Origin of the sequence: Kribbella sp. NPDC056861 (assembly GCF_040687575.1) — a bacterium.
Classification (GTDB): Bacteria; Actinomycetota; Actinomycetes; order Propionibacteriales; family Kribbellaceae; genus Kribbella.
Genome location: NZ_JBFBNQ010000007.1, coordinates 138,367 through 195,249 on the forward strand (window position 1 = coordinate 138,367; position 56,883 = coordinate 195,249).

Sequence of the window (56,883 nt, forward strand, 5' to 3'; positions counted from 1 at the left end):
TACCGAGACCGCCACGACCCTGCTGCCGGTACTCCGAGACCCGGCTGCGCTTGGCGTAGCCGGCGTTGGTGACGGTGAAGACGAACTGCGCGTCCTCCTCCGAACCGGCCCGGATGACCGCCATCGACAGCAGCTCGTCGCCGTTGCGGAACTTCATCCCGGTCACACCCGAGGTGGCCCGGCCCATCGGCCGAAGCTGCTCGTCGTTGGCGGTGAAGCGGATCGACTGACCCTTCTTGGAGACCAGCATCAGGTCGTCCTCGGCCGATGCCAGCTCGGCGCCGATCAGCTCGTCGTCCTCGTCGCGGAAGTTGACCGCGATGATGCCGCTCTGCCGGGCCGAGTCGTAGTCGGTCAGTGCCGTCTTCTTCACCAGACCACGCTTGGTGGCGAGCAGCAGGTACGGCTCCTGCTGGTAGTCGCGCAGCGTCAGGACCTGGGCGATCTCCTCGTCCGGCTGGAACGACAGCAGGCCGGCCACGTGCGAGCCCTTGGCGTCGCGCGCGGACTCCGGCAGCTGCCACACCTTGGCCCGGTAGACCCGGCCCTTGGTGGTGAAGAACAGCATCCAGTGGTGGTTCGTGGTGGCGAAGAAGTGGCCGATCTCGTCCTCGGCCCGCATCGTCGCGCCGCGAACACCCTTGCCGCCGCGGTTCTGGGTCCGGTACAGGTCGGTCTTGGTGCGCTTGGCGTAGCCGCCCCGGGTGATCGTGACGACGACCTCCTCGTCCGGCACCAGGTCCTGCACGGACAGGTCGCCGTCGGCGGCGATGATCTCGGTCCGCCGCTCGTCGCCGAACTTCTCGACGATCTCGGCCAGCTCGTCGCGGATGATGGTCCGCTGCCGGACCGGGTCGGCCAGGATGTCCTCGAGGTCGGCGATCACGATCTCGAGCTCGTTCAACCGGTCCATGATCTTCTGCCGCTCGAGAGCGGCCAGCCGGCGCAGCTGCATGTCCAGGATCGCCTGAGCCTGGATCTCGTCGATCTCCAGCAGCGAGATCAGCCCGCTGCGGGCCTCTTCGACGTCCGGGCTGCGGCGGATCAGCGCGATCACCTCGTCCAGCGCGTCCAGCGCCTTCACCAGACCGCGGTAGATGTGCGCCTGCTTCTCGGCCTCACGGAGGCGGTAGCGGGTCCGGCGCTGGATGACCTCGATCTGGTGGTCGATCCAGTGCGTGATGAACAGGTCCACGCTGAGCGTGCGCGGCACACCGTCCACCAGGGCCAGCATGTTGCAGCCGAAGGTGTCCTGCAGCTGGGTGTGCTTGTAGAGGTTGTTCAGTACGACGCGCGGCTGGGCGTCGCGCTTCAGCACGATCACCAGGCGCTGGCCGGTCCGGGACGAGGTGTCGTCGCGGATGTCGGCGATCCCGGTCATCTTGCCGGTGTTCACCAGCTCGGCGATCTTCTGCGCCAGGTTGTCCGGGTTGACCATGTAGGGCAGCTGACTGACGACCAGGCTGGTCCGGCCCTTGGCGTCCTCCTCGATGTCGACCACCGCGCGCATCGTGACCGAGCCACGACCGGTGCGGTAGGCGTCGTCGATGCCCTTGTAGCCGACGATCAGGGCGCCGTTCGGGAAGTCCGGGCCCTTGATGTTCTCCATGCAGGCGGCCAGGACTTCTTCCTGGGTGGCCTCCGGGTGCTCGAGGCACCACTGGGCCGCGGCGGCGACCTCGCGCAGGTTGTGCGGCGGGATCATCGTCGCCATCCCGACCGCGATACCGGCCGAGCCGTTCACCAGCAGGTTCGGGAAGCGGCTGGGCAGGATGACGGGCTCTTGCGAGCGACCGTCGTAGTTGGGGCGGAAGTCGACCGTCTCCTGGTCGATGTCGCGCACCATCTCCATCGCCAGCGGCGCCAGCCGGCACTCCGTGTACCGCATCGCGGCGGCCGGGTCGTTACCCGGTGAGCCGAAGTTTCCCTGGCCCTGGATCATCGGCGCGCGCATCACCCACGGCTGGGCGAGCCGGACCAGGGTGTCGTAGATCGCCGAGTCGCCGTGCGGGTGGTACTGACCCATCACGTCACCGACGATGCGCGAACACTTGGAGAAACCACGGTCGGGGCGGTAGCCACCGTCGTACATCGCGTAGAGGATGCGGCGGTGCACCGGCTTGAGGCCGTCACGGACCTCGGGCAGCGCGCGGCCGACGATGACGGCCATCGCGTAGTCGAGGTACGACTGCTGCATCTCCGTCTGCAGATCGAGGGGCTCGATCCGGTCGTGTCCCGGAGAAATGGGGGTCTCGGTCATCTGGTGCTCGTCCCGTTCGTGTCAGTACGTCGGTGAGGTCGGCGCTGCGCGAGGGTGGCCCGGGTCGCGCCCGGGCACCACTCAGATGTCAAGGAACCGAACGTCCTTGGCGTTGCGCTGGATGAAGTTGCGACGGGCCTCGATGTCGTCGCCCATCAACGTCGCGAAGGTCTCGTCGGCGCGGGCGGCGTCGTCCAAGGTGATCTGCAGCAGCACCCGGTTGGCCGGGTCCATCGTGGTCTCCCACAGCTCCTGCGCGTTCATCTCACCCAGACCCTTGTAGCGCTGGATCGCGTTGTCCTTCGGCAGTTTCTTGCCTGCCTCGAAGCCGGCCTCGAGCAGACCGTCCTTCTCCCGCTCGGTGTAGGCGAGCTCGGGGGTCTGGTTGCTCCAGCGGATCTTGTACAGCGGCGGCTGCGCGGCGTACACGTGACCGCGCTCGATCAGCGGCCGCATGAAGCGGAACAGCAGGGTCAGCAGCAGCGTCCGGATGTGCTGTCCGTCGACGTCAGCGTCGGCCATCAGCACGATCTTGTGGTACCGCAGCTTCTCCTCGTCGAAGTCCTCGTGGATCCCGGTGCCGAGGGCGGAGATGATCGCCAGTACTTCGTTGTTCTGCAGGACCCGGTCGATCCGCGCCTTCTCGACGTTCAGGATCTTGCCCCGGATCGGCAGGATCGCCTGGTACTTCGGATCGCGGCCGCCCTTGGCGGAGCCACCGGCCGAGTCACCCTCGACGATGTAGACCTCGCACTCCTCCGGGTTGGTCGACTGGCAGTCGGACAGCTTGCCCGGCAGCCCGCCGCCACCCAGCAGACCCTTGCGGTTGCGGGCCAGTTCGCGCGCCTTGCGGGCGGCGATCCGGGCACTCGCGGCCGCGGTGGCCTTGCGGATGATGTCGCGGCCCTCGGCCGGGTTCTGCTCGAACCAGGCGCCGAGCCGGTCGTTGACGACCCGCTGGACGAAGCCCTTGACCTCGGTGTTGCCGAGCTTGGTCTTGGTCTGGCCCTCGAACTGCGGGTTGCCCAGCTTGACCGAGATGATCGCGGTCAGGCCCTCCCGGATGTCGTCACCGGTGAGCCTGTCCTCCTTCTTCTTGATCATGCCCTGGTCCTCGGCGAACGAGTTGACCAGCGAGGTGAGCGCGGCCCGGAAGCCCTCTTCGTGGGTACCGCCCTCGTGCGTGTTGATCGTGTTCGCGAAGGTGTGCACGGACTCCTGGTACGAGCCGCTCCACTGCATCGCCACCTCGAGGCTCAGGCTGTCGTCGCCCTGGGCCGCCTCGAAGGCGATCACGTCGCGGTGCACGGTCTCGCGGATGCCGGTCAGGTACTTCACGTAGTCGACCAGGCCGTCGTCGTACTTGAACGACTGCTCGACCGGAATGCCCTCGGCGGTGTGGTCCGGGCGCTCGTCGCGAATGACGAGCTCGAGGCCCTTGTTCAGGAAGGCGTACTCGCGGAAGCGGGTGGACAGCGTCTCGTAGGAGTACACCGTCGTCTCGAACACGTCGGCACTCGGCCAGAAGGTGATCGTGGTGCCGTTGCTGTCCGACGTGCCGATCTCGGCCAGGTCGGCGTCCGGGACGCCGATCGTGAAGGACTGCATGTAGGCCAGGTCGTTCTTCCGGACGTCCACCCGGAGCCGGCTGGACAGCGCGTTCACGACGGAGACACCGACACCGTGCAGACCACCGGAGACCTTGTAGCCACCGCCGCCGAACTTGCCGCCGGCGTGCAGCACGGTCAGTACGACGGTGACGGCCGGCTTGCCCTCGGACTCGACGATGTCGACCGGGATGCCACGGCCGTTGTCGACCACCTGGACGCCGCCGTCGGGCAGCAGGGTGACGACGATCTTGTCGCAGAACCCGGCCAGCGCCTCGTCCACCGCGTTGTCGACCACCTCGTAGACCAGGTGGTGCAGACCGCGCTCACCGGTGGACCCGATGTACATCCCGGGACGCTTGCGCACGGCGTCGAGGCCCTCGAGGACCTGGATCGCACTTGCGTCGTACGTCCGTTCGACCACACTTGAGGTGATCTCGGTCAGCGGTGCTTCTTCTTCTGCGATACCGGTGCTGTCGGCGGACAGTGTTTCGTCGATCTCGGTCGGCTCGTCGGTCACCGGCTGTTGTCCTCCTCGGACCCCGCGTGCGCGGGGCATCGATGCACAGTAGAAGCCGCCCCTACTGTGTTCATCAGTGGTGCGGCTTTCTCAACAGCTCCATCTTACCCGTCGACCGAAGCAGAACCGGCCACCAGCCGCCCCTAGTCGCGGACAGAACGTCTTTTCGGACTCCTCGCCATGTCCCCCCACGCGGGGAGGGGGCTCCGAAAGCGCTCACGCCGCTCAGTGGCTTCTGACCGGATCGCCCCTGACCGTCTGAGAACCGAGACTGCGCCGCCGCGGGGACACCGCCCCCGCCGCCCTCTAGGATCGCTGACGTGGAAAGTCTCGACGACGTCATCGACGCCATGATCGCCGATCGGGTGATCCATCGGCACCGCCGGAAATGGCTGATCGCCCTCGGCGTCGTCCTCGTCCTCGCGCTCGTCATCCTGCTCACCGGCGGCTGGAAGGAACACAAGGGCCGCACCGTGGACACCCTGGACGCGCCGACCACGCTGAAGGCCGGCCGGTTCGAGGTCGGGGTCAGCGCCGCCAAGATCATCCGGACGCCGAAGACCGACTACAGCCCGGCGAAGGCCCGGCTCGCGGTCGAGCTGCAGCTGAAGAACATCGACGAGGAAGAGAAGAAGAGCACCTCCTTCGACGGCAGCGAGCTGCTGCGCTGGGTGATCCCCGGCAAGGACCCGGTCAAGCCGGCGAACGTGAGCTGCAAGGACCGCAACATCGGCTACGTGCTGGTCTACGGACTGCCGGCCGAGAACTGCGTCGCGGAGTTCGAGGTGTCGCCCAACTTCAGCACCGACAAGACCGAGATCGGCGTCCTGGCCGAGCGCTACGTGGCCGACAGCGGCCTGCTCGGCGCATCGGAGAACGCCTATTGGCACCAGGAGACCGCGGTCGCCGTGGTCCGGGTGCCGACGACGATCGAGACGGAGACCGAGTGAAGCTCTACCGGCCCGCCACGGTGGTGATCGGCATCATGTTCGTCCTGATCGGCGGCCTGAGCCGGCTGGCCGCACCCGATCAGGTGTACGACGACGAGACGAACCGGGTGGTCGTCAGCGGCACGATCGGCGAGACGCTCGACTACAACGGCTCGACCGTGACCGTGCAGCGGGTGAAGTTCGCCCGGGCCTACCTGACCGGCGGCAGCGACGACAAGCCGGTGCAGTCCAACGGGATCTTCGTCGCGGTCGAGTACGACACGGTCCGCGGTACGCCGGAAGTCCCGTACCCGTCGACCCAGCTGGTCACCGACGACGGCACCGTCTACGCCCCGATCTCCGAGACCTGGGGCAGCCGGATCGACTTCGCCGAGCCGGGCTTCGGCGTGACCAGCGCGATCGTCTTCGAGGTGAATCCCACGAACGTCAACGGACTCACCTTCCAGGTCCGCACCGGTCCGCTGTTCACCGTGCTGACCCAGGACGTGGCCGTCGACCTCGGCGTACCGGACGAGAAGGTCGCCAAGCAGCTGATCGACGCGGCCGCGCCCGAGTACCTCATTCCGCACGGCGTCCAGCGGGTGGCCTCATGATGAAGTCACAGCGCGCGGCCCGGCTGACCGCCCAGATCTCGTTGCTGGTCGCGCTGATGGCGACCAGCGCCTTCCTGCTGCTCCGCACCTACCTGGCCGACGACGACAAGCTCTTCCGGCAGGGCGAGATCACCGAAGTGGTCCAGCAGGGGCCGGTGACCGTCGGCAAGGTCGAGTGGAAGCTGGAGTCGCTCGAGGTCTACTCCCAGCTGGTGAACGCCGAGAAGAAGAAGGTCGCGCTGGAGCAGCCGGCCGGCTCGGTGGTGATCGTCGCCAAGGCCTCGGTCACCGCGCTGGACGGAGTACGGATGACCGAGAACGGCTTCACCTGCTCGGCCAAGCTCCGCGACGATCGCGGCAACGTGTGGAAGACCCAGTCGCCGTTCGGGCTGACGATGCCGACGAACTGCAACGACTCGGACTTCCCGTTCACCCGGAACAAGGCGGGTGAGGTCGCGCAGATCTTCGTCGTGCCCGAGTCGGCGGTGCCGCACCTGAGTGGGATCCAGGTCGAGGATCTGAGTGAGTTCCGCCGGGTCCTGATGACGCGCTGAGCCGACCTCGCAGTACCGGCGGTCAGGCCTGGACGGACTCCGCCTCCGCCTGCTTCTGTACGGCGGCGGCTTCGGCGGCCTCGGCACGACGCTCGGCGCCGACCGAGATGCAGAGGTCGAAAGCCGCCGCCAGCAAGGCGATTCGGAGCGTCTCGAAGAGCGCGTCGCGGATCAGGCTCGCGATCTCGTGGTTCATCAGGTTCCAGTCGGAGCCGGTGCCGTGCACGCCGATCAGCCGGACCAGGCCGACGTTGGCCCACTGCTCGCCCAGGATCCAGAACGTGTAGACCATGCAGACCACACCGAGGAAGACCGGGCCGACTCGGACCAGCAGCCGGAACGCGGTCAGGGTCGGATAGAACTTCTCCCGCAGACCGCCGAGCAGCAGGTTCGGGGCCTGATTCGTCAACGCCACCAGGCGACTGGGCTTCGCCGCGTCGGCGTCGGGGACCGCCCGGTTGCCGAGGCGCCGCTCGATCCGGGTGCCCTTGAAGACGCCGCTGCTGGTCATCACCCGGTGCCCGAAGACGACCGTCGTGATCGCGAGCCAGGTCAGCGGCTCGGCCACGCCGGACCTGAACAACGGCCAGAGGCTCTCCCAGAAGAAGCCCCAGAGGAACTCGATCCCGGCCGGGATCGGGATGTGGATCCCGGCGAAGAAGTCCTTCAGCCCGTCCCACCAGTTGACCGAGATGTACCAGAAGTCGCGGCCCTCGATCCAGCCCTTCAGGTCGCTGACGGCGTACGGCGTGACCACCACGGTGATCAGCAGGAAGAACGCCTCGGCCCAGACCTGGGCGAACCTGACCGGCCGGCTCGGCCAGCGGTCGTCGATCGCCTCCAGCACCCGGCGGAGTACCAGCAGGATCACGATCGCCGGGATGTAGGCGTGCCAGGCGCCGTTGTTCACCTCGAGGAACGCGGCGCCGGGCCCGAGACCCCGCTGGACGATGTTGCTGATCGAGAGTTCCGAGATCCGTTCGTCCAGGAATCCCCAGGCCGACCAGACCGCGATCATCGGCAGCAGCGTGACGGCCAGCAACTCCATCAGGCCTTGCTGGGTCGGGTCGGAGGTCTCCTCGGCCTGGTCGCCGGCCGCGTCGCGCCAGCGGTACAGCGAGGTGGCACAGGTCCGGATCATCCCGATGGTGGCCGCGATCTGAATCAGTACGCCGGTCGAGAACACCCCGACACCCAGGCTCGAGTGCTGGTGCTCGTCCAGCCAGATCGCGCCCTGGATGGAGGCCCGGAATCCGACGTACCCCGCGAGGAACCAGGTCACCAACGGCAGCAGGTTGCGCCACCACAGCCGGAAGGTGTCTCCGAGCAGGTGGACCATCTCGCGAAATCCATCAACGATCGTGCGCATCGGGCCCGATCCTAGGCGACCGCCGGGGTCCTCTGGTACGCCGTCACCGGATGCGGTCAGCCGTAGGTGTCGCGGGGGCCTCGGCCGCCGCGGACCGTGCGCTGGCCCTTGCGCCAGCTGGGGGCGTTGGGGCCTTCGACCTTGACTCGGGTGACCGTGCCGTCGCCGAGTTCGTCGTTCAGCCGGCGGACCAGGTCAGCGGCCAGCAGGCGGACCTGGATCGCCCAGGCGGTGGAGTCGGTGCGGACGGTGAGCTCGGTGTCCTTGTACGTCTCCGGCTGGCAGTGCGAGGCCATCTCCGGGCCCACGATCGAGGCCCAGCGGGCCATCACGCCGTGGACGGCGACGTCGACCTCCCAGCCCTGTTCGCGCATCAGCCGGCCGAGGGTGTTGGTGAGCAGCTGGGGATCGCGGTCGTCGGCGCGGGCGCTGCTGACCTGGTTGCCGGTCGGGTGGCGTCGGCGCGTCTTCTTGACAGGCTGGATCGGACCCGCGCCCTTGAGCCTGCTGGCCAGCGTCTTGGCCAGCTCGAGGCCGCGTTTGTCGTGCTCGGGCTCTTCGACGGACTCGCTCTCGACGCCGCTCTCAGAGGAATTCTGGCCTTCTGAGGCACTCTGAGCAGGTTGCCCGGCAGGGTCCGTCTCGGGCAGCAGCTCGTCAGGCACGCTGTACCGAGCCATTGCCGACGTCGAACCGGGCGCCACTCAGCTCCGCCGGCACGTCGGCGCCGACCGCGGCGGTGACCAGCACCTGCTCGGCGGGTGCGACCAGTTCGGCCAGCCGGTCGCGGCGACTCGTGTCGAGCTCGGCGAACACGTCGTCCAGAATCAGCACCGGCTCACCCCCGTCCGTCCTGAGCAACTCGTACGACGCCAGCCGCAGCGCGAGCGCGTACGACCAGGACTCACCGTGACTCGCATACCCCTTCGCCGGCAAGTCCCCGAGCCCGAGAACCACGTCGTCGCGATGCGGCCCGACCAGCGAGACGCCGCGGTCGAGCTCGTCGCCCCGGCGCGCGAGCACCGTCGCCTTGATGATCTCGCCGAGCTGCTCGCGGCTCGACACCCCGGGCTCCAGCGGCACCGACGACTTGTACTCCAGCCGCGCATCGCCTTTGCCTCTGGCAACGGCATCGTAAGAGCCGGAGACCAACGGGCGCAGGGATTCCAGCAGGTCGAGTCGCGCAGCGAGCAGCTCAGAGCCGGTTTTGACGAGGTTGTCGTCCCACACCTCGAGGGTGCGCAACTGGGCATCGGCCGACCGGCCCTGCCGACGCGCGATCGAGGCGCTCTTGAGCAACGAGTTGCGCTGTTTCAGCACCCGCTCGTAGTCCGACCGGACGCCGGCGAAGCGGGGACTGCGCAGGGTGAGCAGCTCATCGAGGAAGCGCCGCCGTTCGGACGGATCGCCCTTCACCAGCGCCAGGTCCTCGGGCGCAAAAAGCACCGTACGGAGGAATCCGAGCACTTCGCGCGGCCTGGGCACCGGCGAACGGTTCAGCCGGGCCCGATTTGCCCTCCCAGGATTGATTTCCAGCTCGACCACCAGGTCGCGTTCCTGGTCGGAGCGGATCTCGGTCCGCACGATCGCGCGCGGAGCGCCGGCCCGGACCAGTGGCGCGTCGTTGGCCACCCGGTGCGAACCGAGGGTCGCGGTGTAGTGGATCGCCTCGACCAGATTGGTCTTGCCCTGGCCGTTCGGGCCGACGAAAGCGGTCACGCCCGGCTCGAGCTGGACCTCCGCCTGGTGGTACGACCGGAAGTCGATCAGGCCGAGAGCGGTGACAAACACCTGATATTCCTCTGCTGGGCGAATTCTGAGGCAGGTCGCCGGGTCGCCGATCGAGCGGCGACCCGGGACTATGCGCTCAGTGCTTGACCGGGGGAGTCGCGTACGACGGGTCCGCGGCCGCACCCTTGACGGCGTGGCCGCCGAACTGGTTGCGCATGGCGGCGATCGCCTTCATCGCGGGGGAGTCGTCCTGCCGGGAGGCGAACCGGGCGAACAGCGAAGCGGCGATGGCCGGCACCGGTACGGCGTGGTCGATCGCGGCCTCGACGGTCCAGCGGCCCTCGCCCGAGTCGTCGGCGTACCCGCGGATCTTGTCCAGGTGGGTGTCTTCCTTGAGCGCGTTGACCATCAGGTCGAGCAGCCAGGACCGGATCACCGTGCCCTCGCGCCAGGAGTCGAACGCCTCCGGCACGTTCTCGACGATGTCCGCGGCCTCGAGCAGCTCGAATCCCTCGGCGTACGCCTGCATGATCGCGTACTCGATGCCGTTGTGGACCATCTTGGCGAAGTGGCCGGCGCCGACCTTGCCGGCGTGCACGAACCCGAACTCACCTTCAGGCTTGAGCGCCGTGAAGATGGGCATCACCGTCTCGACTGTCTCAGCGTCTCCGCCGCACATCAGCGCGTAGCCGTTCTCGAGACCCCAGACGCCGCCGGAGACACCGCAGTCGACGAACTTGATGCCCTTGTGGGACAGCAGCTCGGCCCTGCGGATGTCGTCGGTCCAGCGGCTGTTGCCGCCGTCGATCACGATGTCGCCCTCGGACAGCAACTCGGCCAGCTCGGTGAGCACCGGGTCGATGGCCTGGACCGGCACCATCACCCAGACCACCTTCGGCTGGTCCGTCGCCGTCAGCTTGCCGACCATGTCGGCCAGGTCCGTCGCATCGGAGATGGCTTGGTTGTGGTCGAAACCGACGACGGTCAGGCCGGCCGCGCGAATTCGCTCGCGCATGTTGCCGCCCATCTTGCCGAGACCGACAAGGCCGAGCTCCATCGTGAATCCCCTTGTTCTGTTGGCGTTTCGCGGGTCAGCGGGACTGGCGTCAGCTGTTCAGGCGAACCGGCATCAGCACGTACCGGAACTCGCTGATCGGGTCACCGTCGAAATCCTTCACACCGGTCAGTTCGGCCGGCTTCGTCGCCTGCGTGAAGGCCAGGTGCGCGACCGAGGTGCCGATCGCGTTCAGGCCGTCCAGCAGGTACGTCGGGTTGAATCCCACCGTAACCGGCTCGCCAACCACGCGAGCCTCGATCGACTCCGACGCCTGCGCCTCGTCGCCGCTGCCGGCGTCGAGCGTCACGGTGTCGTCGGCGAAGGTCAGCCGGACCGGAGCGTTCCGCTCCGCGACCAGGGCGACCCGCTTGACCGCCTCGACCAGGGTCGCGGTCTCGATCCGGACCCGGGTCGCGATCGCCGCGTCGGTCGGGATGATGCCGCGGACCTTCGGGAACTCGCCGTCGAGCAACCGGGTGGTGGCGCGCCGGTTGCCACCGGACACCTCGCCCTCGAAGCCGACGATGCCTTCGCCGCTGCCAGGGGAGGCCAGCGAGACGGTGATGGTGGTTCCGGTCATCGCTTTCGCGGTTTCGGAGAGCACTCTGGCTGGGATAAGGGCTGCAGCAGAGGCATCTGGGCTTTCCGGGCTCCATTCGAGCTCGCGGATCGCCAAGCGGTACCGGTCGGTGGCCAGCAGCGAGATCGTGGAGCCCTCGATCTCGACCCGAACGCCGGTCAACACCGGAAGTGTGTCCTCACGGCCGGCAGCAGTGACGACCTGGGCGACCGCCTGGGCGAAAACGTCGCTTCGGACCGTGCCGCTGGCCGCCGGGAGATCCGGCAGAGCCGGATATTCCTCTGTGGGAAGCGTCTGGAGCGTGAAGCGCGAGGTGCCGCAGGTGACTTGCGCCTTGGCGCCGTCCACCGCGAAGTCCACGGGCTGATTCGGGAGACTCTTCGAGATGTCGGCGACCAGCCGGCCGGAGATCAGGCACTTTCCGGCGTCCGCCACCTGGGCGGGAACGGTCACTCGGACGGAGGTCTCGTAGTCGAAGCCGGACAGAGTGATCTGGCCTTCTTCGGCTTCGACCAAAAGGCCGGCAAGGATCGGAACGCTGGGACGACTGGGCAAGCTGCGCGCGGCCCAGGCCACCGACTCGGCCAGTACGTCGCGCTCGACGCGAAACTTCACCGCTGGGTGCCTCCTGTATCGGCTGTGTGCCAGGCGAATCCTGCCACGGACAGATGTGATGTGCGCCAACCGGGCTTGACGTGGCGGTTCGGGCGGGTCGCGTCCCCGTCGCGGTGGTGCTGGTCGTGGGACTCGCTGTGATGCGCCCTGAGGTGCTCACAGCGGTGCCCGCTGAGGTGCTCGGGGGGACAGCCTGACAGGTCGTCCTCGGAGGCCGTTGGCCAGGCCCGAAATCCGAGTTTTCCCCAGGTTTGGCCGCCAGAAACTTTTCTTGACTTGGAACCTCTTAGGGATTCCATAGGGTTCTTAGCACTTGTGGATTGTGTGGAAAAGCGGTGAGTTCGCAGGTCAGACCCGGTTTTGCCCTGGGGACGAGCTGTGGACGAAATGGGGGCAACTTGGGGGTGCCTGGGTACGACGGTTTCTTTGCACACAGCCAATCCACAGAGGTGGTCCCCGTGTCCACCGAGATACCCATAGTTATCCACAGCTCTGTCCCCAGCCTGTGCGGTTCGTGTGACCGCGTCGTAGCGCTTGGCGTACACGCGTTTCGACCCGGTCACACGACGCCTCATTGCTGCTTGGCCTGGTGCTTGATCCGGTTGGTCAACTCGGTCACCTGGTTGAAGACGCTGCGCCGTTCCGACATCAGCTGACGGATCTTCCGCTCGGCGTGCATCACGGTGGTGTGGTCCCGGCCGCCGAACTGCTGACCGATCTTCGGTAGCGACAGGTCGGTCAGCTCGCGGCAGAGGTACATGGCGATCTGGCGGGCGGTGACCAGCACCCGGCTGCGACTCGGACCGCAGAGGTCGTCGATCGACAGGCCGAAGTACGAGGCGGTCTGGCCCATGATCATTCCGGCCGTCACCTCGGGCTTGCTGCCTTCGGGGATCAGGTCCTTCAGCACGATTTCGGCCAGCGACAGATCGACCGGCTGCCGGTTCAGGCTGGCGAACGCGGTCACCCGGATCAGCGCGCCCTCGAGCTCACGGATGTTGGTCTGCACCTTGCTGGCGATGAACTCGAGCACCTCGGGCGGCGCGGTCAGTCGCTCGGTGGCGGCCTTCTTCCGCAGGATCGCGATCCGGGTCTCGAGGTCGGGCGGCTGGATGTCGGTGATCAGGCCCCACTCGAACCGGTTCCGCAGCCGGTCCTCCAGCGCCTCGAGCCGCTTCGGCGGCCGGTCGGAGCTGATCACGATCTGCTTGTTCGCGTTGTGCAGCGTGTTGAAGGTGTGGAAGAACTCCTCCTGGGTCTGGATCTTGCCTTCCAGAAACTGGATGTCGTCGATCAGCAGCACGTCGACGTCGCGGTACCGGCGCTGGAACTGGGCGGCCTTGTCGTCGCGGATCGCGTTGATGAAGTCGTTGGTGAACTCTTCGCTGGAGACGTACCTGACCCGGGCCCCGGTGTAGAGACTGCGGACGTAGTGGCCGATCGCGTGCAGAAGGTGCGTTTTTCCCAGCCCAGAGTCCCCGTAAATGAGCTGCGGGTTGTACGCCTTGCCCGGCGCTTCGGCGACGGCCACAGCAGCCGCGTGAGCGAACCGGTTCGAGCTGCCGATGACGAAGGTCTCGAAGGTGTACTTCGGGTTGAGTCGCGCCTCGCCCTGGGAGTTGATCGGCGGCTGGAACTGGGCCGAGCCGTTCGGCGGCGGTGCGACCGAGCCGAGCGGCGGCGGGGTGATCTGGGCGACCGGCTCCGGCTGCTGCTGGATCGGCGCCGGCTCCTGCTGCTCCTGGACCTCTTGGTGCTGAGGCTGGTGCTGGGGCTGCTGGTGCGGGGCCTGCTGGTGGTTCGGCTGCTGATGGTCGTGCTGCTGGTGCGTGGGCTGATGCAGAGGTTGGTGCATTGGCTGCCGCTGCACCGGCTGGTGTTGCGGCTGCTGCTGTGCGGGCTGCTGGACCTCTTGGTGCTGGACCGGCTGCTGGTGCTGCTGGTGCATCGGCTGACCGAACGGCTGGGTGAGCGGCATGTTCGGCGGCTGGTTCAGCGGCGAGTGGAAGACCGGCGCCTGCTCCCGTACTACGGGCTTCGGCGCCGGGGTCGGCTCGCGGAGCTCGGGATCGAGCGTCGGGTCGACGGTGACGGCGATCCGGATGTCGCGGCCGAAGCTCTCGGTCAGGATCCGCTCGAGGTCGGGACGCAGCCGCGTCTCCAGCTGACCGCGGGTGAAGTCGTCCGGGACGGCAACGATCGCCGTGCTCTCGTGCAGGGTGACCGGCCGGGAATTCGTCAGCCAGGCGCGTTGGTTCGGTGGTAGTCCGGCAAGGACCCTGGTCCAGGCAACGTCCAGATCATTCACTTCCGCCTTGCTTTCCGCATTGGCGGATTGGTCCTCGACCACGCGTTGCTCCCCGAATCCTTTGTTGCGGTGGCCGGCGCTCCCGGGTTCGTTCCCGGTGCAGTGCGGCCATTCGACCCGACACGCCGCCCGTGCCGCCGGTCGGCCGCACGTAGCAGTTGCTTTCTCCTCAGCCGGTTTTCCTCATTGTCCACATCCTTGTCCACAGTTGTGAACGAAGCGCGGAGGCAGTTGGTTACCGGTCTCGGGGTGTGGGACCTCTGGTGTGAGGGGCTGACGCTAACAAGCCCGACCACCCCGCTTCAAGCCGTCATCCACAGGCTATAGGGCGTAAATTGGGGGCAACCTCCGGCGTGTCGGGTAGACGCCGGAGGGTAGTCGTGGTGAGGGGTCGGGGTTCAGGTGGTCGTTCGCGGTACCGGTGAGCGGGTAGTGACGACGACCTGACAGGCGGTTCCATCCACAGGCCCTGTGGAAAAGTATGGGGATGGCTGGTTTGACCTGTCCACAGGCCGCCACGTACCGTGGATCAGTCGGTGTTGAGCCGGCCGTTTCGTGCTGCGCTCCCAGCGAGACCCTCCTGTTGTGAAGGTTTCTGGACGGTGGGCAGGACCTGCACCAGCGACAGATCTATCAGTGGATTTGTCGACAAACGTGATCTCGAGTAACCGGAGTCATTCCAGTGAGCAAGCGGACGTTCCAGCCGAACAACCGTCGTCGGCACAAGAAGCACGGCTTCCGTCTTCGGATGCGCACCCGTGCCGGTCGCGCCATCCTCGCAACCCGTCGTGCGAAGGGTCGCCAGCGCCTCGCGGCCTGACGCCGTTGAGCTGGCGACGGTGACCACCTCGTGTTACCCGCGTCGAACCGGCTCCGCCGGTCCGACGAATTCCGCCGCGCTGTCCGGACCGGACGGCGGGCTGGTCGGCGTGCCCTGGTGGTCCATCTGTTGCCGGGGCCCGGCTCTGCGGCCGAGCCCGCTCGTGTCGGATTCGTGGTGAACAAGGCGGTGGGCAATGCGGTTCTGCGGAACCGCGTCCACCGCCGTCTGCGCGCCGTGATGGCGACGCAGCTCTCCGGCCTGCCGGCCGGCAGCCTCACCGTCGTACGGGCACTGCCCCCGTCGGCCACTTCGTCGTACGACGAACTGGTGGCCGACGTTCTCGGCGCGCTGCGCCGGGTGCTGCCGGAGCCGGTCAAGGCCGCTCCCGCGGGCACGGCACCCCTGAGCACGGTCCCGACCAGTGATGGGCGATGAAGATCGCGCCCGTCAAGTACGGGATCATCGGTTTTCTGAAGGTGTACCGGAAGTTCGTCAGCCCGATGTACGGGCAGGTCTGCCGGTTCTACCCCAGCTGTTCTGCTTACGCCCTGGAAGCGGTCGAACGCCACGGCGCGGTGCGCGGTAGCTGGCTGGCGGCGAGGAGACTCGCCCGCTGCCACCCGTGGAACCCCGGCGGCTACGACCCCGTTCCACCCACAGATGTCGACCAGTGCGGAGACGTCGTCTCCGCCAATCAGCCCGGGCCGTCAGCGGACGCCGGGCCTGTGCAGCGAGGTGCTTGAGTGATTGATCTGGCCATCCCCCAGCTCGCTTTGTGGGACGGGATCGTAGACGTTTTCAACGCCGTCATGACACCGCTGTACTGGGCGGTCTCGGCGCTGCTGGTGGGGTGGCACTGGCTGCTGTCGCAGGTGTTCGACCCGGACAGCGGCTGGGCCTGGGCGCTGTCCATCGCCGGCCTGACCATCGTCATCCGGACCCTGCTGATCCCGCTGTTCGTGCGCCAGATCCGCTCCAGCCGGAACATGCAGCTGCTGCAGCCCAAGATGAAGGAGCTGCAGAAGAAGTACGGCCACGACCGGGAGAAGCTCGGTCAGGAAATGATGAAGCTGTACAAGGACACGGGCACCAACCCGTTCTCCTCGTGCCTGCCGCTGCTGCTCCAGTCGCCGATCTTCCTGGCCCTGTTCCGGGTGCTGGACTACGCGTCGAAGGGCAAGACGCACAGCAGCATCATGGACGAGCACGTCTCCTCGCTGCAGCACGCGAAGATCTTCGGCGCGGAGATCTCGCAGACCTTCCTGAAGGCGAACGGCGACGGCGAGACCAACGTCAAGATCGTCGCGATCGTGCTGATCATCATGATGACCGCCACGATGTTCATCACCCAGCTCCAGCTGATGCGCAAGAACATGCCGAAGGAGGCCCTCGAGGGCCAGGCGGCGCAGATGCAGAAGATCATGCTCTACGTCTTCCCGGTGTTCTTCCTGATCGGTGGCTTCAACTTCCCGATCGGTGTGCTGATCTACTGGTTCGTCTCCAACGTGTGGACGATGGGGCAGCAGTTCTACGTGATTCGCCGCAACCCGGCCCCGGGCACGCCTGCCTTCGACGCTCTGGAGGCTCGTAAGCGCGAGCACAACCTGCGCGCCGGCCGTCCGGCCGACGAGGGCATCGCCGGCCAGGAGGAGGGCTCGGTCGCGACCGACCGTCGTCCGGCCAACCGGCAGCAGCCGAAGCGGCAGTCGCGGAGTACGCGGAAGACGGTCGCTCCGGCGGCCGGGGAGTCCGTAGTACAGGACACTCCTGCGGTGCAGGAGACCCCGAAGGCGTCGAGCAACGGGCAGCCGGCCAAGAAGGCCGCCGCTGCCAAGCAGACCTCGGGGCAGGGCTCGAACGCGAAGCGCCAGCCGGCCGCGAAGTCGCGGGCCGCTCGCCAGGCCGCACAGAAGAAGGCCGCGCAGAAGAAGCCCGGCGGCGGCTCCTCCGGTCGCTCCTGACGCTCGGCGTCGGAACGGCCGGGCGACCGGCCCCAAGATTTTCTCTGCTGTGTACGACCTGGTCCCCGTGGGGCGGACCTCACAACGTGAAGGAGTGGCCGTGAGCGACGGCAAGCAGGACACCGAGACGACGGAGAAGTCCGCGCCCGCAGGCCAGCCGGGTGACCGGCTGAAGGCCCTGGAGGCCGAGAGCGACATCGCGGCCGACTACCTGGAAGAGCTGCTGGACATCGCCGATCTCGACGGCGACATCGACATGGACATCGATGGCGACCGGGCCGCGGTGTCGATCGTTGGAGCCGACCTGAGCAACCTGGTCGGCGAGAACGGCAAGGTGCTCGAGGCGCTGCAGGAGCTGACCCGGCTGGCCGTCTACCGGGAGACCGGTGAGCGGTCGCGGTTGATGCTGGACGTGTCGGGCTACCGGGCGAACCGGAAGGCCGAGCTGGAAGAGGTCGGGCGCAAGGCGGTGGACGAGGTCAAGGCCTCCGGCGCCGCGGTGAAGCTCGCGCCGATGACGCCGTTCGAGCGCAAGGTCGTCCACGACGTCGTCGCCGCGGCTGGTCTGACCAGCGAGTCCGAAGGCGAGGAGCCGCGTCGCCGGGTCGTCGTTCAGCCCGCATGATCGCCGTGGCCCGCTCGTGACGGACGACGTTTCACGTGAAACCCCGCCGCTCGTGGAGAAGCTTTATCCAGGAGCGGCGGAGCGGCTTGCGGCGTTCGCCGACTTGCTGGCCACCGAAGGAACACTGCGCGGGCTGATCGGCCCGCGCGAGGTCCCGCGACTGTGGGACCGGCACCTGCTGAATTGCGCGGTGCTGGAGCGTTTGATCCCCGAGGAGTCCTCGGTCGCCGATATCGGCACCGGAGCCGGGCTCCCGGGGATCGTGCTCGCCATCGTTCGGCCGGATCTCCAGGTGGCGCTCGTCGAGCCGTTGCTCCGACGCACCACGTTTCTGGACGAGGCGGTGGAGCTGCTCGGTTGCACGAACGCCGAGGTGGTTCGCGCTCGTGCTGAGGACCTGATTCCTGGTCGACGGTCTGCGCCGGGTGGCAAGGCGCCGTACGACGTGGTCGCTTCTCGCGCGGTCGCGCCGCTCGGCAAGCTGGCCGGCTGGTGCCTGCCGCTGACGGTCGAGGGCGGCCTGATGCTGGCGATGAAGGGTGCCACCGCGGAGGAGGAACTCGCTGCCTCCGAAGAGGAACTCGAGGCTCTTGGGGCCGAGGAATGGCACGTACATCAACTCGGTGTCGATGAACTGGCCCAGCCGACGACTGTCGTGAGTATTGTGGCCGGACGTGCTGCGCGGGGATCCCAGCACAGGAGACGCGAGAGGTGATCGGGTTGGTGAGTCGTGCGCTCGGATGGCCTGAGAAAAGCACCGGTGAACCGCTGGTGTCACAAGGAATCGGCTGGCCGGTCGAGCAACCCGCGGCCACCCTCCAGGTAGCTCCGGACATCGCGGATGCGGCTGAGGAGCCGGCTGCCACCAGCACGACCGAGACGCCGGTTGCTCTCGACGCGACCGCGGCTCCCGCCGCTAGCGCGACGACCGACGCTCCGGCTGTTATCAGCACGACCGCGGTAGCGCCTGATGCCGAGACAACCGAGGCTCCGGCTTCTGTCAGCGGCATCGAGAGCGCCGCGCTGGCCCACAGCCCAGCGCCTGCTCCGGTGTTCAGCCCTCCGGTTCGCCCTGAGAGCAGCGTTGATTCAGCCGGGTCTGCGATTTCTGTCGGCGAGAGCCCCGCAGTGGAGCTCGCTGAGGAGCCGTCCGCCCTCCGCGCCGCTGCATCGATCGGCCTGGGAGCCGACCCGGCCGCCACCCCTGACGAACCTGTTTCACGTGAAACCGCAGAGCCGGAAGCGGCCGCCCCAGCCGCCCCGATCGAGCCTGAGGAAGAGTTCCCCGAATCACCCCCACCTGTGGATGACCACCCCCTGGAGACCCCTCCCCAGGCGGGAATTCATCCACAGCGACCTGTGGATAAAGTTGGGGGTAAGCCTCTGACCCCGACCGACATCCTCTTCGGGCCAAGTACCGCATCTATCGGAATGGGCGCTATGACTGCCGCACAGATCGCCGCGCGGGCCACCTCGGACGAGCTTCAGCGACGCCTTCTCGAAACTCCGATCGCCGCCGCCACCGAACGGACCCTGCTGGTGAATGAAGGACGCACGATGGGCCGCGAGTTCCCGCTGCCCGCAGAGACCCGGGTCTTCGTGGTCGCCAACCAAAAGGGTGGCGTCGGCAAGACCACCACCACGGTCAACGTCGCCGCGGGCCTCGCCCTGTACGGCGCTCGCATCCTGGTGATCGACCTCGACCCCCAGGGCAACGCGTCGACGGCCCTCGGGATCGAGCACTCGGAAGGCACCCCAGGTGTCTACGAGGCGGTCATCGAGGGAGAGCCGCTGAGCAAGCTGGTGTACCCCTGTGCGGAGCACCCCGGCATCGTGGTTGTCCCGGCCACCATCGACCTGGCCGGCGCCGAGATCGAGCTGGTCAGCATTGTGGCCCGGGAGAGCCGGCTGAAGAAGGCGCTCGACGCGCACCTGGCCGAGACCGAGGCCGCCGGCGAACGGTACGACTACGTCTTCATCGACTGCCCGCCGTCGCTCGGCCTGCTGACCGTCAACGCGCTGACCGCGGCCCGCGAAGTACTGGTCCCGATCCAGAGCGAGTACTACGCCCTCGAGGGTCTGTCCCAGCTGCTGCGCCACATCGACATGGTGAAGTCGCACCTGAATCCAACTCTCGATGTATCGACAATTCTCCTCACCATGTACGACGCCCGCACCAAGCTGGCCGGTGAGGTCGCTACCGAAGTACGGAACCACTTCCAGGACTCCGTACTGCGTACCGCGGTGCCGCGCTCGGTCCGCATCTCGGAGGCCCCGAGCCACGGCCAGACCGTGCTCGCCTACGACCCGGCGTCGGCCGGTGCGCTGTCCTACCTGGAGGCGTCGCGCGAGATCGCGATGCGCAACACTCCTTCCTGAGCTGAACAATTCGACGGCTCGTCGGCACCCTGGTGTCGGCGGGCCGTTTGCTTTACCGGTGGTCCGTTCCACGTGAAACACCCGAGCCCGACCGGCCGCGTTCCACGTGAAACACGAAAGGCCAGGGGCGACGTTCCACGTGAAACGGGGGACCAGCTACCGTGGCGCAGTTGCTGTCGATGAAACAGATCGATCCGAAGCACTTGAACTCGAGGGAGCGGCGATGAACACCCGACTCGGACGCGGACTCGGTGCGCTGATCCCCAGCACGCCTGCTCCTGGAGCTAGCAACAGCCTGGGGACGAAGTCGAAGTCGATTCCAGGGGCTCCGCCGGAACCGGCCGGCCCCGAACTGGCCGCCGTACCCGGCGCCGAGTTCGCCGAGATCGACGTCGACAAGATCACCCCGAACCCGAAGCAGCCCCGCAGCGTCTTCGACGAAGACGCGATGGCGGAGCTCGTGCACTCGGTCAAGGAGATCGGCCTCCTGCAGCCGATCGTGGTCCGTCGCCTGACGGACACGACGTACGAACTGGTGATGGGAGAGCGCCGCTGGCGTGCCACCCAGCAGGCCGGCCTCACCACCATCCCGGCCATCGTCCGCGACACCGCCGACGACAACCTGCTCCGCGACGCCCTCCTCGAGAACCTGCACCGCAGCCAGCTGAACCCGCTCGAAGAAGCCGCCGCGTACCAGCAGATGCTCGACGACTTCGGCTGCACCCAGGAAGTCCTGGCCAACCGCATCGGCCGCTCCCGCCCCCAGATCTCCAACACCCTCCGCCTCCTGAAGTTGCCGGCCTCGGTCCAGCGCCGCGTAGCCGCCGGCGTCCTCTCCGCCGGCCACGCCCGAGCCCTCCTCGGCCTCCCTAGCGGAGACGCCATCGAGCGCCTGGCCCAGCGGATCGTCGCCGAAGGAATGTCTGTTCGCACGGTCGAAGAGATCGTCTCCATGGGCGACATGGACGCCGACGATCCCACTCCCGCGCGCCGACGCAAGAAGCCGGTCGCCCCGCGGCTGGTCGACTTGGCTGACCGCTTGTCGGATCGCTTCGAGACCCGGGTGAAGGTCGAGCTGGGTAAGACGAAGGGCCGCATCAGCGTCGAGTTCGCCACCATCGATGACCTGGAGCGAATCGTCAGCCTGATGGACCCAAACAAACAACAGTCCTAGCCGCCACACGGCTCTAGACAGCGCCCTGCCCCATGTCTTCTGATGGGGCAGGGCGCTTGTCATCTCCCGTCTGCTTTGAGGGTCAGTGCAGAACCGCGTCTGGCCTTGGAGGTCGGCGCACCCATGGATCAATCGGTACTGCGAGGTCGCGGCCGCCGTGACGCTGCTACCGACTTCGGCCCCCGCGGCGCCGCTGAACACCGACCAACGACCTGGTCGACCAGGTGATGGCCGGACCGAACCGCTGGTGAAATCAGCGCGGTGCCACGAGCGCCCAGCACGGGACCGCCAGCGTGGATCGTGCCCCTCGAAGATCCACCACTTGAGAGGGTGCGAGGCAGGAGCGCTGACGGTCCTCCGCGGCTCGGCCGAATCGTGCGTTCACAGCCTCGCCGGTTTGGCCCTCGATCCGGCACCAGGCGAACTCGAACAGCTCGGTGGACGCCTGCCTTGTCGGTGTACGACCGGGATAGCTTTGAGAGTGGAAGTAGGTGCCGGGCTGGAGTGTGGCCGCGGTCAGTCGGAGGCCGTGTCTGCCTGATCTATGGGCCGCCAGTTGCTTCAGCACGGGCGCGGGCTCGGAGTACGCGATCGACTCAGACACCGGTACGAACCGCCTCGATGTCGGTACCTCATAAGCGACTCAGGCGAGTGCGCGGTACGGGCGTCGGATCGCTCGGGGCCTGAGTTTGAAGCCGGCACAGAGTGCGACCCGAGGCGACGGGCGAACCGGGGAAGAGTACAAGCCAACCCTTCTGCCGGAGATCTCTGCGAATGCCGGCACATGACCGTCCTGCCGCGCGTATTCGAGATCCGTGGCGCTTCGCGATCGAGATCGGAATCAGGCTAGGCGCGAGATTGCGCTAAGGCGGCGCTCAAGATGGAGCCAAGCGTGAAGTGCCTGGCGTTCGGATGCAGGGTGATTGTGCTGGATGCGGCACGCAGTACAGGCGCCGTCGCCGTACGACGCAGTGCGGCGGAGTCGGCGGCTGCGCCCGGTGCCTATGCGGCCGGATCTGTATTGGCCGCAGCAAGTCCTTCTTGATCGATGGTCGGCTACCGCCGGCGAGCAATCGGCAGAATGCCGTGTCAGAACGCATGACAGCAGAGGCGTCGGCTTGCGGCTGAGCTAGGCACGCAACGCAGGACGAAGCTGGTGTCAGCGCATGAGCTCCGTAGGTGCCGGAGCCTAGGTTGCCGATTGCGCGGGTGGAGTGCCGGAGCTGGTGCTCAGATAGCTGGCGCGGTGTCCGCGTCGAATGAGCGAGGCGGATTGTGGTGCTCGGTACCGGCCGGCGGCATCGCGCTAGCGTCTCATGCAGTTGGCCATTGAATTGGCATCGGGCTGAAGACCGCGGCGCGGTGGCCGGCGTACGGCGTTGGCAAGTTGTGTCCGGCCTGAGCCGGATCGAGCCGAGTGGATTGTTCGGCGATGCGGACGTGCTGGCAAGTCCTGGCGGCATCGGCGTTGAGATGACTACGCAGACTAGTGCGAGTGGCTGGGTTCGGACGAGCCCACCGACAGGGCGGCACCGGATGGGCGAGGGGTGTTGGTTCTCAAGGGCGTTGGTTGTCAACACGGGCATGAAGCTTCGGAGGTCGGGTGGGAAGCGGCGGGTTGGTTCTGTGGGAGCGATTCTCCGGGCGGTTGGCGTGGGCAGCGTCGCAAGGGTGGTGCGGGAATTTGGCTGGGAGGGCTCTTGAGGGAGCTGGGTTAGGGGCGGATTGGGGGAGGTGACCGTGCCCGCTGTCGGTGTTCAGGAGGCGGTCGTGTTGCGGGTGGTGGTCAGGTCGGATCTTCGGCGCACGTCGTCAGCTCGGTTTTGGTGGTGTCAGAGCGGGGAATCTGGGCGAACCCAGTCTCGGTGGCCTCCGAAGAGCCGCGGGCGGGATTTGTCGACATGGCGCTTTAGCGACGTATCGGCCGCAATGTTTCATGTGAAACATCAGGATTTGGTGGCCTTGATGACGTAGTACGCGGGGAGGTGGGAGGCAGCCGGGCCAAGCGCGGGGTAGCTGTCGGGGGCGGGGTGTTCGGTGAAGGAGGTCAGGGTCAGGCCGGCTTGGAGGAAGGACATGATGACGTCGCTCACTGGCCAGACGAAAGCTTGGAACGGGGGAGGTGTGGGGGTGTCCCGGGCACCGATGGGGCGTTTGGTGTTGTCGGTGTCGGTGCGGGAGGTGGCGCGGCCGAAGTAGTCGCCGGCTACTGCGAGGTGGTTAGGGGCGCGGACGGCCAGCACTTCCCAGAGGGGGTGGTGGTCTGCGAGGAGGACTGCGCCGCCGGGGCGTAGGCGGGTGGCGATCACGGTGGCCAGGCGGGTCAGGTCGGGGGCCCAGCAGATGGCGCCCCAGCTCAGGTAGATGAGGTCTAGGTCTACGAGGTCTGGGGGGAGGTCGAACATGTTGGCGCGGCGGAAGTCGGCGGTGATGCCGGCGGCGGCCGCCTTTTGCTGGGCCATGGTGATCGCGACGTCGGAGATGTCGGCGCCGATCGCGGTGGCGCCTCGGTTGGCCCAGGAGAGGACTTCGTCGCCGCAGGAGCAGGCTAGGTGGAGGACGCGTTTGCCGGTGACGTCGCCGGCGAGGGTCAACTCCAGGTCTTCGAGGGCGAGGCCGCCTGCCTTGAAGAATTCGGCAGGTCGGCCGTGGCGGACCGCGGCGATCTGGTTCCAGCTGGCGCGGTTCGCTTCGGTGATGTGTTCGAGGGTCATGCTGCCGAAGCTAGAGCAGCAGGGGCATCACCGGCACTGCAATTACGAGAGTTACGAGGGGTCGAGCTCGTGGCTGACCTTGCGCTCGGCGTAGAACGAGAGGAACGGGATGGTGCCGGCCAGGGCGACCAGGACCAGCCTGGGGAGGCTCCAGCGGACGCGGCGGGCCAGGTCGAAGGCGCCGAGCAGGTAGACGACATAGAGGAAGCCGTGCAGTGGGCCGACCACGTTCATGGCTGCCGGGTTGTCGCCGAGGTACTTCAGCGGCATCGCGACGAACAGCAGGATCAACAGCATCACGCCGACGATGTAGGCGATCACGCGGTACCGGGTCAGGGCGCTCTTCACCGCAGGGGAGATGGTGGCGGCGGGTTCTACGGGGGAGGTCACGCTGAAACGGTACCGCTTGGCTCCAGCTCGCCGTCCGGCTGGTCGGGGTCGTCGGAGTCGTCGCCGCGGTGGGCGTCGAGGACCATCCGGGCCCACATCCAGAGCGTGAAGGCGGCGAAGATCCACCATTGGAACGCGTAGGCGACGTTGCGCAGGCCGGCGTGATCGGTCGGCGGTGTCGGCGCCGGGACGATCGCGGGGGCCGAGGTGGGGGTGGTGGATGACTTGTCGATCGAGGAGAGTACGACGAAGGCGTCGTATATGCGGTAGTTCACCAGGTGCACGATGGTGGGGATCCGCAGCGACTGGAGGGTACGGCCCTTGGCAGCGTCGCCAGAGGCGTCCTGAGCTTCGGACTGAGCGACTGCGCCGGCCAACGAGACCTGGCCGGTGGGTGGAGTTGCCGCTGGGTCGGACACAGTCGGCACCCAGCCGCGGATCACCATCACCGCACCCGCCGAGCCATCCGCGGCACCGGCCGAGCTGTCGGAGCCAGACGCAGTGGCGTTCAACAGCAGCGGGGTAACCACCCAAAACCCATCACGATCCCCGAACCGCCGGTCCGTGATGAACAGCTGATCCGCCGCCGGCCCCCAGGTTCCGTCGACAGTGACCTTCCGCCCGACCGCCTTCGACGGCAACCCATCGTCGATCGAGAACAACGACTGCAGCGGAATCGGCGCACCCTCAGCCCGCTTCGCCGTCGCGGCCGCCGTCTTCGACTGATAGACGTCCAGCTGCCAGACCCCAAGCATCGACATCGTCGCAGCGATCGCCAGGGCAAGCACAAGCAGCCCAGTCCAGCGAGGAGTCAACACAGTCCGCCACAGCGGCACCGCAGGCGGCACCGGGTCGGCAGCCACAGGAGAAGCGACAGGCATCAGAACCTCAACGAGCAGCAGCCGCGGCCAGCAGATCGCGGCACAGCACACCCAGCTCGATCCCAGCAGCCTCAGCAGCCAGCGGTACCAACGACGTCTCAGTCATCCCCGGAGCCACGTTCACCTCAAGGAACCACGGCACCCCGTCAGCGTCCACAACCAGATCCGAGCGCGACAAGTCCCGCAGCCCCAACGCCCGATGCGCAGTTACAGCAGCCTCAGCACACGCAACTGCGACGGCCGCATCCAACCGAGCCGGTACGACGAACTGCGTCGCCCCCGCCGTGTACCGAGCCTCATAGTCGTAGAACCCCGAGTCGGGCTGGATCTCCACAGCCGGCAGCGCCCAGGGCCCGTCACCCGTGTCCACCACCGTCACGGCGACCTCGATGCCATCGACGTACCGCTCGATCAACGCGACCGCTCCATACGCGTAGCAGTTCACCATCGCAGTCGGCAGCTCGCCGGCAGAGCGAACGATCGAGCAGCCCAGAGCCGATCCACCACGAGCAGGCTTCACCACCAAGGGCAGCCCGATCTGGCCGATGATGGCCTCCATCAACGAAGCGGCGCCCAGTTCGCGGAAGGTGTCGTGCCCCAGTACGACGGATGGCGGCGTGTGCAGCCCGGCCGCTCCGACCATCGTCGCGGCCACCGGCTTGTCGAAGGCCGTCCGGCAGGCAGCCGCATCGGCGCCGACGTACGGCACGCCGTACAGGTCGAGGACCTGGCGGAGTGCGCCGTCCTCGCCGGTGACGCCGTGCAGGACCGGGAAGACCGCGTCCGGCGGGTCGTCGCGCAGCCGCTCGACCAGGCTGGCGTCGACGTCGCGTTGCTCCACCTCGACAGCGACACTGCGCAAGGCATCGGCGACCCGGCGACCGGAGCGCAGCGACACGTCCCGCTCGTGCGACAGTCCACCGGCCAGTACCAGCACTCGACCCAGATCACTCATAGAAACTTCCCGATCACTAGTGGGCGACTCCGGCGGGCGCCGGTCCCGAGGCCCATTTGAACGGTACCGCTACTTCTGGGCCGATCTATCCAGTGCCCTGTAAAACAAGCATTAACTGAGCTCGGGGCCAGGTGCGTCGTAGTCGCTGCCGGCACCCGGTTTGAGCGGACCGAAGGTCTGCCGCAGCTCGAGCTCCTCGTTGATCACACCGGCCAGCCGGGCAACCCCTTCGGTGATCCGCTCGGGCGTCGGGTGACAGTAGGACAACCGCATGCACTGCGAGCCGAAACCGTCCGAGAAGAAAGCGGTGCCGGGTACATAGGCGACCCGGGCGGTGACCGCGCGCGGCAGCATCGCCTTCGCGTCGAGGCCCTCGGGCAGGGTCAGCCAGACATAGAACCCACCACCAGGTCTGGTCCATGTCGTTGCTGCAGGCATCTTCTCGGTGAGCGCCGCCAGCAACGCGTCGCGGCGCTCGCGGTACATCTCCCGGAACTGCTTCACCTGGCCGAGCCAGTCGTGCCGGGTCAGGTACGACGAAATGGCGAGCTGGCTGAACACCGGTGGACACAGGGTCGCCGACTCCTGCGCCAGCACGAGTTTCTCCCGTACTGCGTGCGGCGCGACCGCCCAGCCGACCCGGAAGCCGGGCGCGAAGGTCTTGGAGAACGACCCGAGGTAAATGACACCCTCGCGATCGTCCGCCCGCAACGCCCGCTGCGGGTCACCGTCGAACCCGAGCAACCCATAGGGATTGTCCTCGAGGATCAGCAGATCAGCGCGCTGACAGATCTCCAGCACCCGCCGGCGCCGCTCGTCGGACAGCGAGACACCGGCCGGGTTGTGGAAGTTGGGGATCGTGTAGAAGAACTTGATCTTCTTGCCGGCCGCCCGGACCGAGGCGATCGCCTGCTCCAGCGCCTCCGGCACCACACCGTCGTCGTCCATCGCAACGTGAACGACCTCACACTGGTAAGCCCGGAAAACCCCGAGCGCACCGACGTACGACGGGGCCTCGCAGATCACCACATCGCCTGGATCGCAGAACACCCGGGTGACCAGATCGACCGCCTGCTGGCTACCTACCGTCACTACGACGTCGTCCGGATGGGCGTCGATCCCCTCCAGCCGCATCACGTCGCAGATCTGGTCGCGCAGGGTCGGATCGCCCTGGCCGGAGCCGTACTGCATCGCGACCGCGCCGTTGTCGATCACCAGATCGCGGACCGCGCTGCCGACCACGTCGAGCGGAAGCCCACCGATATTGGGCATTCCCCCCGCGAGCGAGACCACTTCCGGGCGGCTGGCCACCGCGAAGAGGGCTCGAATCTCCGACGCGGTCATGCCCTTGGTCCGTGCTGCGTACCGATCGACGTAGTTGTCGAGACGGGTCTGCCGGACATCGGGCAGGTCAGCACTCACGAAGCGGCTCCAAGAACGGGCGACGAGGGGCATGCCGGGGAAGGCACCAGGCTACGCCGAAGTAGCCGAGCGTGTTCGCGCGCCCGGACTGCCGATCGGAGCAACCTCTCACTACCATGCCTTATAGGGCCAGGTTCGACCATGGTGCCGACTGGTGGCTGAGATGGCCACCGGACCGGAGCACGGCCTGGTGCGCGGCGGAAGGCAGGATGGGATGAGCGTGGGCAAGACGGTCGGATGGATGCTCGGCGGACTACTCTTCGGCGTCCTCGCCGGGTTTGCGGGCGAGCTGTTCAGACAGCAGCCCGCGGCCAAGATCCAGCAGCGCTATGTCGCCCCCGAGGCGGCCGAAACCCCCGACGCCCGGACGCCGGCGCCGGCGGCCCGGTAGCCCGCGGATGCTCTGATGGCGCGCCGGCTGGAACCGCTCACGCTCGCCAATCTGGACGAGCTGCCGCTGCCCTGCCGAACGTGTGTCTTCTGGGAGCTCGACCCGGTCGCGTCGCAGCAAGCGAGCCGCACCGGTGACACCCAGCTGGAGAAGGAAGCCTGGCTGTCCCAGTTGCTGCTCGACTGGGGGACCGGCGGAGTAGTCCTGTACGTCGATGAGGTCCCGGCCGGCTACGTGCTCTACGCCCCAGCGTCGTACCTGCCCAGGACCCAGGCCTTCCCGACCGCTCCGGTCAGCCCGGATGCCGTAGTACTGGCGACCGGGCGGATTCTGCCGCGGTACCTCGGGATGGGGCTCGGCAAGATCCTCGTCCAGGCAGTCGCCAAGGACGTACTCAAGCGTGGCTTCCGCGCAGTCGAGGCGTTCGGCGACTCCCGCTGGGACGGGCCGGGATGTGTCTGGCCGACCGACTTCCTGCAGGCGGTCGGCTTCGGCGTCATCCGGGAGCATCCTAGGCACCCGAGGCTCCGGCTCGACCTTCGCTCCACCATCACCTGGCGCAGCGAGATGGAGGCCGCGGTCGAACGCCTGATGGGCGCGATCCGCCCCGAGCCTGCCCGCCCGGTGCCGGCCGCGGTTCGCGACACTCTGACCAGTCAGGCGGAGCAGTAGATGGTCTATCGCGTGCTCGCCGACCTCGTGATGATCTTCCACGGCGCCATGCTGATCTTCTTCGTGATCGGCGGCTTCCTGGCCTGGAAGTGGCGGCGGGTGATCTGGGCCCACCTCTTCGTCGCGATCTGGAACCTGGCCATCGTGATCCTCGACTTCGACTGCCCGGTGACGTCGCTCGAGAAGCACTGGCGGCGCGAGGGCGGCGAGCAGCCGTACGAAGGCGGCTACATCCAGCACTACGTCGACGGCACCGTCTACCCGGAGGGCTACACCTGGCTGGCCGAGCAGATCGGCTTCGGCCTGCTGGTGATCTCCTACCTCGGCCTGTACTTCGTCAGCCGGCGAACCAGGGGTCGCTCAGTGGAGACCCGGACGTGATTCCACTGAATCTTCCCCATACTTGATCCCGTGCCCAGCCACGCAACTGTCGTCAGCGACCCGGTCGAGCTCTATCTCGCTGGGTTGAGTCGCGCGCTGCAAGGCCCGAGGCGCCGCAAGGCCGACCTGCTGGCCGAGGCTCGCGACAGCCTCGTCGACGCGACCGAGGCCTTCGAGGCCGATGGACTCAGCCCACGGCAAGCTGCCGAGCGAGCAGTCGAGGACTTCGGCGAGCTGGCGGAGATCGCACCGGGGTACCGGGCCGAGCTGGGGATCTCCCAAGGACGCCGTACTGCGGTACTGCTGGTGCTCGTCCTGCTGGCTCAGCCGATCGTCTGGCTGGAAGGCGCCTGGACCTGGACCCAGCACGCCGACTCCGGCAACCAGGTGGTCAGTATTCTGAACGACCTGGTGAAGGTGGTTGGAATGCTGTCCATCGCAGGCAGCGTCCTGGCGCTGATCGCGAGCGGGGTCGGCCTGCGCTATCCGGCGGTCCGTGACCGAGCCACCAAGGTGATCGCGCGGTTCGCCCTGACGAGTTGCGCGGCCGTGAGCGGCATCGCACTGCTGCTGGCAACGGCCAGCACGACGACCGAAGGCACGGGACTCCAGGGATTGCTCGTGGTCAGCGGCTTCGTGATTGCGCCGCTGCTGCTGGTCAGCCGCTCAGCTCACCGCTGCTTGCGCCTGGCTTAGGTCGCAGTACGCCTTCGACGACCGCGCGGAAAGCGTCCCACTCGGAGACCCCGGTGGCCAGCATCTTCTGCCCTGCCGAGGTCAACTGGTACGTACGCCGCTTGCGGCCGCCCACTGTGCTCCACTCGCTGGCCAGGTAGCCGGCTCTCTCCAGGCGTCTGAGCGCTGGGTAGAGCGTCCCCGTCGGCAGGTCCACGGCGCCGCCGCTGCGCTCCATCAGGGCTTCCATGATCGCGTAACCGTGCAGCGGCTCGGCCTCGACCACGGCCAGGATCATCGGGTCCAGGTGTCCCCGGAGCGCATCCGCCTTCATGTAGGCAGTCTACCCATAGCGGTGTTAGTGTCGGAAGGCGACATGTAGAGACGCTACATGTAGAGAGGCGGAGTGATGTTGCATCGGGTGGTGGGGTGGGCGATGCGGCGGGCCGGGCTGGCCGTGGCCCTGTGGCTGGTGGCACTGATTGCGGTGACCGCGGGATCGACACTGGTGGGCAACGCCTACAAGAACGACAACTCACTCCCTGGGACGGACTCGCAGCGGGTGGTCGACACCTTCCGCGAGCACCAGCCGCAGGGCGCGACCGACTCGGTCCAGATCGTGCTGTACGACGAGGACGGTCTGGCCGCGTCGAAGTCCCGGATCGCCGGCATGCTGGCCGAGGTCGGGCAGTTACCGCATGTCGACACGGTCGCCGACCCGTTCGCGAAAAGCTCTTTGTCGACTAATGGCACCACGGCGTACGCGACGGTGGATCTCGACGTGGCCGCGGCGGAGATGCCGGCCGAGGACGTGCGGGCGATCATCGACAAGGCGCAGGGGATCGCCGGCGACGGGCTGCAGGTGGAGCTCGGCGGCGATCTGGTTCGCAGTGCGCAGGAGAGCGCGGGCGGTGCGTCCGAGGGCGCAGGAATCCTTGCTGCATTGGTGATCCTGGTCTTCCTCTTCGGATCGCTGCTCGCCGCGAGCCTGCCGCTGCTGACCGCGGTCTTCGCTGTCGGCAGCACGCTCGGCCTGCTGGTACTGGCCTCGCATCTCTTCACCATCCCCGACTACACCGCACCGGTGATGATGCTGGTGGGTCTCGGCGTCGGCATCGACTACGCGCTGCTGATCTTCTCTCGCTACCGCAGCGAGCTGCTCAAGGGCGCCGATCGGCCGACAGCAGCACGGATAGCGCTCGACACTGCCGGCCGGTCTGTCCTCTTCGCAGGCTGCACTGTCGTGATTGCCCTGCTTGGGTTGCTGTTCCTCGGTCTCGGCTCGCTGCAAGGTGTCGCGCTCGGAGTGACGGTCACCGTGCTGATGACGATGCTCGCGGCCGTGAGTCTGCTGCCCGCGCTGCTCACGTTGTTCGGCCGGCGGATCGAGCGCAGTGTTCGCAAGCACGCGGCGAAGTCGCGTCGTCACCCCGGCGACGGCTGGCGCAAGCTCGCGACCATGGTCCAGCGTCGCCCCTGGGCACCGCTCGTCCTCGGAACCCTTGCCCTGGTGGCGCTTTGCCTGCCGGCACTGGATCTCCGCCTCGGATTCGCGGACGCCGGTACGGATGCGCCGGCCAAGACCAGCCGCAAGGCTTACGACCTGCTGGCGAACGGATTCGGCCCGGGCTTCAACGGTCCGCTCATCGTGGTCGCGAAGGGATCGCCGGAGGCAGCACAGGCGCTGAACGCCAAGCTGGCAACGGATCCGGGCATCGCCGCGGTGACGCCACCGCAACTGCTCGCCGATGGCAAGGTCGCCACAGTTCTGGTGTTCCCCAAGTCGGCGCCCCAGGACGTGGCAACCAGCGAGCTGGTGCAGCGGCTTCGGGACGAGACGTTGCCGCAGCTGGCCGGCCAGACGCAGGCGACGTACCTGGTAGGTGGATCGACCGCGGCTGCTGACGATTTCGCTGGGGCAGTGAGCAAGCGGCTGCCGATCTTCGTCCTGATCGTGGTCGGCTTGTCGGCGCTGCTGCTGATGGCCGTCTTCCGCTCGGTGCTGATCCCGCTCAAGGCCGCGCTGCTCAACCTGCTCAGCATCGGCGCCTCGCTCGGGGTGATCACCCTCGTCTTCCAGCAGGGCTGGTTCGGCGCGCAGCAAGGGCCGATCGAGGCGTTCGTGCCGGTGATGATCTTCGCGATCGTGTTCGGGCTCTCGATGGACTACGAGGTGTTCCTGATCTCCCGGATCCACGAGGAGTGGCGGCGCACCGGCGATGCGCGAGAGGCCGTGCGGGAGGGGTTGGCCAATACCGGCAGTGTGATCACTGCCGCGGCCGCCATCATGATCGTCGTGTTCGGCGCGTTCCTGCTCAGCCCGGACCGGATGCTGAAGCAGTTCGGTCTCGGCCTCGCGGTCGCGGTGCTGCTCGACGCGTTGCTGATCCGCTGCGTGATCGTCCCGGCCGTGCTACGCCTGCTGGGTGACCGTGCCTGGTGGTTGCCGGGGTGGCTCGATCGGGTGCTCCCGGCCGTCGCTCTGGAGCGCGACGAGCCGGGGGACGTAGTACGGGAGGAGTTGGCTGAGGTCAGACAGTGAGCTGGCCGAAGCGCAGCATGCCGGTGGCGGCGTCCTGCTCCGGCGGCAGGTACACGCGCTGGATCGCGACCACGATGGACTCGGCGATCACGTCGCGGAAGGCCGGGTCGGCCAGCCGGGACGAGTCGTGCGGGTTCGTCACGTAGCCGATCTCCAACCGGACCGCGGGCATCTTGGTACGGCGCAGCAGGTCCCAGGTCTTCTGGTGGGTGCGGCAGTTCAGCAGGTCGGTGCGGGCGACGATCTCTCGCTGCACCAGGCCGGCGAACTGCTCGCCTACGCTGGACGAGGCGCCGTGCAGGTCGGAGCCGTAGTAGTACGTCGCGATGCCCTGCGCCTCGGGGTTCATCGACCCGTCGGTGTGCAGCGAGACGCAGAGGTTCGCGTCGGTCTCGTTGGCGAAGGCGGCGCGGGCCAGCTCATCCGGCCCCTGGTCGCGGCCCCGGGAGAGATAAGCCCGTACTCCGGTGGCGCCCAGCCGGCCCTCGATCCGGGAGGCCAGGTCGTAGGCCACGTCGGACTCGCGCAGTCCGAAGCCCTCCCAGCCGTAGTCGAAACCACCGTGGCCGGGATCGATCACGACGGTCTTGCCCGAGAGCCGCGGTCCAGCGGCGCGAACCGCCTCGGACGCACGCAGCGCGTCAGGCCGGCCGCCGGTCGCCATCGGGCGGATCCGCTGCAGGGCCTTGAAGGTCGAGGGGCCACAGGTGCCGTCGGCCGGCAGGCCCATGTTGCGCTGGAATTCGGTCACCGCGCGCTGGGTGTCCGGTCCGAAGATGCCGTCCACCCGGGCGACCGCGAAGCCCAGCTCCTGCAGCTTCGCCTGCAGCGCCTGGACGTCGTCACCGGTGAGCGGGTGCGAGACGACGAACGTCAGCAGCCGGTCGCCCAGCCGCCAGCGCGCGTCGTCGATCGCCCGGTACGTCATCGGGCCGACGATGCCGTCGATCATCAGCCCACGTTGCTGCTGGAACCCTCGCACGGCACGGGCGGTCGCGTCGTCGTAGACGTAGTGATCGCCCTGTTCCAGCAGCCCTAGCCGCTGGAGCTTCCCGATGATCTCGGCCACGGCTTCGCCGCTGTCGCCGATTCGGTAGATGCCCTGGGAGGCTGCCATCAATGCTCCTTGCTGCCGTGCGGCGGAAGGCGGTCCCTTGCGGGACCGCCGAAAAAAGCAGTATCTCAGCCGGTACTGCGTCTACTGAGTGAAGGCAGCCAGTTCCTTCAGCAGCGCAGCCTTCGGCTTCGCCCCCACGATGGACTTGGCGAGTTCGCCGTTCACGTAGACGTTGATGGTAGGGATAGAGATCACCCGGTAGTTGCTCGGGGTGACCGGGTTCTCGTCGACGTTCATCTTCAGGAAGGTGAGCTTGTCGCCGTGGTCGCCGGCCAGCTCCTCCAGGATCGGGGAGACCTGACGGCACGGTCCGCACCACTCGGCCCAGAAGTCCACCAGCACCGGCTTGTCGCTCTTCAGGACGGTCTGGTCGAACTCGGCGTCCGTCACTGCGTTCATCTTGTCGCCCACGGCGATCTCTCCTTCTGGGGTTGGTGCTCGAAGTGGTGTGCGGTGGTTCGGAGTCAGACGCTGATCGGCTCGGTGGCCTCAGCCGCCGCGGCAGTCGCCTCGAACTCCAGAGTGGCCAGGAAGCGCTCGGCGTCCAGGGCTGCGGAACAGCCGGTGCCGGCCGCCGTGATGGCTTGGCGGTAGGTGTGGTCGACCAGGTCGCCGGCGGCGAAGACGCCGGGCAGGTTGGTCCGGGTGCTGTCGGGCTGGACCAGCACGTAGCCGTCCTCGTCCAGGTGCACCTGGCCCTTGACCAGCTCCGAGCGCGGGTCGTGACCGATCGCGATGAACAGGCCGGTGACCGCGATGTCGCGGGTCTCGCCGGTGACGGTGTCGCGCAGCACGATGCCGGACAGCTTCTCGTCGCCCTTGATCTCAGCGACCTCGGAGTTCCAGGCGAACTCGATCTTGTCGTTGGCGAAGGCGCGCTCGGCCATGATCTTGGAGGCGCGCAGCTCGTCGCGGCGGTGCACGATGGTGACCTTGTCGGCGAACCGGGTCAGGAAGGTGGCTTCCTCGATCGCGGTGTCGCCGCCGCCGATCACGGCGATCTCGTGCTGACGGAAGAAGAACCCGTCACAGGTCGCACACCACGAGACTCCGTGGCCGGACAGCCGGTCCTCGTCGGGCAGGCCGAGCTTGCGGTAGCCCGAGCCCATCGCCAGGATGACGCTCTTGGCGTGGTGCACGGTGCCGGCCGAGTCGGTGACGGACTTGATCTCACCGGTCAGGTCGACGGCGGTGATGTCGTCGGCGATCAGCTCGGCGCCGAAGCGCTCGGCCTGGGTGCGCATCTCGTCCATCAGCGCCGGGCCCATGATGCCCTCGGAGAAGCCCGGGTAGTTCTCCACCTCGGTGGTGGTCATCAACGCGCCACCGGCCGTGACGGAGCCTTCGAAGACGAGCGGCGCCAGCTGGGCGCGCGCGGCGTAGACCGCGGCCGTGTAACCGGCCGGGCCCGAACCGATGATGATGACGTTGCGGACTGCTGCCTCGCTCATTCAGGCGTTCCTCGGGGTCGTCGAGACGGGATGGTACGTCGTACTCAACGGATCCGAGAGGCCGACCATTCCCACGGTACCCATGAGCGGGATGACCCACCAATCGGCCCGCCGGGGCAGGTCAGCGGTTGCGCAACGTTACCGAGGTCTCGAAGAACGGCGCTCCGACGTCGCCCGAGCCGCTACAACCGGTGACCACGGAGATCTGGATGTCGCGCTGCGAACCGCCCTGCAGCCCGATCACCGTTGCCCGTTTGCCGTCGACGATGGCCTGCTGGACCAGCCGGACGTCGGGGTTGGAGCGGTCGGCGGCGAACTTCCGGGCGCACTCGACCTCCGCCGGGCCGGCGTGCAGCAGCGGGCCGTTGGCGTTCTCGAGCCAGCGCTGCACGTTCGGACCGACCTGGTCGGTGCCCAGGGTCGGGACCGAGTCGATCGGCACGGTCGGGTTGATCCCGGCCGCACCGTCGTTGCTGTGGTTCGCGGTGGTGATCACCACGCCGACCCCGACCGCGGCGACCACCAGCACGCCGGCCGCGGCGAGGACCAGCTTCGGCAGGTGCCGGCGAGGCTCCTCCCGCAACTGGACCAGCGAGTGGACGCCGACCGTGGAGGCGCGGAGTACGGACTCGGAGACGATCACCGAGTCCAGGTGGTCGGCCACGTGGGTCGGCATCGGGATGTCGGCGCGGCCCTCGTCGGCCAGGTCCTCGGTCAGCTGCAGCAGCGCGTCGTACGTCTGCTGACAGTCCGGGCAGGCCTTCACGTGCTCACGAGCGCGATGCGCCTCGGGCGCGGGTAGCAGGTTCTCGATCAGGTCGGCGATGGTGTCCGGGTCCAGATGCTCGAGGTGTTCACTGGTCGGCAGACCGGATTCGGTCATCGGGAAATCGCCCCCTCACGGGAGGTGCGCAGAGTGGTCATCGGTGAAAAGCTCCGGTCGGCGATCACGGGGTCGCAGGATGGCGACTCTGCTTCGACGGGACCGCAGGTCATTCGGTTCCCACCGATTCTGCCGCGGTCTTCGCGGGCAGGTCGGATCCGCCGCGAGTTGTCTGCCAGTGCTTGAGCAGCGGCAGCAGCCGGGCCCGGCCGCGGGCGCACCGGCTCTTCACCGTGCCCGGAGCGCAACCGAGGATCGCCGCCGCCTCCTCGATCGAGTAGCCCTCCATGTCGACCAGGACGAGCGCGCTGCGCTGGTCGACGTTGATCTGCTTCAGCGCGTTCAGCACGTCGAGCCGGCGCTCGCGGGCCTCGGCGGCGTCCTCCTCGATCGGCCCGGCCAGCTCGGCCGCGCGGTCCTCGTCCTCGGGCAGCGGATCGGCCTGCCGGACCTGCCGGCGACGGATCCGGTCCAGACAGGCGTTCACCACGATCCGGTGCATCCAGGTGGTCACCTTGGCGTCGCCGCGGAACGAGTCGGCCCGGCGGAACGCCGAAATGAACGCCTCCTGCAGCGCGTCGGCCGCCTCCTCGGGCTCGCCGAGGGTGCGGATCGCCACCGCCCACATCCGGTCGCGGTGCCGCTTGACCAGGACGCCGAAGGTGTCCGGGTTGCCCGACACGTGCAGCCGGAGCAGCTCGTGGTCGTCCATCGCGTCGTACCCGGCGGGCGGCATGGTCGCCGGTCCGCCGTCGGGCGGACCGATCCGGGAGATGTCGTGGGTCATTTCTGGACCGAGACCTCCGAGATCTCGCCGCGATAGCTGCTGCCGTCCTTCGGCAGGCTGGTCAGCCAGACCAGCACGTACTGCGTCTTGACCGGCGCGGTCGGCGTCAGCGCGGCCTGGGCGCCTTGATCCTTGAGCGCGGCGACCGACTTCCAGCCGCTGACGGCCGGGGCCGACACCGCCGGATCGGCCTTCGGGATCATCAGCTCGAGGCTGGTGCCCTCGCCGACCAGGCTGACCGTCACCTTGGCGACGTCGGTCACCGAGCCGAGGTCGTAGATGATTCCGACGCCCGGCTTGGTGCCACCGAGATCGGGCCGCTTCTTGTAGGACATCGTCGTCCAGGTGGTGCTGGCCTTGCCGTCGTAGGTGTTGCCGACGTCCTCGGGGTGCTCCTCGCCGTTGCCCTTCGGCTCCGGGTCGAAGTCCTTGGCGCCGACGATCTTGATCGGCGTGCCGGAGGCCGCGGGTGGTGCGCTGGAGGGCGGCGGTGCGCTGGTCTTGCCGTCGTTGCCCTGGTCCTTGTTGATCGCGCCCTTCACCAGGAACTGCGCCATCGCGACCACGGAGAGCAGCGCCAGTACGGCGAGCAGAATCAGGATCCGGCCGCCCCAACTGCCACGCTGCTTCGGCTCGTCGACCGGCGGCGGCTTGCGGCGGCCGCCGTTCTGCGGCGCGGCCGGCTGGCGGCGTACCGGGGCGGTCTCGGCGGCGGTCGCGTACGACGGTTGCGGCGCGGCGTGACCGTTGTGGTCGGGGTACGCGCTCTGCTGGTACTGCGGCGCAGGCGGATCCAGCGCAGGCGGCGGCTGCACGGCCGGCGCGATCTGGGTGGCGTCGTCGACGCTGCCGTTCTGCCGGGCGACCGCGACCGTCTCGTCCATCTGGTTCGGCGGCTCGTGCGAACTGCCAATGACGCCGGACAGCGCAGCGGACAGGCCTGCCGCACTGGTGATCGGGGCGGAGTGGTGCCGCGGCGGGTCGCCGAGCAGCCGGTCCGAGATGTCGTCGAGGGAGCGCGGTACTCCGGCGCGGACCTGGCGCGGGCTCATCAGCCGACCGTGCTCGACCGGGGCGGGCTGCAGACCCCAGGCGGGAGCCGGGCCTGGCCAGCGGCCGGTCAGGGAGGCGTAGAGCAGCTCACCGAGCGCGCGGACGTCCTCCTCCGGACTACCAGGGCCGGTGGAGCGCAAGGCGGCTTCGGTGGCGAGGCCGACGACCTTGATCGCTCCGGCGTCCGTCACGACGACGGTCGACGGGCTGATCGAGCCGTGCGAGTGGCCGGTGCGGTGCAGGTTCTCCAGTGCTTCGGAGACCTCGCGGGCCAGCCAGCCGGCCTGCTGGCCGGTCAGTGGTCCAGTGCCGAGCATCCGCTCCAGGGGCCGGCCACCGGCCCACTCACGGACGCAGTACGTGACGCCTTCGTGCACGTCGCAGTCGAGCACCCGCAGGAATCGCGGGTCCGCCGCCGCAGCCGCGCGCCGGGCGGCGTCGAAGAGCAGGTTGGTGCGTGGGTCGCCGACTGGCAGGACATCCACGACCACGGCTCGGCTGAGGACCTCGTCCACTGCTCGCCAGACCCGCGCACCGTCGATCTCCGCGAGCAACTCCGCGATTCGGTAGCGGCCGGCGAGCAAGGCACCAGGACTGACGGTCTGGTTCGACACGGTGTCTCTCGCCCTCCTCGATGCACTGGTCGTCCTGCGTCTCCGCTCCGGCTCCGAATCTCCCGGAACCGGCTGCGAGCGGTTGGCGGGCCGATCGCAGGCCCCATGCTAATGCCCCGCTGACAGGACAAGTGATGCACGAGCTCACAAGCGGGCCGATCAGGACCTGCGACCCCGCCCCGGAAGCTTCGCTGTGACCGCGGACACCACGTCGGTGACCTCGTGGATACGCAGTACCCGCGCCACCCCGACGTACACCGGGAGCATCACGAGGCCGGCGATCCCGAGCTCGATCACGGCGCCCAGCGGTCCCTTCCAGTCGGTCACCGACTCGATCAGCGAGAGCACCGCCCGGCTGATCCCGGCGCCGACCACGGCGGCGATCACCATCGCGACCAGCGGCAGCCCGATTCCCGCGCCGGCCACCCGGGGCACCTTGCGCAGCAGCACCCGGCGGGACATCAGCACAGCCACCAGGTAGGAGAACGAGTACGCCGCGCCGAGCACCACACCGGAGTACCGGAGGTGTTCCTCGTCGAGCAGCACCCGGACGCCGATGGTGGCGGCCGCGATGTTGGTGGCCGCGATCACGCACTGCAGGAAGAACGGGGTCCGGGTGTCCTCGAACGCGTAGAAGGTGCGCAGTTGGAAGTACTGCACCGTGAACGGGACGATGCCCAGCGCGAGCGTCATCAAGGTGTAGGCCATCAGTTGCGTGTTGCCCGCGCCCGCGCCGTACCCGGAGATCACTGTGGTGATCGGATGCGCGAAGGCGACCATCGCGGCGGCCGACGGTACGACGATCGCCAGCGTCTGCCGGATCGATCGGGCGGAGAGCCGGGCCACCTCGGTGACATCGCCTTCGGAGGCCAGCGACGACATCTGCGGCAGCGCCGCCGTCGCGAGCGAGACCGTGACGATGCCGTGCGGCACCAGGATGATCAGCATGGCGGTGCTGTAGGCGACCAGACCTGCCTTGGAACCGTCGCCCTGGGAGGCGCTACCGGCGATCGCGAGCTTGGTGACCACGACCAGGGTCACCTGGTTCACCGCGACGAACAGCAGCGTCCACAGGCCCTGCTTGGCGGTCCGCCCGAGCCCAGTACCGCGCAGGCCGAACTTGGGGACGTAGGTGTGGCCGCTGGCCTTCAGGTAGGGCAGCAGCACCAGCAGCTGTACTGCGATGCCGAGCGTGTGGCCCAGACCCAGCAGCAGCTCCTCGCCGTGGGTGAAGGTCGCCGGGGAGTCGCCGGTGCGGTAGATGAACAGGAAGGCGACGATCGAGGCGCAGGCGACGATGTTGTTCGCGATCGGCGCCCACATCATCGGGCCGAACCGGCGGCGCGCGTTCAGCACCTGGCCGACCAGCACGAAGGCGCCGTAGAAGAAGATCTGCGGCAGGCAGAGCCGGACGAACATCAGCATCGCCGACCGCTCCTGCGCGCGGGACGGGTCGTGCAGCTCCTTCGGCAGGTAGAGCTCGGCGATCAGCGGCGACAGCACCACGCAGAGCACGGTGACCACGGCCAGCACGATGAAGCCGAAGGTGAGCAGCCGGTTGGTGAAGTCGCGGCCGCCGTCGTCGTGGTTCTTGATCGCCCGGACCAGCTGCGGCACCAGCACGGTGTTGAAGATGCCGCCGGCCAGCAGGATGTAGAGGCTGTTCGGGATCGTGTTGGCGGCGGTGAAGATGTCACCGCGCAGTTCGATCCCGATGGCGGCGGCGAGCAGGGCGATGCGAACGAATCCGAGCAGGCGGGACAGCACTGTTCCGGCTGCCATCACCGCCGCGGAGCGCAGGGTGCGGTCAGCCATCCTTCGTTCCGACTCCTTCTTTCAGGTTCTCGAGCTCGTCCGGGGCGGGGGCGAGGTCCTCGGCCGTCAGCGGCGCCGGGTTCAGCGCGTCGCCCTCGGGCTTGGCCGGGTTGCGTCGTTCGGACCGGACCCGCCGGTAGATCCGGACGATCGACGTGCCGAACAGCAGGGCGACCGCGGCGCCGACCAGGATCCAGCCGACACTGCCGTACTGCGCGGCCTGGATCACCAGTTGCTGCGATTCGCCGACCGGCTTCTTGTCCAGCGTGACCAGCTGCGCCTTGGCGTTGATGAGGCCGTTCTGCTCGGCACTCGCCTTCACCTGGAAGGTGCCCTTCTGACCGGCCGACAGGGTCAACGGGCGCTCGATGGTGATCCGCAGGTCGTTGCGGTTACCGGTCGCGGTGACCTCGAGCCCGACCCGGATGGAGACGTCGAGACCGTTCTCGACGGTCAGCGGGAAGCTGCCCTTGCTGCCCGACAGGTTCACCTTGATGCCCTGCTGCTGGCCCTTCTTGGTCGTGTTGGTGACCAGGTGGACGGCCTTGAGCTGGGACTCGACCGCGCCCCGCTGGTACGAGACGTAACGCTGGGCCTCGTCCGGGAAGGCGGTCCACTCGCTGGAGGACGAGCGCATCAGGGCTTCCGACATCCGGTTGCGGCTGTCGGTGGCAGTGGCTTGAGTCAGCAGGGCGTCGTACGTCGCGGTGGCGCCGACCAGGCCTTGGATGCCGGTCAGCTGGCCGCTGTTCAGCCCGGTCGACTCGGCAGGTGCGGCGGGGAGCTTGGTGGTCGCCTTGGGTTCGCCGAGCGTTCCGGTGCCGACGGCGACCTTGTCGATGCCCACCGGGGTGATCCAGGGGGTGGCCATCGCGTCGAGTACGGCGGAGAGCGGCGCAGCGTCATCGGAGTCCCAGCCGCGCGGCGGGACGACCGCGACAGTGGCCGCTCCGGTCCCGGTGCTTGCGAGCAGGGAGGTCTCGGCGGCGAACCGCTGCCGCAACTGCAGTGGCTGCTGAGCGGTCGCCGGGTCGGGGCCGCCCGCGAGCAGCGTGGAGTCCGCGATGACGGCCTTGACGTGCTTCGGCGCCGGACTGTCCGGGGTCAGGATCCGCTGGTACGGGCTGGGCTGCAGGTTCGGCCGCTCGTCGGCGGCCCAGGCGGAGCTCTGCACCAGATTGATGTCGTCCCCGCGCAGACCGGCGAAGCCGAAGGCGCCGGCGTCCAGCGTCTTGGCGGACACGTCACCGCCGTCGAGCCAGAGGCCGGTCGGGTTGCTCGGGGACTTCCCGCGCAGGTCGTACCCCGCGCTCCGGGTCCGCGAGTTGGAGACGATCTGCTTCATCGTCGGAGTCGCCGAAGCCAGGCTGGTGACGTCCGGGTCGCCGTACGGGAGCAGGACGACGGGGGTGTTCTGGCGGCTCTCGTCGAAGGCGTCCAGCCAGGCCTTGACCAACTGGCGACCGGTACCAGGCTTGCTGCGGCCTGGGCCGGATGCGACCCGGTAGGACTCGGAGTTGGCGATCAGCAGGGCTTCGTCGATCATCGCGGGGTCGACCAGCCAGCTGACCTGGCCCTTCTTGCGGAGCGCGAGCAGCTTGCCGAGCGAGCCGTTGGGGGCCATCGACTGGGCCAGCGACTCGTTCGTGAAGAGCCGCTCGCCGAGCAGGGTGGGCCGGTGGGTCAGTGGCACCACCAGCGCTGTGTTCACCTTGCGCGGTGGGGTCTTGGCCACCACCGGCATCAGGATCCGGCTCAGGCCCGCGGTGGTGCGGTTGATCTTGGTGACGTCGCCGCGGAACCGGACGCCGACCGAGTAGACGCCGGGCTGGCTCGAGATCTTCCACTCGCTCCACGGCACCACCAGCTTGAACGCGACCGAGGCCTTGGGGGCCAGCGGAGCGTCGTACCGCTGCAGCGTGGTGCCCTCGGGGTTGGTCAGCCCCGCGCAGTCGTTGCGGTCCTGCATCGGGACGTCGAGCTCGGTCGGGATGGCCGCGACCGCCGCCGCCGTCGAGAGCCGTTCCCGCTTGATACAGGCGTTGGCCTGCGAGTTCTGGAAGGTGGTCTGGCTGGTGTTGGTGACCCGGCCGGTGATGGTGACGGCCTGGCCGGGGATCGGGGCGGCCGGGATGAACGAGTCGATGGTGACGTCCACCAGCGGGTTGTCCTCCGCCGGGGCCGCGATCGCCTGCGTCGAGGCCAGCACAGCCGACGACGCAACGATCAACAGGCTCGCACCCGCGGCCGCGGGGAGCCTCAGTCGCCGTCTCAACACGCCGTCACCGTAACCTAGTTCCCCGTGTCCTCTACTCCCGACCGCTCAGCCTCTGCCGGATCGTTGTCCGCCGTCCAGCGGCAAGGTGTCCAGTCACTGCTGAAGATCGCCCCGGTGGTCGACGAACTCGGCAGCCGGTTCGCCGACGCCGGCCACGAGATCGCCCTGGTCGGCGGTCCGGTCCGGGACATTCTGCTCGGTCGCGGGAGCAAGGATCTCGACTTCGCCACCTCGGCCCGTCCGGACGCGGTGGAGCGGTTGCTGGCCGGCTGGGCGGACCACGTGTGGGACATCGGCAAGGCCTTCGGCACCATCGGTTGTCGGAAGGGTGACTGGGTTCTCGAGATCACCACGTACAGGTCGGAGTCCTACGATCCCACCTCGCGCAAGCCGGAGGTTGCCTACGGCGACAACCTGCAGGGCGATCTGGCCCGGCGCGACTTCGCGATGAACGCGATGGCGGTGCTGCTCCCGTCGCACCAGTTCGTCGACCCGTTCGGTGGGATCGAGGACGTCGCCAACAAGGTGATCCGGACTCCCGGGTCGCCCGAGGACTCGTTCTCCGACGACCCGCTGCGGATGATGCGGGCGGCCCGGTTCGCCGCCCAGCTCGGCTTCACCCCGGACGCCGGGGTGGTGGCCGCGATGACGGCGATGGCCGAGCGGATCACGATCGTGTCGGCCGAGCGGGTCCGCGACGAGCTGATCAAGCTGGTCTGCGCGCCGTACCCGCGGATCGGGCTGGACCTGCTGGTCGCCACCGGGCTGGCCGACCACGTGCTGCCCGAGCTGCCCGCGCTGCGGCTGGAGCTGGACGAGCACCACCGGCACAAGGACGTCTACGAGCACTCGCTGATCGTGCTCGAGCAGGCGATCGACCTGGAGTCCCGGATCGGCGTCGAGGTACCGGACTTCGTGGTCCGGTTCGCCGCGCTGATCCACGACATCGGAAAGCCGAAGACCCGCCGGTTCGAAGGCGCCGGCAAGGTCACCTTCCACCACCACGACGTGGTCGGCGCGAAGCTGGCCAAGAAGCGGATGAAGGCGCTGCGGTTCAGCAACGAGCAGATCGACCAGGTCGGCAAGCTGGTCGAGTTGCACCTGCGCTTCCACGGGTACGGCACCGGCGAGTGGACCGATTCCGCCGTACGCCGGTACGTGCGTGACGCCGGCGACCTGCTCGGCCGCCTGCACGTGCTGACCCGCGCCGACTGCACGACCCGCAACAAGCGCAAGGCGGATGCCCTGCGGTCGGCGTACGACGATCTGGAGAAGCGGATCGAGCGGCTGCAGGAGCAGGAGGAGCTCGACTCGCTCCGGCCCGACCTCGACGGCAACCAGATCATGCAGATCCTGGCCATAGGACCGGGCCGCGAGGTGGGCGAGGCCTACAAGTACCTGATGGAGCTCCGGATGGACGAAGGTCCACTGGGCGAGGAAGCCGCGCGCGAGAAGCTCCTGGAGTGGTGGAACGCCCGCTAGATCTCCTGCAGCGGTATCTCTTCGTAGGCCGTTGCGATCTGGTCGGCCGATTCTCGATCCACCCCGTACTGCGTAGTGCCGCTCGGCGTGGTGATCGAAGCGACCGGCAGCGCGGGGTCGATCGAGTTGGTCAGGTAGGCGGCCCGGTAGTCACCGAGGGCGGTCAGTGGAATGTCGACAGTTTCACGTGCAACATTCAGCGCGTCGAGACCCGCCTGCAGGGTCAGCATCGCGATACCGGGCAGCGCCGGCCCCGCGGGCCAGACCAGTCGGCCGTCGGCTGCGACGAAGCAGATGTTCCAGATCGACGCCTCTGAGACGTGGCCGGTTCGGTCGTAGAAAAGCGCGTCGTCGTAGCCGGCCAGGCGGGCGCGGCGGATCTCGTGGGTGAGCGTGAAGGTGCCCGTGTGCTTGAGATGCGGGGCAGCGCGCTCGTGCTCGACGGCGAGCAGGCGGGGCGGTTCGGTCGTGGGCTCGATCGGATCGGTGACCGTGATCAGCAGGTCGGGCTCGACCGGGCCGTCGAGGAAGGCTTTGTCCCGGCTGAAGGCGGTGACGCGGATCGACAGGTCAGCCGACGCCGAGCTGGCGAGCGCAGTACGGAGGTGGCCGCGGATGCGATCCGGGCTGACGCCGTGGCCGAAGAGTTCACGGGAGCTGCGGTCGAGGCGGTCCAGGTGCAGGTCGAGACCGCGGACCCGGCCGGCGCGGACCTGCATCGAGGTGAAGTGGCCGTAGGTCGTCGCGGTCAGCAACCCTGGGTCGTCGAGTGCGAGCGGCGCGTCGTTCAACTGCACGAGGTGGGTCACAGTCCCAGTCTGGCCTGACCAGTCCACTGTGCCGTCTGGTCTAGTCTCACGGCGTGGACCTCTTGAGCATCATCGGGTGGGGCGGCTCGGCGCTCGTCGTCGTGTCGTTGCTGCAGACCCGGATCCTGCGCCTGCGCGTGCTGAACCTGGTCGGCTGCATCGTGCTGGTCGGCTTCAACCTCGCCATCCCGGTCTGGCCGATGGTCGGCATGAACGCCGTCCTCGCCGTGATCAACGTGGTGCACCTGTGGCGTCTGCTCCGGCACCGCCACGACGACCTCGAGTACGCCGTACTGGAGGTCAACAGCGCCGACGCGTACCTCGGCCACGTGCTGGCCGAGCATCAGCGGGACATCAGCAAGTTCAATCCGGGTTTCACCAAGGCCGCCAGCCCGTACGCCTTCCTGGTCCAGCGCGGCGAGCGCACCATCGGCGTGGTGCTGGCCCACGACGCCGGCTCCGGCCGGGCCCAGATCGACCTCGACTACGTCCTGCCGAAGTACCGCGACTTCACCCCCGGCGAGTTCGTCTACCGCCGCAGCGACGTCTTCACCGACCACGGCTTCCACCAGGTGATGGCCCCACCGCGGATGCGCGACTCGGCCGGCTACCTGAAGAAGCTCGGCTTCCACCGCGACGGCGAGAACCTGGTGCTCGACCTCCCCGACTGATCCGGCGGGCTTTGGTCAGGTCTACCGACTGTCACCAATCGGTTGCGCTGAGGTCTTCCCAGATTCATCATTACCTTTCAGTATTTCTCCATGGCTGACCTCACCCGCAGGACCGTTCTCGGCGCTTTGGGCGTCGCCGGTGTCACCGCAGCAGCTCCGGCCACCGCCTGGAGCGCCACCGGTACTCCGTTGCTCCGCACCGCCGCCGATGCCTCGCCGACGCTCGTCCGGGGCGCCACCTTCCCCGAAGGGATCATGGCCGGAGTTCCGCGGACCGATGGCGCGACGCTGTGGACCCGGGTGCCGCGCGGCCTGTTCGACGGGGATGCCGAGTTGGCGATCGTGGTCTCGAAGCAGCGCGACCTGGGCCGCCCGGAGATCGTCCAGACGGTGATCGCGGAGAAGCAGTGGGACGGCTGCGTGCACTTCCAGGCGACCGGGCTCGCCGCCGGAGCGGAGTACTTCTATCAGTTCCGCGGCAAGGACTCCGTCAGCCCGGTCGGCCGCTTCCAGACCCTGCGGCCGGCCGACTCCAACCAGCCGGTCCGGATCGGCTTCTTCACCTGCCAAGGCTTCACCGAGGGGTACTACGCGACGCACCGCCACCTCGCCGCCGAGGATCTCGACCTGGTGGTCTGCCTCGGCGACTACGTCTACGAGGCCACCGTGCCCGGCGTCCGGGGGATCGATCTCAACCTTTATCCACAGATCCTGCCGACGATGCGGGCGAAGTACACGCTCTATCGCAGCGACCCGAACCTCAAGGCGATGCACGCGCAGCACGCGTTCCTGCCGCTGTGGGACGACCACGAGTTCCGCAACAACTACAGCAAGGACAACTGGACGCTGCCGGAGCTGTTCTTCCAGGAGAAGAAGAGCGCCGCCTGGCACGCCTGGTTCGAGCGGATGCCGGTACCGCGCTACAGCGGCGACATGACGCGGACCTACCGGTCGCTCAAGCTCGGCCGGACCGTCGAGCTGTTCGCCATCGACAACCGGCAGTACAAGGACGACCAGCCGTGTGACGACGGCGGCAGCATCATCTGCGAGGCGGCGGACGCCCCCGGCCGCAGCATGCTCGGAGCCGCCCAGAAGAGCTGGCTCGAGGATGGACTGCGTTCGTCAGGCGCTCGCTGGAAGGTGCTCGCCAACCCGAACATGATGATGGGCATGGTCACCGGCGCGGCCGGCGAACGCGCCTTCATGGACACCTGGGACGGGTACGGCGCCGAGCGCACCGAGCTGCTGTCGCTCGCCGCCGAGCGGGTGTCCGACCTGGTCGTGGTGACCGGCGACGACCACGACACGTTCTCCGGCGAGCTGTGGGACACCGGCTTCGCACCCGGTACGCCGGGCAACCCCGGCGGGACGCGGCGGGCAGGTGTCGAGTTCGTCGTACCGTCCGTGTCGTCCACCAACACCGGCGACACCAAGGGCGTCACCGGCGCGAAGGCGGAGGAGCAGAAGCGGCTGCAGTACAACCCGCATCTCAAGCAGGTCGACATGCGCCAGCACGGGTACGGCGTACTCGAGGTGACGCAGGACGACGCGACCCTCTCCTACCGAGCTGTGGACAAGTTGCATGCCAACGCCGGCGTCGACACCAGCTACCAGGTCCGTACTGCGCGCGGCAGCTCGACAGTCGAGGTGATCTGATGGGCAGATGACCCTAGAGGCGACCGCTGCCGCCGTCCGCGCCGGTGAGCTGGATCCGGTCGCCCTGGTCGAGCAGGCCTTGCAGCGAGCCGTCGACACAGCTGAGCTGAATGCGGTCGTCCACCTGGACGCCGAGGGAGCCAGAGCAGCGGCAAGGCAACACCTGACCGGGCCGCTGGCAGGCATCCCTGTGCTGGTCAAGGAGATCATCCAGGTCGCCGGTATGCCGTACCGCTGCGGCTCGGCTTCGATGGACGGCCTCGCGACGGCCGACGCCGAGGTGGTACTCCGCTTGCGCGCGGCCGGTGCCGTGATCATCGGGCTCAGTCACTCTCATGAGTTCGCCTACGGCTGCACCGGTACGTCGAACCGCGTCGGGCCTTGCCTCAACCCGCATGACCAGACCCGGATGACTGGCGGCTCGAGCTCGGGTGCCGCGGCCGCAGTGGCTGCCGGGGTGGTGCCGTTGGCGATCGGCACTGACACTGCGGGGTCAGTGCGGATGCCAGCTGCCCTGTGCGGGGTGGTCGGCTTCAAGGCGAGCCGGCACTCGCTGCCGGTCGACGGGGTGTTCCCACTGGCCCAGAGCCTTGACCAGGTAGGCGTGCTGACCAATTCGGTTGCCGATGCGGCTTACGCCATCGATGTGCTCTCCAACTCGGCTACTGCGCCGCTGACGCAGGCGCCTCGACTAGGGGTGGCGGGCAACCCGCAGTACCGGGAGATCGACGTGCAGGTTGGTGAGGCGTGGTCCCGAGCGTTGGCGAAGCTGGAGACCGTCGAAGTAGAGCTGCCGGACTGGCAGGCCACCCTGCGAGCCGGGGTTGACCTGCAAGGGCCAGAGGCTGTTGCCAACCACATGGGTCGAGACATCACGCAGTACCAGCCTGATGTGCAGTTGCGACTCCGTGAGGCGGCAGAGGTCCCAGCCTGGCGGTATGTCCAGGCACGGGCCGCAGCTGCCGACCTGACCGAGCAGCTGTCCGAGCTGTTGCACGAGGTCGACGCCGTCCTCCTGCCCACAGTGCCGATCGTTGCTCCACTACTCGACGCAGCTGACGTCCGGCCGAGGCTGATGCAGAACACCCGGCTGGCCAACCTCACCGGCTTCCCCGCGATCACCCTGCCACTACAGACCGCCGGCCTCCCGGTAGGTCTCCAGCTCATTGCCAGAGACAACCAGAAGGCCGGCGCCGTTGCAGCGTGGATCGAGGCTCAGTTGTAGAGCCTCACGTCGGCAAGGGACCACCAGTTGCCGGCCGTGCCAGTCGACGCGATCCGCACGTAGCGGGCTCGGGTCTGCTTCACGTCGACATTGGTGAGCTGCCCAGTGCCCGTACCGGAGGCCAGTGGCCGCCAGGTGGTGCCGTCGAAGCTGGTCGACACCTGCCAGCCGCGGGCGTAGTCACCAGCATTGCCGCCGCTGTCGATCGCGATCCGGCGGAACTGCTTCGCCATACCGAGGTCGACCTGCACGTACTGGTCGGCAGCCTGCGCTGCCTTCGACTGCCAGACAGTGGAACCGTCGGCGTCAAAGGCGAGTGCAGCATCAGCAGCCGGTACTGCGGAAGCCGTCGCGCCGTCCAGCGACACCGGAGTCAGCGACGTCTTGGGGGACCGGTCCCAGGTGAACGTCCCGATCGAGCCGCCAGGCAGCGTGTACTCGAAGGACTGGTCGCCGACAGCCACCGCGAAGGTCCGCGGGTCGTCGTTCTCGTTGTGGACAACCAGTGCGGTCGAGCCGTCCGGGTTGCGGAAGGCGGACGACATGAGCTGCCCGTTCCACCCGGTCGTCCCGTACGACGTACTGGCGATCCGCTGCGCACCCGTGCGGACGAACTTCGACAGGTGCCCGATCGTGTAGTACTCCGCGTCGGTGCTCACCGTGCCGTCCGGCTGCACGGTGACGAGCCCGGTGCAGGTGGTGCAGCCGCCGTTGTACGGGCCGCCCTTGTCGTCCAGCGCGATGTTCCAGTTCACGACCGACTTGGCCCAGTTGCGGGTGGTACCGAGCATCAGGGTGCGCGCGTGCCAGGTCAGCGTGCCGCGGAAGATCTGCGGCGGGGTGTCGTCGGCGCCGTGCGAGCCGGAGCACTCGGTGAACCAGATGCCCTTGTTCGGGAAGGTCTTCTGCAGGGCGGTCTGGTCGCTCGGGTTGCCGGAGTAGCAGTGGTACGCCGTACCGGCGATCCACTTGCCGGCCGGGCTGTCGAGCAGCTGGTACGGGTAGTCGGTCTCCGGGTCCTCGCCGGGCGGGGTGCCGTTGACGTCACCCGGGTGGGTGGTCCAGTTGTGGTCGTAGCCGAGGATCTTGGTCCGCGGGCTGACCGCGCGCAGCATCGGGCCGAGCTGCTCGATCACCGCGGCCGCCTGGCGGACCGGCATGTCGGTGCCCGGGTAGCCGCTCGGCTTGCGGTTCTGCGGCTCGTTCTGGATCGAGAGGAAGTCCACCGGGACGCCGGCCGCTTCGTACGCCTTCACGAACTTCACCAGGTAGCGCGCGTAGGCGTTGTAGATCTTCGGATCGTCCTTGAGCCGGCCACCGACCAGCGAGTCGCCGGTCTTCATCCAGGCCGGCGGGCTCCACGGCGTCGCCATCACCTTGAGGGACGGGTTGAGCTGCTTGGCCCGGCGGGCCAGCGGCAGGATCTTTGCCTGGTCGTGGGCGATGCTGAAGTGCCGCAGCGGGAAGTCGGTCTGCCCGGCCGGGACGTCGTCGTACGTGTAGTGCTGCGGGGCCGCGGTGAAGTCGGACGAGCCGAGGACCTGACGGAGGAAGCTCACCCCGATCCCCTGGTTGCGATCGAACAGCGAGCGCAGCGTCTGCTCCCGCACGGCAGGCGTCAGCTGGTAGAGCACCGCGGCCGACGAGTCGGTGATCGAGGCGCCGAAGCCATCCATCGTCTGGTACTTCGTACTGGGGTCGACCGTGATGGTCGTCTGCGCGCTCTGCCCCTTGGTGAAAGCCACAGGGGCGCGCTGGTGCAGCAGCTCGGCGCGGTCCGGGGTGGTCACCCAGACGTTCGCCTTGGTCCCCGAGCTCGTGCCGGTCGTGGTGGTGGCGGGCGTCGCCTTGGCAGCTGGCGGCTCGACCGCCTGGGCGCCGGCGGACAAGCCGCTGAGCAGCAGGGCCGAGCCGGCCACGACTGCGCCGATCGCAGGTCTCTTCATCGTTCTCCTCAGGTCAACCCCGATGTAACAAATGAAACACGAACGCAACATCTGCGCCTCAGGAAACGCTGACAGGCGGAGACTGTCAAGATCAGCTACCGTGCTGAGTGTGAAACAAAGCGATGTAACAAATGTCTGACCGGGCCACCGTCCGGGATATCGCGGCCGAGACCGGGGTGTCGATCGCGACCGTCTCGCGGGTGCTCAACCAGCAGGGCAACGTGGCGCAGCAGACCCGCGAGCTGGTCGAGCAGGCGGTCGAGCGACTGGGTGTGCGGGCGCCGAGTCCGCGGGGTGGCGCACCGAAGCCGGTCGGCGGGGCCGTCTATCTGCGCTGTCCGTACGTACTGACGGACTACTTCGGCGTGATCGTCTCGTCGATCGCGGAGACGCTCGACCGGCACGGCCGCCAGCTGGTGCTGAACGCGGGCGAGGCGACCCAGCACGAGCAGGTCCTCCCCAGGCTGCCCGCCCACCGCGATCTCGCCGGGGCGATCCTGATCCTGCCGCCGGAGACGAGCGACGAGCTGATCCAGCTCCGCGCCCGCCGTTTCCCGTTCGTCGTCGTAGACCCCCGTACTCCGCTGCCGCGCGACATCGCCGCAGTCTCCGCAGCCCACTTCAACGGCGCGCGGCAGGTCACCTCCCACCTGGTCCGCCTCGGCCACACCCGGATCGGCGTCATCGGCGGCCCCAGCGAATGGCTGGCCAGCGACGCCCGCCTGAGCGGCCACGCGGCAGCTCTTGCCGACGCAGGCATCCTCCCGGACCCCGCTCTGGTCCGCCCGATCCAGCCCACCACCGAAGACGGCCACCAAGCCGCCGCCCAACTCCTCGACCTCCCCGACCGCCCCACCGCCCTGATCGCCTTCAACGACAAAGCCGCAGTAGGGGCCCTCCAAGCCGCCACCACCCGAGGCCTGTCGATCCCCGACGACCTGTCGATCGCAGGCTTCGACGACCTCGACGTAAGCCGAGCGACCACGCCGACCCTCACCACCGTCAGGCAACCCCTGCAGGAGATGGGCCGAATGGCGGTGAGCCTGCTGATCCGCCTACTCGACCGCCACGAGGTAGAAGCCCTCCACGTCGAGCTGGCCACCGAGCTGGTCGTCCGCGGCTCGACCGGAGCGGCCCGTTGAGGCGGTGCCCCCGGTCAGCCACGCACACACAACCTCGCAGGACAACGCTTACCTCGGCGCGTCGCCGCCTGTCGGAAAGGTTGGGTGTGCGCGGCTGTCCGACCCCTACAGCGCGCGGAGGGCCTGGAGGGCTGCGATGAAGTGGGTGACCAGATCATCGGGACTGCTCGGACGATCGGCTTCCGGCAGGCCGGACCACTCGATGGTCAGGTCCTCCACGTAGGCGAGCCAGGCGTGCACCGCCATCCGGGTCTGGGATGCGGGCGCCTGCGCGGGCTCGTCGAGTAGGTCGAGGACTCGCGCGGTGAGGCCGGCTCGAGTGGCCGCGTAGATCTCGACGACGTACACATCACCGCCGGCGGCGCCGCGGACGAACGAGATGTACGAGTCGCGGCGGCGGGTGACGAAGGCGACGAAGGAGAGCAGCATCTGCCGGAGCTGTTCGTCGGCAGGCAGCGACGGGTCCGGCTTGGTGACCCGCAACAACCGGCGGCCGGCCGCGCTCATCACCTCGACGTAGAAGTCGCGCTTGGTCGGGAAGTAGTGGAACAGCAACCCCCGCGAGATCCCCGCCTCGGCCGCGACCGCGTCGATCGACAGCTCGTGGATCGGCTGGGTGCGCAGCATCATCAGCCCGATGCCGACCAGCTGCTTGCGGCGGTCCTCCGCCGTCAGCCGTTTCCGTGTCTCGCCTGCCTTCACGCTATTGAGCATTGCTCAGTAGGTGCGCTACCGTCAAGGAAGCCGCCAGGAGATTGGGAGCCGTGATGGGGTTCGAACCGTCCGCGAGGGCGCAGGAGTTGATCGGGCAGGTCGCCGAGTTCATCCGGACCGAGATCGAGCCGGTCGAGGCTGAGTTGCACGCCGCGACCAAGGCCGCCGAGGATCCGTGGCAGCCGCAGCCCGCGTTCAAGGAGCTGCAGGCGAAGGCCCGCAAGCAGGGGCTGTGGAATCTCTTCCTCCCGCCTGCCGAGCACGGCAATACGCAGTACGGCGAAGGGCTGAGCAATTTGGACTACGCGCCGATCGCCGAGCTGACCGGCCGCTCGTTCCTCGCGCCGTACGTGTTCAACTGCAACGCTCCCGACACCGGCAACATGGAGGTCCTGCTCCGCTACGGCTCCGATGAGCAGAAGCAGCGCTGGTTGGAGCCGTTGCTGGACGGCACGATCCGGTCCGCGTTCTGTATGACCGAGCCCGACGTCGCCTCCTCCGACGCGACCAACATGGCCGCCACCGCGATCGTCGACGGCGACGAGGTCGTCATCAACGGCCGCAAGTGGTGGAGCACCGGCATCGGCCACCCGGACTGCGAACTGCTCATCTTCATGGGCCTCACCGACCCCGAAGCCCACCGGTACGCACGCCACACGATGGTGCTCGTCCCGCGCGACACCCCCGGCGTGAAGGTCGAGCGACTGCTCCCCGCCATGAGCCGGTACGACGAACCGCACGGTCACGGCGAGGTCTCCTTCACCGACGTCCGGGTGCCCGCCGCGAACATCCTGGTCGGCCCCGGTCGCGCGTTCGAGATCGCCCAGGGACGGCTCGGCCCCGGTCGCGTGCACCACTGCATGCGGCTGGTCGGCCTGGCCGAGCACTCGCTCGAGCTCGCGATCAAGCGCGGCACCAGCCGTACCGCGTTCGGCAAGCCGCTGGTCAACCTCGGCGGCAACCGGGAGCGGATCGCCGACGCGCGGATCGCGATCAACCAGGCGCGGCTGCTGGTGCTGCAGACGGCGTACCTGCTGGACACGAAGGGGCTGGCCGGCGCGTTGAGCGAGGTCAGCCAGATCAAGGTCGCGGTCCCGCGGATGGCGCAGGACGTGATCGACATGGCGATTCAGCTGCACGGTGGTGGCGGGCTGTCCGACGACTTCCCACTGGCCGCCGCCTGGACGAGTGCCCGGGCGCTGCGGCTGGCCGACGGGCCGGACGAGGTGCATCGTGGAGTGGTCGCGAAGATCGAGCTGGCGAAGTACAAGGAGTCCGAATGAGCAGGGTTCTCGTCACCGGTGGCGCCAGTGGACTCGGGGCGGCGCTGGTCGCCCAGTTCGTTGCTGAAGGCCACCAAGTGCTCAGTACCGACGTGGCGGCGGAGTCTGCTGCGGTAGCTGGCGCGAAGTACCGGCAGTTGAATGTGCGCGATGCGGCCGACTGGGACAACGCGGTCAAGTGGTGCGAGGAGAACTGGGGCGGGCTCGACATCCTGGTCAACAACGCCGGGATCGCCACCGGTGGGCGGATCGACGTCGAGTCGCTGGACGAGTGGGACCGCGTCGTCGACATCAACCTGATGGGTGTCGTGCGGGGTTGCCGTGCTTTCGTGCCGCTGTTCAAGCGCCAGGGCTCGGGCCACATCGTCAACACGGCCTCGGCTGCCGGCCTGGTGCACCCGCCGATGATGAGCTCGTACAACACGGTCAAGGCCGGCGTCGTCGCGCTGTCGGAGACGCTCTCCCACGAACTCCACCCGTACGGCGTCACCGTCTCGGTCGTCTGCCCGTCGTTCTTCAAGACCAACCTGGGCGACTCGATCCAGGGCGACGACGCCGAGATGGCCTCCACCGCACGCCGGCTGATCGAGAAGTCACCCCGTACCGCGGACGAGATCGCGGCCAACGTGATCACCGGGATCAAGAAGCAGCAGTTCCTGATCATCCCCGATCGCCCGGCGCTGATGGCCTGGCGCACCAAGCGGTTCGCCCGCCCGCTCTACGATCGCCAGATGCGCAAGATCGCCACCCGGGCCCGAGCCCGCACCGAAAGCGCGACCAAGCGCTGATGCCCCCAGAGCAGCCCCCGGTCGAAGGCGCCCGCCCAGTCCGCGACGAGGACGCCTTCGACGTCGGCACGGTGGACAGTTGGCTCCGGCAGCAGACCTCCTTGCCGGACGCGCTCCCTGAGGTGCAGCAGTTCTCCGGCGGCGCCTCCAACCTCACCTATCTCCTGCGTTATCCCGACCGGGACCTGATCCTGCGGCGGCCCCCGGCCGGCACCAAAGCCAAAGGGGCGCACGACATGGGCCGGGAGTTCCGGATCCAGCAGCAGCTGGCGCCGGTCTTCCCGTACGTGCCGAGGATGGTTGCCCACTGCAACGACACCGAGGTGATCGGCTCCGAGTTCTACGTCATGGAGCGGGTCGCCGGCACCATCCCGCGTAAGGCCGAGCTGGGTGTGGAGATCACCCCCGGCAAGACCAAACTGCTCGGCTACAAGCTGATCGACACCCTCGTCGACCTGCATCAGGTGGATCCGGCCGCGGCGGGGCTGAGCGATCTCGGCAAGGGCGAGGGGTACGTCGAGCGTCAGGTGAGCGGATGGTCCGGCCGGTACCGCAAAGCCAAGACCTGGAACGTGCCGAGCTTCGAGAAAGTCATGGCCTGGCTGGAGGCCAACCGCCCCGACGACGTCCGGATCTGCGTGATCCACAACGACTTCCGGCTCGACAACGTCGTGCTCGCGCCCGACGACCCGCTGAAGATCGTCGGTGTGCTCGACTGGGAGCTGGCCACGCTCGGGGATCCGTTGATGGATCTCGGCAGCGCGATGGCGTACTGGGTGCAGGCCGACGACGACTGGGCCTTCCGCTGGTTCAGGATGCAGCCGTCCGACGCGCCCGGCATGATCAGCCGCGACGAGATCGTCCGCTACTACTGCGAAAAGTCCGGGCTCGACGCCTCGAACTGGGCGTTCTACGAGGTCTTCGGGTTGTTCCGGCTGGCCGTGATCGCGCAGCAGATCTACTACCGCTACCACCACAAGCAGACCCGCAACCCACGCTTCAAGAACCTCTGGCTGCCGGTCAACCTGCTCGAGCGGCGCTGTCGCCGGATCATGAGCCGCTGAGATGCCGGCCATCTACCTGATCCGGCACGCGCAGGCGTCGTTCGGGCGCAGCGACTACGACCGGCTTTCGCCGCAGGGGGAGCAGCAGTCCGCAGTACTGGGGAAGGCGCTCGCCGATCGCGGTATCAAGCCGACCCTGGTGATCCGCGGCGCGATGCGTCGGCATGCGCAGACGGCCGAGATCGCGCTGACAGCAGCAGGTCTCGACGCGACGGCGGAGGTCGACGAAGGACTCAACGAGTTCGACCACGACCAGGTGATCGTCGCGTACAAGCCGGCCTACAAGCGACGTGCGGTGCTGCTCGCCGACCTGGCCCGGACCGGCAATCCGCAGCGCGCGTTCCAGGAGATGTTCAGCGCCGCCACCCAGCGCTGGGCCGAGGGCGACGGCACGGAGTACCCGGAGTCGTTCCAGTCCTTCTGCCAACGCTCGGAAGCCGCAGTACGCCGTACTGCGGCTCGCCTCGGCAAAGGCGAGTCGGCGATCGTCTTCACCTCGGGCGGACCGATCGCCGCTGTCACGAGCCGCCTGCTGGCCGGCACCGACGACCTGTGGCTCAAGCTCAACCCGGTCACGGTCAACACCGCGATCACCAAGCTGACCTCCGGGCACAGCGGGCTGACCCTGATCAGCTACAACGAACACAGCCATCTCGACGGCACCGAACTGCTCTCCTACAGATAGGCGATCCGATGCGACGCAACATCCTGATCACCGGGGCGAGCTCGGGGCTCGGCGAGGAGATGGCCCGGCAGTTCGCTGCCAAGGGCCACCACCTGGTGCTGACCGCTCGTCGCGAGGACCGGCTGAAGGCGCTGCAGACCGAGCTGACCGCGGCTCACCCTGACCTCACCGTCCTGATCCGGACCCTCGACGTCAACGATCACGACGCCGTCTTCGCGACGTTCCGCGCGGTCGACGCCGAACTGCCGCTGGACCGGATCATCGTGAACGCCGGGATCGGCAAGGGCGCGCCGCTCGGCACCGGCCGGTTCGACGCGAACCTGATCACCGCGCAGACCAACTTCACCGCCGTGCTCGCGCAGGCCGAGGCTGCCCTGGAGCTGTTCCGCGGCCGGAACGCCGGCCACCTGGTCTTCATCTCCTCGGTCGCCGCGATGCGCGGCCTGCCGAAATCGGTCGCGACGTACGCCGCGACCAAGGCCGGCATCGCCACTCTCGCCGAGGGGCTGCAGATGGAGTTGCTCGGCAAGGCGATCAAGGTGAGCACGATCTTCCCCGGCTACATCAAGTCCGAGCTCAACGATCACGTCGCCAAGACGCCGCTGATCGTCGACACCGTGCCCGGGGTCCGGGCGATGGTCGCGGCGATCGACGCGGAGAAGGCGAAGGCGTTCGCGCCGCCGTGGCCGTGGGTGGTGATGGCAAGGTTCCTGAAGTACGCACCGCTGCCGCTGCTGAAGAGGATGGTCTGACATGCGCTGGGGTCTCACCGTTCCGCTGACCGGAGTACCGATCAGGGATCACAAGCCGCTGATCACCGAGCTGGCCGCGCTGGGTTACACCGATCTGTGGTCGGCCGAGGTGGCCGGCGCGGACGCGTTCACGCCGCTGGTGCTGGCATCGGAGTGGGAGCAGAAGTTGCGGCTGGGGACGGCCGTCGTACCGGTGCACACCCGCGGGCCGGCCGCGCTCGCGATGAGTGCGGCGGCGTTGGCTGATCTCGCGCCGGGACGGTTCGTGCTGGGCATCGGGGCGTCGTCCGAGACGATCGTGACCGGGTGGAACGGGATCGCCTACGACCCGCCGTTCGCTCGTACGCGCGACGTCCTGCGGTTCCTGCGGCAGGCGTTGGCGGGGGAGAAGGTCGACGGAGAGTTCGACAGCTTCACGATCAAGCGGTTCCGGTTGGAGAAGGCGCCGGACGTCGCGCCCGCGATCATGCTCGCCGCGCTTCGGCCGCAGATGCTCCGGCTGGCGGCTCGCGAGGCGGACGGCGCGATCACCAACTGGC

51 protein-coding genes and 1 pseudogene (2 of these 52 cut by a window edge) are annotated in these 56,883 nt (G+C 67.9%); 27 read left to right on the plus strand and 25 right to left on the minus strand.

The window, feature by feature from the left end:
- Together gyrA and gyrB are read right to left on the minus strand one after the other, a co-directional pair.
- On the minus strand, nucleotides 1–2,260 hold the 5' portion of the coding sequence (gyrA, locus tag AB0P21_RS32315) for a DNA gyrase subunit A (protein WP_363701542.1). It extends 392 nt beyond the left edge of the window; the window shows 2,260 of its 2,652 coding nt (coding positions 1–2,260); its start codon is at nucleotides 2,258–2,260; its stop codon lies off the left edge, out of view.
- Between the two features lie 81 nt (nucleotides 2,261–2,341).
- Nucleotides 2,342–4,387: a DNA topoisomerase (ATP-hydrolyzing) subunit B gene (gyrB, locus tag AB0P21_RS32320; protein ID WP_363701544.1), complete on the minus strand. Its 2,046-nt coding sequence runs from the start codon at nucleotides 4,385–4,387 to the stop codon at nucleotides 2,342–2,344.
- Between the two features lie 320 nt (nucleotides 4,388–4,707).
- Between gyrB and AB0P21_RS32325 the strand changes: the two genes are divergently transcribed.
- The 3 genes from AB0P21_RS32325 to AB0P21_RS32335 are packed head-to-tail and all read left to right on the plus strand — an operon-like array spanning nucleotide 4,708 to nucleotide 6,484.
- Nucleotides 4,708–5,337, plus strand: a complete 630-nt coding sequence (locus AB0P21_RS32325; protein ID WP_363701546.1) for a hypothetical protein — start codon at nucleotides 4,708–4,710, stop codon at nucleotides 5,335–5,337.
- The gene (locus tag AB0P21_RS32330) at nucleotides 5,334–5,930 is read left to right on the plus strand and encodes a hypothetical protein (protein WP_363701548.1); all 597 of its coding nucleotides are present in this window, start codon (nucleotides 5,334–5,336) and stop codon (nucleotides 5,928–5,930) included. The genes AB0P21_RS32325 and AB0P21_RS32330 overlap by 4 nt, the downstream gene beginning before the upstream one ends.
- Nucleotides 5,927–6,484, plus strand: a complete 558-nt coding sequence (locus AB0P21_RS32335; RefSeq protein ID WP_363701550.1) for a hypothetical protein — start codon at nucleotides 5,927–5,929, stop codon at nucleotides 6,482–6,484. Before AB0P21_RS32330 ends, AB0P21_RS32335 begins: the two co-directional genes overlap by 4 nt.
- A gap of 22 nt (nucleotides 6,485–6,506) precedes the next feature.
- On the opposite strand, the gene AB0P21_RS32340 is transcribed toward AB0P21_RS32335, so the two are convergent.
- The 6 genes and pseudogenes from AB0P21_RS32340 to dnaA all read right to left on the minus strand — a co-directional run.
- Entirely contained in the window at nucleotides 6,507–7,853 is a 1,347-nt protein-coding gene (locus AB0P21_RS32340) for a hypothetical protein (RefSeq protein WP_363701552.1), read from the minus strand.
- 56 nt (nucleotides 7,854–7,909) lie between these two features.
- Nucleotides 7,910–8,518 (minus strand): DciA family protein, encoded by a 609-nt coding sequence (locus tag AB0P21_RS32345; protein ID WP_363701554.1) that lies wholly within the window; start codon nucleotides 8,516–8,518, stop codon nucleotides 7,910–7,912.
- A complete protein-coding gene (gene recF, locus AB0P21_RS32350) occupies nucleotides 8,511–9,644 on the minus strand; it encodes a DNA replication/repair protein RecF (RefSeq protein ID WP_363701556.1) in 1,134 nt (377 codons plus the stop codon). Before recF ends, AB0P21_RS32345 begins: the two co-directional genes overlap by 8 nt.
- Before the next feature lie 76 nt (nucleotides 9,645–9,720).
- Complete coding sequence (gene gnd / locus AB0P21_RS32355; RefSeq protein ID WP_363701558.1) at nucleotides 9,721–10,641, minus strand: phosphogluconate dehydrogenase (NAD(+)-dependent, decarboxylating); 921 nt, start codon at nucleotides 10,639–10,641, stop codon at nucleotides 9,721–9,723.
- A gap of 49 nt (nucleotides 10,642–10,690) precedes the next feature.
- Entirely contained in the window at nucleotides 10,691–11,836 is a 1,146-nt protein-coding gene (dnaN, locus tag AB0P21_RS32360; RefSeq protein ID WP_363701560.1) for a DNA polymerase III subunit beta, read from the minus strand.
- A 646-nt stretch (nucleotides 11,837–12,482) separates the two neighbouring features.
- Nucleotides 12,483–14,186 (minus strand): annotated as a pseudogene (dnaA, locus tag AB0P21_RS32365) (chromosomal replication initiator protein DnaA); the annotation flags it as partial.
- A 640-nt stretch (nucleotides 14,187–14,826) separates the two neighbouring features.
- Between dnaA and rpmH the strand changes: the two are divergent.
- From rpmH to AB0P21_RS32405, 8 genes are all read left to right on the plus strand, one after another.
- Nucleotides 14,827–14,964, plus strand: coding sequence for a 50S ribosomal protein L34 (gene rpmH, locus AB0P21_RS32370; protein ID WP_083933330.1), 138 nt, complete (start codon nucleotides 14,827–14,829; stop codon nucleotides 14,962–14,964).
- A 30-nt stretch (nucleotides 14,965–14,994) separates the two neighbouring features.
- Nucleotides 14,995–15,402 carry a ribonuclease P protein component gene (gene rnpA / locus AB0P21_RS32375; RefSeq protein ID WP_363701563.1) on the plus strand — a complete coding sequence of 136 codons (408 nt, stop codon included), beginning with the start codon at nucleotides 14,995–14,997 and terminating at the stop codon, nucleotides 15,400–15,402.
- Complete coding sequence (gene yidD, locus AB0P21_RS32380; protein ID WP_363701565.1) at nucleotides 15,399–15,710, plus strand: membrane protein insertion efficiency factor YidD; 312 nt, start codon at nucleotides 15,399–15,401, stop codon at nucleotides 15,708–15,710. The genes rnpA and yidD overlap by 4 nt, the downstream gene beginning before the upstream one ends.
- Nucleotides 15,711–16,928 (plus strand): membrane protein insertase YidC, encoded by a 1,218-nt coding sequence (yidC, locus tag AB0P21_RS32385; protein ID WP_363701570.1) that lies wholly within the window; start codon nucleotides 15,711–15,713, stop codon nucleotides 16,926–16,928.
- A gap of 169 nt (nucleotides 16,929–17,097) precedes the next feature.
- Nucleotides 17,098–17,553, plus strand: a complete 456-nt coding sequence (locus AB0P21_RS32390; RefSeq protein WP_363702323.1) for a R3H domain-containing nucleic acid-binding protein — start codon at nucleotides 17,098–17,100, stop codon at nucleotides 17,551–17,553.
- Between the two features lie 52 nt (nucleotides 17,554–17,605).
- A complete protein-coding gene (gene rsmG, locus AB0P21_RS32395; protein WP_363701572.1) occupies nucleotides 17,606–18,268 on the plus strand; it encodes a 16S rRNA (guanine(527)-N(7))-methyltransferase RsmG in 663 nt (220 codons plus the stop codon).
- 725 nt (nucleotides 18,269–18,993) lie between these two features.
- Complete coding sequence (locus AB0P21_RS32400; protein ID WP_363701574.1) at nucleotides 18,994–19,932, plus strand: AAA family ATPase; 939 nt, start codon at nucleotides 18,994–18,996, stop codon at nucleotides 19,930–19,932.
- Between the two features lie 223 nt (nucleotides 19,933–20,155).
- A complete protein-coding gene (locus AB0P21_RS32405; RefSeq protein WP_363701576.1) occupies nucleotides 20,156–21,106 on the plus strand; it encodes a ParB/RepB/Spo0J family partition protein in 951 nt (316 codons plus the stop codon).
- Between the two features lie 1,946 nt (nucleotides 21,107–23,052).
- Here AB0P21_RS32405 and AB0P21_RS32410 read toward each other — a convergent pair.
- The 5 genes from AB0P21_RS32410 to AB0P21_RS32430 all read right to left on the minus strand — a co-directional run bounded on the left by AB0P21_RS32410 (nucleotide 23,053) and on the right by AB0P21_RS32430 (nucleotide 27,468).
- Nucleotides 23,053–23,820 carry a class I SAM-dependent methyltransferase gene (locus AB0P21_RS32410; RefSeq protein ID WP_363701578.1) on the minus strand — a complete coding sequence of 256 codons (768 nt, stop codon included), beginning with the start codon at nucleotides 23,818–23,820 and terminating at the stop codon, nucleotides 23,053–23,055.
- Nucleotides 23,821–23,871: 51 nt separating this feature from the next.
- Nucleotides 23,872–24,210 carry a DUF3817 domain-containing protein gene (locus AB0P21_RS32415; protein WP_363701580.1) on the minus strand — a complete coding sequence of 113 codons (339 nt, stop codon included), beginning with the start codon at nucleotides 24,208–24,210 and terminating at the stop codon, nucleotides 23,872–23,874.
- The gene (locus AB0P21_RS32420; RefSeq protein ID WP_363701582.1) at nucleotides 24,207–25,091 is read right to left on the minus strand and encodes an SURF1 family protein; all 885 of its coding nucleotides are present in this window, start codon (nucleotides 25,089–25,091) and stop codon (nucleotides 24,207–24,209) included. Before AB0P21_RS32420 ends, AB0P21_RS32415 begins: the two co-directional genes overlap by 4 nt.
- A 7-nt stretch (nucleotides 25,092–25,098) precedes the next feature.
- The gene (locus AB0P21_RS32425; protein WP_363701584.1) at nucleotides 25,099–26,046 is read right to left on the minus strand and encodes a D-alanine--D-alanine ligase; all 948 of its coding nucleotides are present in this window, start codon (nucleotides 26,044–26,046) and stop codon (nucleotides 25,099–25,101) included.
- Nucleotides 26,047–26,157: 111 nt separating this feature from the next.
- Nucleotides 26,158–27,468, minus strand: a complete 1,311-nt coding sequence (locus tag AB0P21_RS32430) for a PLP-dependent aminotransferase family protein (RefSeq protein WP_363701586.1) — start codon at nucleotides 27,466–27,468, stop codon at nucleotides 26,158–26,160.
- A gap of 154 nt (nucleotides 27,469–27,622) precedes the next feature.
- On the opposite strand from AB0P21_RS32430, the gene AB0P21_RS32435 reads away from it, so the two are divergent.
- From AB0P21_RS32435 to AB0P21_RS32450, 4 genes are read left to right on the plus strand one after another with little or no spacing between them, the layout of a single operon-like run.
- Nucleotides 27,623–27,859, plus strand: a complete 237-nt coding sequence (locus tag AB0P21_RS32435) for a hypothetical protein (protein ID WP_363701588.1) — start codon at nucleotides 27,623–27,625, stop codon at nucleotides 27,857–27,859.
- A 15-nt stretch (nucleotides 27,860–27,874) separates the two neighbouring features.
- Nucleotides 27,875–28,531 (plus strand): GNAT family N-acetyltransferase, encoded by a 657-nt coding sequence (locus AB0P21_RS32440; RefSeq protein ID WP_363701590.1) that lies wholly within the window; start codon nucleotides 27,875–27,877, stop codon nucleotides 28,529–28,531.
- Nucleotides 28,532–28,912 (plus strand): DUF2784 domain-containing protein, encoded by a 381-nt coding sequence (locus tag AB0P21_RS32445; protein ID WP_363701592.1) that lies wholly within the window; start codon nucleotides 28,532–28,534, stop codon nucleotides 28,910–28,912. It abuts the gene before it with no gap.
- Between the two features lie 30 nt (nucleotides 28,913–28,942).
- Entirely contained in the window at nucleotides 28,943–29,608 is a 666-nt protein-coding gene (locus tag AB0P21_RS32450) for a permease prefix domain 1-containing protein (protein WP_363701594.1), read from the plus strand.
- Here AB0P21_RS32450 and AB0P21_RS32455 read toward each other — a convergent pair.
- A complete protein-coding gene (locus AB0P21_RS32455; RefSeq protein ID WP_363701596.1) occupies nucleotides 29,571–29,921 on the minus strand; it encodes a helix-turn-helix transcriptional regulator in 351 nt (116 codons plus the stop codon). The two genes, AB0P21_RS32450 and AB0P21_RS32455, sit on opposite strands and share 38 nt — an antisense overlap.
- A gap of 75 nt (nucleotides 29,922–29,996) precedes the next feature.
- Between AB0P21_RS32455 and AB0P21_RS32460 the strand changes: the two genes are divergently transcribed.
- Entirely contained in the window at nucleotides 29,997–32,129 is a 2,133-nt protein-coding gene (locus AB0P21_RS32460) for an MMPL family transporter (RefSeq protein WP_363701598.1), read from the plus strand.
- Here the strand turns inward: AB0P21_RS32460 and AB0P21_RS32465 are convergent.
- The 8 genes from AB0P21_RS32465 to AB0P21_RS32500 form a co-directional block, all read right to left on the minus strand.
- Nucleotides 32,119–33,246, minus strand: a complete 1,128-nt coding sequence (locus tag AB0P21_RS32465; RefSeq protein WP_363701600.1) for an N-acetylmuramoyl-L-alanine amidase — start codon at nucleotides 33,244–33,246, stop codon at nucleotides 32,119–32,121. The genes AB0P21_RS32460 and AB0P21_RS32465 overlap by 11 nt on opposite strands.
- Nucleotides 33,247–33,327: 81 nt before the next feature.
- Complete coding sequence (trxA, locus tag AB0P21_RS32470; RefSeq protein WP_363702325.1) at nucleotides 33,328–33,645, minus strand: thioredoxin; 318 nt, start codon at nucleotides 33,643–33,645, stop codon at nucleotides 33,328–33,330.
- Nucleotides 33,646–33,710: 65 nt separating this feature from the next.
- The gene (gene trxB / locus AB0P21_RS32475) at nucleotides 33,711–34,697 is read right to left on the minus strand and encodes a thioredoxin-disulfide reductase (RefSeq protein WP_363701602.1); all 987 of its coding nucleotides are present in this window, start codon (nucleotides 34,695–34,697) and stop codon (nucleotides 33,711–33,713) included.
- 121 nt (nucleotides 34,698–34,818) lie between these two features.
- Nucleotides 34,819–35,580, minus strand: a complete 762-nt coding sequence (locus AB0P21_RS32480) for a hypothetical protein (RefSeq protein WP_363701604.1) — start codon at nucleotides 35,578–35,580, stop codon at nucleotides 34,819–34,821.
- A 109-nt stretch (nucleotides 35,581–35,689) separates the two neighbouring features.
- A complete protein-coding gene (sigM, locus tag AB0P21_RS32485) occupies nucleotides 35,690–36,367 on the minus strand; it encodes an RNA polymerase sigma factor SigM (RefSeq protein ID WP_363701606.1) in 678 nt (225 codons plus the stop codon).
- Entirely contained in the window at nucleotides 36,364–38,034 is a 1,671-nt protein-coding gene (locus AB0P21_RS32490; protein WP_363701608.1) for a protein kinase family protein, read from the minus strand. Before AB0P21_RS32490 ends, sigM begins: the two co-directional genes overlap by 4 nt.
- Nucleotides 38,035–38,193: 159 nt before the next feature.
- Nucleotides 38,194–39,849 (minus strand): murein biosynthesis integral membrane protein MurJ, encoded by a 1,656-nt coding sequence (gene murJ / locus AB0P21_RS32495; protein ID WP_363701610.1) that lies wholly within the window; start codon nucleotides 39,847–39,849, stop codon nucleotides 38,194–38,196.
- Complete coding sequence (locus AB0P21_RS32500) at nucleotides 39,842–42,127, minus strand: hypothetical protein (RefSeq protein ID WP_363701612.1); 2,286 nt, start codon at nucleotides 42,125–42,127, stop codon at nucleotides 39,842–39,844. Before AB0P21_RS32500 ends, murJ begins: the two co-directional genes overlap by 8 nt.
- A 63-nt stretch (nucleotides 42,128–42,190) precedes the next feature.
- On the opposite strand from AB0P21_RS32500, the gene AB0P21_RS32505 reads away from it, so the two are divergent.
- Nucleotides 42,191–43,609: a CCA tRNA nucleotidyltransferase gene (locus tag AB0P21_RS32505; protein ID WP_363702327.1), complete on the plus strand. Its 1,419-nt coding sequence runs from the start codon at nucleotides 42,191–42,193 to the stop codon at nucleotides 43,607–43,609.
- Here the strand turns inward: AB0P21_RS32505 and AB0P21_RS32510 are convergent.
- The gene (locus AB0P21_RS32510; protein WP_363701614.1) at nucleotides 43,606–44,418 is read right to left on the minus strand and encodes an aminotransferase class IV; all 813 of its coding nucleotides are present in this window, start codon (nucleotides 44,416–44,418) and stop codon (nucleotides 43,606–43,608) included. The genes AB0P21_RS32505 and AB0P21_RS32510 overlap by 4 nt on opposite strands.
- 53 nt (nucleotides 44,419–44,471) lie before the next feature.
- On the opposite strand from AB0P21_RS32510, the gene AB0P21_RS32515 reads away from it, so the two are divergent.
- The 3 genes from AB0P21_RS32515 to AB0P21_RS32525 all read left to right on the plus strand — a co-directional run bounded on the left by AB0P21_RS32515 (nucleotide 44,472) and on the right by AB0P21_RS32525 (nucleotide 47,970).
- Entirely contained in the window at nucleotides 44,472–45,089 is a 618-nt protein-coding gene (locus AB0P21_RS32515; protein ID WP_363701616.1) for a hypothetical protein, read from the plus strand.
- Nucleotides 45,090–45,179: 90 nt separating this feature from the next.
- Nucleotides 45,180–46,745 (plus strand): alkaline phosphatase D family protein, encoded by a 1,566-nt coding sequence (locus AB0P21_RS32520; protein ID WP_363701618.1) that lies wholly within the window; start codon nucleotides 45,180–45,182, stop codon nucleotides 46,743–46,745.
- 7 nt (nucleotides 46,746–46,752) lie between these two features.
- Nucleotides 46,753–47,970 (plus strand): amidase, encoded by a 1,218-nt coding sequence (locus tag AB0P21_RS32525; RefSeq protein ID WP_363701620.1) that lies wholly within the window; start codon nucleotides 46,753–46,755, stop codon nucleotides 47,968–47,970.
- Here the strand turns inward: AB0P21_RS32525 and AB0P21_RS32530 are convergent.
- Entirely contained in the window at nucleotides 47,961–49,916 is a 1,956-nt protein-coding gene (locus AB0P21_RS32530; RefSeq protein ID WP_363701622.1) for a glycoside hydrolase family 30 beta sandwich domain-containing protein, read from the minus strand. The genes AB0P21_RS32525 and AB0P21_RS32530 overlap by 10 nt on opposite strands.
- 131 nt (nucleotides 49,917–50,047) lie before the next feature.
- On the opposite strand from AB0P21_RS32530, the gene AB0P21_RS32535 reads away from it, so the two are divergent.
- The gene (locus tag AB0P21_RS32535; protein ID WP_363701624.1) at nucleotides 50,048–51,058 is read left to right on the plus strand and encodes a substrate-binding domain-containing protein; all 1,011 of its coding nucleotides are present in this window, start codon (nucleotides 50,048–50,050) and stop codon (nucleotides 51,056–51,058) included.
- 105 nt (nucleotides 51,059–51,163) lie between these two features.
- Here the strand turns inward: AB0P21_RS32535 and AB0P21_RS32540 are convergent, their stop codons facing one another.
- The gene (locus AB0P21_RS32540; RefSeq protein ID WP_363701626.1) at nucleotides 51,164–51,760 is read right to left on the minus strand and encodes a TetR/AcrR family transcriptional regulator; all 597 of its coding nucleotides are present in this window, start codon (nucleotides 51,758–51,760) and stop codon (nucleotides 51,164–51,166) included.
- Between the two features lie 65 nt (nucleotides 51,761–51,825).
- Here AB0P21_RS32540 and AB0P21_RS32545 point away from each other — a divergent pair, with 65 nt between their 5' ends.
- The 6 genes in view from AB0P21_RS32545 to AB0P21_RS32570 are tightly spaced (at most 8 nt apart) and all read left to right on the plus strand, a layout consistent with a single transcriptional unit that may run on beyond the window.
- Nucleotides 51,826–53,055 (plus strand): acyl-CoA dehydrogenase family protein, encoded by a 1,230-nt coding sequence (locus tag AB0P21_RS32545; protein ID WP_363701628.1) that lies wholly within the window; start codon nucleotides 51,826–51,828, stop codon nucleotides 53,053–53,055.
- Nucleotides 53,052–53,843 (plus strand): SDR family oxidoreductase, encoded by a 792-nt coding sequence (locus tag AB0P21_RS32550; RefSeq protein WP_363701630.1) that lies wholly within the window; start codon nucleotides 53,052–53,054, stop codon nucleotides 53,841–53,843. Before AB0P21_RS32545 ends, AB0P21_RS32550 begins: the two co-directional genes overlap by 4 nt.
- Nucleotides 53,843–54,907 carry a phosphotransferase family protein gene (locus AB0P21_RS32555; protein WP_363701632.1) on the plus strand — a complete coding sequence of 355 codons (1,065 nt, stop codon included), beginning with the start codon at nucleotides 53,843–53,845 and terminating at the stop codon, nucleotides 54,905–54,907. Before AB0P21_RS32550 ends, AB0P21_RS32555 begins: the two co-directional genes overlap by 1 nt.
- Before the next feature lies 1 nt (nucleotide 54,908).
- Nucleotides 54,909–55,592: a histidine phosphatase family protein gene (locus AB0P21_RS32560; protein WP_363701634.1), complete on the plus strand. Its 684-nt coding sequence runs from the start codon at nucleotides 54,909–54,911 to the stop codon at nucleotides 55,590–55,592.
- 8 nt (nucleotides 55,593–55,600) lie between these two features.
- Entirely contained in the window at nucleotides 55,601–56,344 is a 744-nt protein-coding gene (locus AB0P21_RS32565; RefSeq protein WP_363701636.1) for an SDR family oxidoreductase, read from the plus strand.
- A gap of 1 nt (nucleotide 56,345) precedes the next feature.
- Nucleotides 56,346–56,883 carry the 5' portion of an LLM class F420-dependent oxidoreductase gene (locus AB0P21_RS32570; RefSeq protein WP_363701638.1) on the plus strand. The gene runs 413 nt beyond the window's last position, so the window shows 538 of its 951 coding nt (coding positions 1–538); the start codon lies at nucleotides 56,346–56,348; the stop codon falls past the right edge of the window.

What these genes read in the sequence shown, in the direction of transcription:
- AB0P21_RS32335 (WP_363701550.1), top strand. Translation starts at nt 5,927, where the DNA reads ATGATGAAGTCACAGCGCGCGGCCCGGCTGACCGCCCAGATCTCGTTG.
- AB0P21_RS32340 (WP_363701552.1), bottom strand. Translation starts at nt 7,853, where the DNA reads ATGCGCACGATCGTTGATGGATTTCGCGAGATGGTCCACCTGCTCGGA.
- gnd (WP_363701558.1), bottom strand. Translation starts at nt 10,641, where the DNA reads ATGGAGCTCGGCCTTGTCGGTCTCGGCAAGATGGGCGGCAACATGCGC.
- yidD (WP_363701565.1), top strand. Translation starts at nt 15,399, where the DNA reads ATGAAGATCGCGCCCGTCAAGTACGGGATCATCGGTTTTCTGAAGGTG.
- AB0P21_RS32400 (WP_363701574.1), top strand. Translation starts at nt 18,994, where the DNA reads ATGACTGCCGCACAGATCGCCGCGCGGGCCACCTCGGACGAGCTTCAG.
- AB0P21_RS32405 (WP_363701576.1), top strand. Translation starts at nt 20,156, where the DNA reads ATGAACACCCGACTCGGACGCGGACTCGGTGCGCTGATCCCCAGCACG.
- AB0P21_RS32410 (WP_363701578.1), bottom strand. Translation starts at nt 23,820, where the DNA reads ATGACCCTCGAACACATCACCGAAGCGAACCGCGCCAGCTGGAACCAG.
- AB0P21_RS32420 (WP_363701582.1), bottom strand. Translation starts at nt 25,091, where the DNA reads ATGCCTGTCGCTTCTCCTGTGGCTGCCGACCCGGTGCCGCCTGCGGTG.
- AB0P21_RS32425 (WP_363701584.1), bottom strand. Translation starts at nt 26,046, where the DNA reads ATGAGTGATCTGGGTCGAGTGCTGGTACTGGCCGGTGGACTGTCGCAC.
- AB0P21_RS32440 (WP_363701590.1), top strand. Translation starts at nt 27,875, where the DNA reads ATGGCGCGCCGGCTGGAACCGCTCACGCTCGCCAATCTGGACGAGCTG.
- AB0P21_RS32445 (WP_363701592.1), top strand. Translation starts at nt 28,532, where the DNA reads ATGGTCTATCGCGTGCTCGCCGACCTCGTGATGATCTTCCACGGCGCC.
- AB0P21_RS32455 (WP_363701596.1), bottom strand. Translation starts at nt 29,921, where the DNA reads ATGAAGGCGGATGCGCTCCGGGGACACCTGGACCCGATGATCCTGGCC.
- AB0P21_RS32460 (WP_363701598.1), top strand. Translation starts at nt 29,997, where the DNA reads ATGTTGCATCGGGTGGTGGGGTGGGCGATGCGGCGGGCCGGGCTGGCC.
- AB0P21_RS32465 (WP_363701600.1), bottom strand. Translation starts at nt 33,246, where the DNA reads ATGGCAGCCTCCCAGGGCATCTACCGAATCGGCGACAGCGGCGAAGCC.
- trxA (WP_363702325.1), bottom strand. Translation starts at nt 33,645, where the DNA reads ATGAACGCAGTGACGGACGCCGAGTTCGACCAGACCGTCCTGAAGAGC.
- trxB (WP_363701602.1), bottom strand. Translation starts at nt 34,697, where the DNA reads ATGAGCGAGGCAGCAGTCCGCAACGTCATCATCATCGGTTCGGGCCCG.
- AB0P21_RS32480 (WP_363701604.1), bottom strand. Translation starts at nt 35,580, where the DNA reads ATGACCGAATCCGGTCTGCCGACCAGTGAACACCTCGAGCATCTGGAC.
- sigM (WP_363701606.1), bottom strand. Translation starts at nt 36,367, where the DNA reads ATGACCCACGACATCTCCCGGATCGGTCCGCCCGACGGCGGACCGGCG.
- murJ (WP_363701610.1), bottom strand. Translation starts at nt 39,849, where the DNA reads ATGGCTGACCGCACCCTGCGCTCCGCGGCGGTGATGGCAGCCGGAACA.
- AB0P21_RS32520 (WP_363701618.1), top strand. Translation starts at nt 45,180, where the DNA reads ATGGCTGACCTCACCCGCAGGACCGTTCTCGGCGCTTTGGGCGTCGCC.
- AB0P21_RS32525 (WP_363701620.1), top strand. Translation starts at nt 46,753, where the DNA reads ATGACCCTAGAGGCGACCGCTGCCGCCGTCCGCGCCGGTGAGCTGGAT.
- AB0P21_RS32530 (WP_363701622.1), bottom strand. Translation starts at nt 49,916, where the DNA reads ATGAAGAGACCTGCGATCGGCGCAGTCGTGGCCGGCTCGGCCCTGCTG.
- AB0P21_RS32535 (WP_363701624.1), top strand. Translation starts at nt 50,048, where the DNA reads ATGTCTGACCGGGCCACCGTCCGGGATATCGCGGCCGAGACCGGGGTG.
- AB0P21_RS32545 (WP_363701628.1), top strand. Translation starts at nt 51,826, where the DNA reads ATGGGGTTCGAACCGTCCGCGAGGGCGCAGGAGTTGATCGGGCAGGTC.
- AB0P21_RS32550 (WP_363701630.1), top strand. Translation starts at nt 53,052, where the DNA reads ATGAGCAGGGTTCTCGTCACCGGTGGCGCCAGTGGACTCGGGGCGGCG.
- AB0P21_RS32555 (WP_363701632.1), top strand. Translation starts at nt 53,843, where the DNA reads ATGCCCCCAGAGCAGCCCCCGGTCGAAGGCGCCCGCCCAGTCCGCGAC.
- AB0P21_RS32560 (WP_363701634.1), top strand. Translation starts at nt 54,909, where the DNA reads ATGCCGGCCATCTACCTGATCCGGCACGCGCAGGCGTCGTTCGGGCGC.
- AB0P21_RS32565 (WP_363701636.1), top strand. Translation starts at nt 55,601, where the DNA reads ATGCGACGCAACATCCTGATCACCGGGGCGAGCTCGGGGCTCGGCGAG.